The 57,671-nt window shown below is 57.0% G+C and carries 51 protein-coding genes and 1 pseudogene (2 of these 52 only partly in view); 43 read left to right on the top strand and 9 right to left on the bottom strand.

Going from position 1 to position 57,671, the window contains the following annotated elements:
- The 16 genes from ABC336_RS05180 to ABC336_RS05105 form a co-directional block, all read left to right on the top strand.
- Positions 1-401, top strand: partial view of a glycosyltransferase family 4 protein gene (locus ABC336_RS05180; protein ID WP_413237652.1) — the end only. 505 nt of this gene lie to the left of the window's left edge; only the last 401 of its 906 coding nucleotides appear in the window; the start codon falls outside the window, past its left edge; its stop codon occupies positions 399-401.
- 24 nt (positions 402-425) lie between these two features.
- Positions 426-1,355 carry a glycosyltransferase family 4 protein gene (locus tag ABC336_RS05175; protein WP_413237651.1) on the top strand — a complete coding sequence of 310 codons (930 nt, stop codon included), beginning with the start codon at positions 426-428 and terminating at the stop codon, positions 1,353-1,355.
- Positions 1,356-1,416: 61 nt separating this feature from the next.
- The gene (locus ABC336_RS05170) at positions 1,417-2,418 is read left to right on the top strand and encodes a glycosyltransferase family 4 protein (RefSeq protein ID WP_413237650.1); all 1,002 of its coding nucleotides are present in this window, start codon (positions 1,417-1,419) and stop codon (positions 2,416-2,418) included.
- Positions 2,419-2,635: 217 nt separating this feature from the next.
- The gene (locus ABC336_RS05165) at positions 2,636-3,442 is read left to right on the top strand and encodes a glycosyltransferase family 2 protein (RefSeq protein WP_413237649.1); all 807 of its coding nucleotides are present in this window, start codon (positions 2,636-2,638) and stop codon (positions 3,440-3,442) included.
- A gap of 74 nt (positions 3,443-3,516) precedes the next feature.
- Positions 3,517-4,611, top strand: a complete 1,095-nt coding sequence (locus tag ABC336_RS05160) for a glycosyltransferase family 2 protein (RefSeq protein ID WP_413237648.1) — start codon at positions 3,517-3,519, stop codon at positions 4,609-4,611.
- Between the two features lie 11 nt (positions 4,612-4,622).
- Positions 4,623-5,354: a glycosyltransferase family 2 protein gene (locus ABC336_RS05155; RefSeq protein WP_413237647.1), complete on the top strand. Its 732-nt coding sequence runs from the start codon at positions 4,623-4,625 to the stop codon at positions 5,352-5,354.
- A gap of 41 nt (positions 5,355-5,395) precedes the next feature.
- On the top strand, positions 5,396-6,115 hold the full coding sequence (locus ABC336_RS05150) for a sugar phosphate nucleotidyltransferase (RefSeq protein WP_413237646.1): 720 nt from the start codon (positions 5,396-5,398) through the stop codon (positions 6,113-6,115).
- Entirely contained in the window at positions 6,115-7,089 is a 975-nt protein-coding gene (gene rfbB, locus ABC336_RS05145) for a dTDP-glucose 4,6-dehydratase (RefSeq protein WP_413237645.1), read from the top strand. The genes ABC336_RS05150 and rfbB overlap by 1 nt, the downstream gene beginning before the upstream one ends.
- A 71-nt stretch (positions 7,090-7,160) precedes the next feature.
- A complete protein-coding gene (locus tag ABC336_RS05140; RefSeq protein WP_413237644.1) occupies positions 7,161-8,303 on the top strand; it encodes a CgeB family protein in 1,143 nt (380 codons plus the stop codon).
- Positions 8,304-8,376: 73 nt separating this feature from the next.
- Entirely contained in the window at positions 8,377-9,414 is a 1,038-nt protein-coding gene (locus tag ABC336_RS05135) for a GT-D fold domain-containing protein (protein WP_413237643.1), read from the top strand.
- Positions 9,411-10,715, top strand: a complete 1,305-nt coding sequence (locus tag ABC336_RS05130) for a glycosyltransferase family 2 protein (RefSeq protein WP_413237642.1) — start codon at positions 9,411-9,413, stop codon at positions 10,713-10,715. Before ABC336_RS05135 ends, ABC336_RS05130 begins: the two co-directional genes overlap by 4 nt.
- Positions 10,716-10,741: 26 nt before the next feature.
- The gene (locus tag ABC336_RS05125; protein ID WP_413237641.1) at positions 10,742-11,032 is read left to right on the top strand and encodes a hypothetical protein; all 291 of its coding nucleotides are present in this window, start codon (positions 10,742-10,744) and stop codon (positions 11,030-11,032) included.
- Positions 11,033-11,036: 4 nt separating this feature from the next.
- Positions 11,037-12,317: a glycosyltransferase gene (locus tag ABC336_RS05120; protein ID WP_413237640.1), complete on the top strand. Its 1,281-nt coding sequence runs from the start codon at positions 11,037-11,039 to the stop codon at positions 12,315-12,317.
- Positions 12,318-12,338: 21 nt separating this feature from the next.
- Complete coding sequence (locus ABC336_RS05115; RefSeq protein ID WP_413237639.1) at positions 12,339-13,364, top strand: glycosyltransferase family protein; 1,026 nt, start codon at positions 12,339-12,341, stop codon at positions 13,362-13,364.
- Positions 13,365-13,401: 37 nt separating this feature from the next.
- The gene (locus ABC336_RS05110; protein ID WP_413237638.1) at positions 13,402-14,535 is read left to right on the top strand and encodes a DegT/DnrJ/EryC1/StrS family aminotransferase; all 1,134 of its coding nucleotides are present in this window, start codon (positions 13,402-13,404) and stop codon (positions 14,533-14,535) included.
- Positions 14,532-15,713 (top strand): ATP-grasp domain-containing protein, encoded by a 1,182-nt coding sequence (locus ABC336_RS05105; protein ID WP_413237637.1) that lies wholly within the window; start codon positions 14,532-14,534, stop codon positions 15,711-15,713. Before ABC336_RS05110 ends, ABC336_RS05105 begins: the two co-directional genes overlap by 4 nt.
- Positions 15,714-15,771: 58 nt before the next feature.
- Here ABC336_RS05105 and ABC336_RS05100 read toward each other — a convergent pair whose 3' ends face one another.
- Positions 15,772-16,773, bottom strand: coding sequence for a ketoacyl-ACP synthase III (locus ABC336_RS05100; protein WP_413237636.1), 1,002 nt, complete (start codon positions 16,771-16,773; stop codon positions 15,772-15,774).
- Between the two features lie 216 nt (positions 16,774-16,989).
- Between ABC336_RS05100 and ABC336_RS05095 the strand changes: the two genes are divergently transcribed.
- A complete protein-coding gene (locus tag ABC336_RS05095) occupies positions 16,990-17,571 on the top strand; it encodes a YhcN/YlaJ family sporulation lipoprotein (RefSeq protein ID WP_413237635.1) in 582 nt (193 codons plus the stop codon).
- Between the two features lie 182 nt (positions 17,572-17,753).
- Positions 17,754-17,978, top strand: coding sequence for a helix-turn-helix domain-containing protein (locus tag ABC336_RS05090; RefSeq protein ID WP_020617509.1), 225 nt, complete (start codon positions 17,754-17,756; stop codon positions 17,976-17,978).
- Between the two features lie 83 nt (positions 17,979-18,061).
- On the opposite strand, the gene ABC336_RS05085 is transcribed toward ABC336_RS05090, so the two are convergent.
- A complete protein-coding gene (locus ABC336_RS05085; protein ID WP_413237634.1) occupies positions 18,062-18,898 on the bottom strand; it encodes a sugar phosphate isomerase/epimerase family protein in 837 nt (278 codons plus the stop codon).
- Between the two features lie 284 nt (positions 18,899-19,182).
- Between ABC336_RS05085 and ABC336_RS05080 the strand changes: the two genes are divergently transcribed.
- From ABC336_RS05080 to ABC336_RS05065, 4 genes are all read left to right on the top strand, one after another.
- Positions 19,183-19,569 (top strand): LytTR family DNA-binding domain-containing protein, encoded by a 387-nt coding sequence (locus ABC336_RS05080; protein WP_413237633.1) that lies wholly within the window; start codon positions 19,183-19,185, stop codon positions 19,567-19,569.
- A gap of 187 nt (positions 19,570-19,756) precedes the next feature.
- A complete protein-coding gene (locus tag ABC336_RS05075) occupies positions 19,757-20,404 on the top strand; it encodes a fumarylacetoacetate hydrolase family protein (RefSeq protein WP_413237632.1) in 648 nt (215 codons plus the stop codon).
- A 70-nt stretch (positions 20,405-20,474) separates the two neighbouring features.
- Positions 20,475-23,561, top strand: a complete 3,087-nt coding sequence (locus ABC336_RS05070) for a hybrid sensor histidine kinase/response regulator (protein ID WP_413237631.1) — start codon at positions 20,475-20,477, stop codon at positions 23,559-23,561.
- A gap of 5 nt (positions 23,562-23,566) precedes the next feature.
- A complete protein-coding gene (locus ABC336_RS05065) occupies positions 23,567-24,694 on the top strand; it encodes a response regulator (protein WP_413237630.1) in 1,128 nt (375 codons plus the stop codon).
- 7 nt (positions 24,695-24,701) lie between these two features.
- Here ABC336_RS05065 and ABC336_RS05060 read toward each other — a convergent pair whose 3' ends face one another.
- The 4 genes from ABC336_RS05060 to ABC336_RS05045 form a co-directional block, all read right to left on the bottom strand.
- Complete coding sequence (locus ABC336_RS05060; protein WP_413237629.1) at positions 24,702-25,184, bottom strand: hypothetical protein; 483 nt, start codon at positions 25,182-25,184, stop codon at positions 24,702-24,704.
- A gap of 290 nt (positions 25,185-25,474) precedes the next feature.
- A complete protein-coding gene (locus ABC336_RS05055; RefSeq protein ID WP_413237628.1) occupies positions 25,475-25,756 on the bottom strand; it encodes a DUF6171 family protein in 282 nt (93 codons plus the stop codon).
- 1 nt (position 25,757) lies between these two features.
- Positions 25,758-27,236, bottom strand: coding sequence for an alpha-N-arabinofuranosidase (locus ABC336_RS05050; RefSeq protein ID WP_413237627.1), 1,479 nt, complete (start codon positions 27,234-27,236; stop codon positions 25,758-25,760).
- A 23-nt stretch (positions 27,237-27,259) separates the two neighbouring features.
- Positions 27,260-28,294: a substrate-binding domain-containing protein gene (locus ABC336_RS05045; protein WP_413237626.1), complete on the bottom strand. Its 1,035-nt coding sequence runs from the start codon at positions 28,292-28,294 to the stop codon at positions 27,260-27,262.
- 171 nt (positions 28,295-28,465) lie between these two features.
- Between ABC336_RS05045 and ABC336_RS05040 the strand changes: the two genes are divergently transcribed.
- Complete coding sequence (locus ABC336_RS05040) at positions 28,466-28,888, top strand: thiol-disulfide oxidoreductase DCC family protein (protein ID WP_413237625.1); 423 nt, start codon at positions 28,466-28,468, stop codon at positions 28,886-28,888.
- A gap of 113 nt (positions 28,889-29,001) precedes the next feature.
- Here the strand turns inward: ABC336_RS05040 and ABC336_RS05035 are convergent, their stop codons facing one another.
- Positions 29,002-29,868 carry an SDR family oxidoreductase gene (locus ABC336_RS05035; RefSeq protein WP_413237624.1) on the bottom strand — a complete coding sequence of 289 codons (867 nt, stop codon included), beginning with the start codon at positions 29,866-29,868 and terminating at the stop codon, positions 29,002-29,004.
- Positions 29,869-30,095: 227 nt separating this feature from the next.
- Positions 30,096-31,043: a glutaminase A gene (gene glsA, locus ABC336_RS05030; protein ID WP_413237623.1), complete on the bottom strand. Its 948-nt coding sequence runs from the start codon at positions 31,041-31,043 to the stop codon at positions 30,096-30,098.
- 160 nt (positions 31,044-31,203) lie between these two features.
- Between glsA and ABC336_RS05025 the strand changes: the two genes are divergently transcribed.
- The 5 genes from ABC336_RS05025 (at position 31,204) to ABC336_RS05005 (ending at position 38,068) form a co-directional block, all read left to right on the top strand.
- On the top strand, positions 31,204-31,881 hold the full coding sequence (locus ABC336_RS05025) for a tetratricopeptide repeat protein (protein WP_413237622.1): 678 nt from the start codon (positions 31,204-31,206) through the stop codon (positions 31,879-31,881).
- A gap of 29 nt (positions 31,882-31,910) precedes the next feature.
- On the top strand, positions 31,911-33,152 hold the full coding sequence (locus ABC336_RS05020) for a hypothetical protein (RefSeq protein WP_413237621.1): 1,242 nt from the start codon (positions 31,911-31,913) through the stop codon (positions 33,150-33,152).
- Positions 33,153-33,296: 144 nt separating this feature from the next.
- Positions 33,297-34,883 (top strand): hypothetical protein, encoded by a 1,587-nt coding sequence (locus tag ABC336_RS05015; RefSeq protein ID WP_413237620.1) that lies wholly within the window; start codon positions 33,297-33,299, stop codon positions 34,881-34,883.
- Entirely contained in the window at positions 34,880-37,810 is a 2,931-nt protein-coding gene (locus ABC336_RS05010) for a DEAD/DEAH box helicase (protein WP_413237619.1), read from the top strand. The genes ABC336_RS05015 and ABC336_RS05010 overlap by 4 nt, the downstream gene beginning before the upstream one ends.
- Positions 37,811-37,831: 21 nt before the next feature.
- Entirely contained in the window at positions 37,832-38,068 is a 237-nt protein-coding gene (locus ABC336_RS05005) for a hypothetical protein (RefSeq protein WP_413237618.1), read from the top strand.
- A gap of 6 nt (positions 38,069-38,074) precedes the next feature.
- Here ABC336_RS05005 and yfbR read toward each other — a convergent pair whose 3' ends face one another.
- The gene (gene yfbR / locus ABC336_RS05000; RefSeq protein WP_413237617.1) at positions 38,075-38,692 is read right to left on the bottom strand and encodes a 5'-deoxynucleotidase; all 618 of its coding nucleotides are present in this window, start codon (positions 38,690-38,692) and stop codon (positions 38,075-38,077) included.
- A 156-nt stretch (positions 38,693-38,848) separates the two neighbouring features.
- Between yfbR and ABC336_RS04995 the strand changes: the two genes are divergently transcribed.
- From ABC336_RS04995 to ABC336_RS04925, 15 genes and pseudogenes are all read left to right on the top strand, one after another.
- The gene (locus ABC336_RS04995; RefSeq protein WP_413237616.1) at positions 38,849-40,393 is read left to right on the top strand and encodes a fumarate hydratase; all 1,545 of its coding nucleotides are present in this window, start codon (positions 38,849-38,851) and stop codon (positions 40,391-40,393) included.
- Positions 40,394-40,407: 14 nt separating this feature from the next.
- Positions 40,408-41,388, top strand: coding sequence for a bile acid:sodium symporter family protein (locus ABC336_RS04990; protein ID WP_413237615.1), 981 nt, complete (start codon positions 40,408-40,410; stop codon positions 41,386-41,388).
- Positions 41,389-41,427: 39 nt separating this feature from the next.
- Positions 41,428-43,230 carry a two-component system histidine kinase PnpS gene (pnpS, locus tag ABC336_RS04985; RefSeq protein ID WP_413237614.1) on the top strand — a complete coding sequence of 601 codons (1,803 nt, stop codon included), beginning with the start codon at positions 41,428-41,430 and terminating at the stop codon, positions 43,228-43,230.
- Between the two features lie 130 nt (positions 43,231-43,360).
- Entirely contained in the window at positions 43,361-44,080 is a 720-nt protein-coding gene (locus ABC336_RS04980) for a response regulator transcription factor (protein WP_413237613.1), read from the top strand.
- Between the two features lie 118 nt (positions 44,081-44,198).
- Positions 44,199-45,068 carry a MurR/RpiR family transcriptional regulator gene (locus ABC336_RS04975; RefSeq protein WP_413237612.1) on the top strand — a complete coding sequence of 290 codons (870 nt, stop codon included), beginning with the start codon at positions 44,199-44,201 and terminating at the stop codon, positions 45,066-45,068.
- A 115-nt stretch (positions 45,069-45,183) separates the two neighbouring features.
- Positions 45,184-46,728, top strand: a complete 1,545-nt coding sequence (locus tag ABC336_RS04970) for a DUF4127 family protein (protein ID WP_413237611.1) — start codon at positions 45,184-45,186, stop codon at positions 46,726-46,728.
- 221 nt (positions 46,729-46,949) lie between these two features.
- The gene (locus ABC336_RS04965; protein WP_413237610.1) at positions 46,950-48,269 is read left to right on the top strand and encodes an ABC transporter substrate-binding protein; all 1,320 of its coding nucleotides are present in this window, start codon (positions 46,950-46,952) and stop codon (positions 48,267-48,269) included.
- A gap of 78 nt (positions 48,270-48,347) precedes the next feature.
- Positions 48,348-49,244, top strand: a complete 897-nt coding sequence (locus ABC336_RS04960) for a carbohydrate ABC transporter permease (protein ID WP_413237609.1) — start codon at positions 48,348-48,350, stop codon at positions 49,242-49,244.
- The gene (locus tag ABC336_RS04955; protein WP_413237608.1) at positions 49,245-50,075 is read left to right on the top strand and encodes a carbohydrate ABC transporter permease; all 831 of its coding nucleotides are present in this window, start codon (positions 49,245-49,247) and stop codon (positions 50,073-50,075) included. It abuts the gene before it with no gap.
- Positions 50,076-50,103: 28 nt separating this feature from the next.
- Entirely contained in the window at positions 50,104-50,814 is a 711-nt protein-coding gene (locus ABC336_RS04950; protein ID WP_413237607.1) for an N-acetylmannosamine-6-phosphate 2-epimerase, read from the top strand.
- Positions 50,815-50,819: 5 nt separating this feature from the next.
- Positions 50,820-51,755 (top strand): ROK family protein, encoded by a 936-nt coding sequence (locus ABC336_RS04945; protein ID WP_413237606.1) that lies wholly within the window; start codon positions 50,820-50,822, stop codon positions 51,753-51,755.
- Between the two features lie 81 nt (positions 51,756-51,836).
- Positions 51,837-54,074, top strand: a complete 2,238-nt coding sequence (locus tag ABC336_RS04940; protein WP_413237605.1) for a DUF4434 domain-containing protein — start codon at positions 51,837-51,839, stop codon at positions 54,072-54,074.
- A 379-nt stretch (positions 54,075-54,453) separates the two neighbouring features.
- Positions 54,454-55,785: a GGDEF domain-containing protein gene (locus tag ABC336_RS04935; RefSeq protein ID WP_413237604.1), complete on the top strand. Its 1,332-nt coding sequence runs from the start codon at positions 54,454-54,456 to the stop codon at positions 55,783-55,785.
- 163 nt (positions 55,786-55,948) lie between these two features.
- Positions 55,949-56,971 (top strand): NAD-dependent epimerase/dehydratase family protein, encoded by a 1,023-nt coding sequence (locus tag ABC336_RS04930; RefSeq protein ID WP_413237603.1) that lies wholly within the window; start codon positions 55,949-55,951, stop codon positions 56,969-56,971.
- A pseudogene (locus ABC336_RS04925) lies at positions 56,972-57,671 on the top strand (dihydrodipicolinate synthase family protein); it runs 364 nt beyond the window's last position.

Here is a 57,671-nt window from a genome sequence, read left to right as displayed (position 1 = left end):
TGGAGGCTCTGAGAGGTCTGGAAGTGAAGCTTGATATCCGTACATTCAAAGAAAATTATGTACCGCGCTCCCAAATGGTGCATTTCTATCAAAATTTGGATTGCTTTATCTGCTCGAGCCGTTCCGAAGGTTTGCCTAATCCGCTATTGGAAGCAGCCGCTTGCGGAGTTCCTGTCATTGCAACGAAGGTCGGCATCGTGCCGGAACTTATTAGGCAAGGCAAGAACGGTCTTATCGTTTCCAGAAATGCAACGTCTATCCGCAAGCAGGTTCGATACCTGATGAAGCATGCTGAAAGACGGCAGGCGCTTGGTCGAGAGATCCGCAAAACTATTGTCCGCGACTGGACCTGGAATGTATGTAAAGCCGAATGGGAAGCATTTTTCAAATCTTTGCTGTAAGAACCTCAAGAGGGAGGATGTGGAATGGAAATCTTGTTGGCGCCAACAAGGCCAGGCTGGGCTTTCGACCATCGGGCTAAAGATTTATTGGCATTGCAAATGAGACATATTCGTTGTGAAATAAAGTATTTCGATCAAATCACAACCGAGGATCAAGATAAGTATGATCTGATCTATCCCATGACCCTTGGAGGAGCAGAGATCTTACACGAACAAAAGAAAATCCCGCTTGCGAAGATGGCTGCCGGGATTACCTCTTTGCGTTCCCTGGAGCCGCACATGCTGGATGAGAAAAGATTCAAGCCGGATTTTATCCGATTTGTGAAAAGTTTGCGGGGAATCAATACAGCTTCGGACGAAATCGTGGAGCTCTTTGAAGGGCAGTGCAAAATTTATAAAACGAGAGTAGGGATCGATCCCCTGGTTTTCAAACCGAGCGTAAAGCGGAATCCCAAGCAGACTTTCCGGGTGGGCTGGGTCGGACGAATCGACAAGCCGGTTTATCGAGTTCATAAAGGCTACCAAAAGGTATTAAGCGCTTTAAAGAATATGGATGTCACACTTGATATAAGGACGTTAAAGGAGAATTACGTGCCGCGGGAGGAAATGGTCACTTTCTATCAAGGGCTCGATTGCTTCATATGCTCAAGCGTCTCCGAGCATCTTCCGTTGCCCGTACTGGAAGCGGCAGCTTGCGGAGTGCCCATTATTACAACGAAAGTCGGCATCGTGCCTGAACTGATCCGACACAGACGCAACGGTATCATCGTTACAGGCAGTGCTGATTCCATCAGGCAGGCGACTAGCTATTTAATGAGGCACCGGAAATTTAGAGGGCGCCTGAAGCGTCGTATCCGTCGGACAATTGAGGAGAACTGGACGTGGAACCATTGCAAACGGGACTGGGAGAGATTCTTTCGCAAAATGCACAGGAAGGAGATGATCTCCAATTAACATTTTATATATCGTACACAAACCAAACATCGGCGGGCTGCAGACGACACTGCGCACTCGGATGATGGCATTAAGAGAACATGGGATTCAAACAGAAGTTGCCTTTATTGAACCTGGGGCGGGAGAATACATTTTTAAAGATCTTCCTTACGGTTTTATCGGGACGAAGGAAGAATTCCAACAAAAAATCCGAACTGGAGACTATGATTATCTATCGTTTATCTACAGTCTGGACTATCTTCCTTATGTGCCTGGAAGCTACAAGGGCAAGATTGTTTATGAACTGCGCGGCTGGAATAACAAGCTTGCAAAGAATATAAAAAATATAAGCTCATATGGCAGAGTGGATGGCATTGTATGTATAGCTCGCTATCTGAAAAAAAAAGTGAGCGAGCATCTCAAGCAAAGGATCCCCATCTTTGTGGATGGCAACACGGTGCATCCCATGTTCCAGTTCCTTCCCCCCTCGGAAAGAACCTGGCGCGAATGTCCCCGGCCGAGAAAAGGGTATAAGGTTGTAGCCTTTGTCGGCAGAGTGGAGCCAAGCAAAAACTGGAAGCAATTCTTGGAGATTTGCGCCATGCTAAAGAGAACGGAACGAATCGAGCCGTGGGTTATTTGTAATCGAAAAAGTGCAAGCGAACTGCCAAGATTGGTGAAAACATGTGCTCGCGCAGGTTTGAAGGAAGATACCAGGATTATCTCAGAGGTTCCAAATGATCGGATGCCGGAAATCTATTCGGTGATCCGCAGTTCGGGTGGTTGTATCTTGTCCACTTCTATGCGCGAAGGCCTCGGTAATCATATACTAGAGCCGCTGGCTTGCGGACTGCCGGTTGTCAGTTCGGATGTACCAGGCAAAAATGAGATTATCACTCACCGGCATAATGGTATGCTTTATCCCTTGGACGAACCGGGTAAGGCAGTCCGCTATGTTAAAGAGATTCTTAACCACCGGGGTCTTCGCAGAATTGTGCAACGGCAGGGGGTGAAGACGATACGCAGGCAGTATGCAAAGAAAACTTATGTCCAGCGATACTTGAAAATTCTTTCTGCCTTGTGATAACGAGAGCTTTGCCGACGGTGTCGCGCTATGCGCGGCTTTTTTTACTTATTTATATGTTTCTGGACCCTTTGTGGGGTTATTTTATTGAAATTAAGAAGGTCGTATATATCGAGATGATTCTGTCGCTTGCAAGGACGAATGCCGTTGCCTTCTCGCAAGCTGTACATACACTGATGGTAGCATATCTACAAATCTGATGAGGCAGGTGAGGAATATGCCGAAACGAAGCAAAGTGAAGCCTAGCTCACGGACAGGGCTTCGGCGTTCTCTGTTCACCATTCCGCCCACTGATACACCCCGGGTCTCGGTCATCATCCCTGTCGTCAATGAAAGGCGTACGCTGGGAGCCGTGATCAAGCAGGCTGCGATGGTACATCCTGCCACCGAGGTGATCGTCGTCGCGAACGGTTCGACTGACGGCTCCGCTGAGCTGGCAGCGCGCATGGGGGCGCGCGTCCTGCGTTATCCTCACCCGCTGGGGCACGATGTCGGACGCAGTATCGGGGCCCGCGTTGCACGTGGAGAAATCCTGCTGTTCACTGACGGAGATATTGTCATCCCGACTCGTGATCTGGCAGCTTTAACCTCTGCGGTCAGTGCAGGTGCCGACATCGCGCTCAACAAATATCTGGGGCCGACCAGTCTGATGCATGTGCATGGCGTCGTCCTGGCAAAGCACGCGCTTGGCCTGATGACCGGCGACCAGACGAACACCGGGGCGTCGCTGACGACGATCCCGCATGCGATGAGCAGAAAAGCAAGAGATCTGATCGGCTGCGAGCATCTGGCGGTGCCGCCAAAGGCGCAAGCGATCGCGATGCTCCGGGGGTTGGAGGTGCGGGCCGCTCACTATGTAGAGGTAGGCCTGCGCAACCGCCGGCGGTCCAGAGGCAAGGGGGCGGATCCGCTGGAGCGGCTGATCATCGGCGATCACCTTGAGGCGCTGTCCTGGTATACCGAGCAGACGGATGCCCGGGGCCGCTTCACAGATGGCGGCCGCAATCGCGAGAGTGTGTGCTGATGGTCCGGCGCACCGTTAAGAAGAGCCGTGGCAGCGCCAGGAAAACCAACGGAGTCCCCAGAAGACGGCGGCCGTTGAAGCGGCCGCGCAGCCGCGTAAGCCGTGGGGTGCCGAGAAAACGCAAGCTGACCAGACGCAGATTGGGGGCGGCCCGCCGCCCCGGCCCGACAGCTGCTCCGCAACCCGCCTCATACTGGATCAACCGTGCTCATACGGCAGGATGCGCGGCGGCTTCAGCCGCCACTCATCTGCGGTCGGTGGATGAGGCGGTCAGCTCGGAGCATGAACGGGCGAACCGGGCATGGTCGATATGGTGCGATGCAGCAGGGGTAGCCCCGTGGCAGATCTATCACACGGCTGCGGCCGCCTTTCTCGAGGGCTGGCGCACGATCGCTGGCGGCTATGACCGGAGATGGGTATTGTGTCCGACATCCAAGTCGATCGGCGTCGTCGTAACGGTCATGAATGAACAGGAGACGATCCCGGCGATCATCGCCGAGCTGCAGCGGCTGCCGCTGCAGGAGATGATCTTCGTCGTCAACGGCTCGACGGACGAGAGCTTCGAGCGGATCCGCAATCAGTGCTCCGGCGTCATCGTCCATTACGATGCTCCGCTCGGTCATGATGTCGGACGCTCGATCGGCGCCAAGCTCGCGGATACGGATATCCTGCTGTTCCTTGACGGCGATCTGCCGCTCACGGCCGAGCAGCTCGTGCCATTCATCGCCGCCATCGGTCAAGGGGCTGATGTGGCGCTCAACAATATCTCGCCCTTCCTCGGCGTCTTCGGTGCCAGGGATCAGGTGACGATCGTCAAGGAGTTCCTCAACCGGGCGATGGACCGGGCGGATCTGGCTGCGAACTCGCTGACCGCTGTCCCGCACGCGCTGAGCCGGGAAGCAGTGCTCCGGGTCGGCGCAGCCAGCCTGTCGGTACCTCCGAAGGCACAGGTGTTGTCGATCGAATGCGGGCTTAAGATCGTCTGTCCGGCAAGCGTGGATGTCATCAGCGTCAACCGGCGCCGCGCGCATAATACAGGCGGCAACAACACCGTTGCCCAGATGATCGTCGGCGACCATATCGAGGCGCTCAAGACGGCGATGAGCCGCCGCGGTCCAAGACTTACCTTCCCGGATCAGCTGCGGCAACGGCACCATACGACGCCATGAAGGGGGAGCCTATGTCCAAAACAAGCATCATCATTCCCACCTATAACGGCAAGGAGCTGCTCAAGGATTGTTTGTACACCATCTCGCAGCACACCAGAGAGCCTGTGGAAATTATCGTGGTCGACAATGGCTCGACCGACGGTACGGCGGATTTTTGCCGTCAGGAGCGGATTACCTTTATCTCTTTGCCCGCCAACCGCGGCTTCCCTGCCGCCTGCAATGCAGGACTGAAGCTGGCTACCGGAGATGCGCTGCTGTTGCTGAACAACGATGTACTGGTCACGGAAAATTGGCTGGGACATATGTTGGCTTGTCTGAACAGTGCTCCCGAGATTGGGATCGTCGGTCCGATGTCCAACTATGTCAGCGGCCGTCAGCAGATCCGGGAGCCGTTTACGAATCTGGAAGAGATGTCGGCGCGCTACAGCCATCAAGATCCCGGCAAGTGGCAGTCTGTCCAGCGAATTGTAGGACTCTGCTTCCTCTTCAAGCGGGAGCTGCTGGAGCGGGTCGGTCTGCTCGATGAGCGGTACAGTCCGGGGCATTATGAGGATGACGATTATTGTTACCGGGCAAGACTGGCGGGTTACCGCCTCATGATCGCTGGCGACGTCTTTATCTTCCACCATGGCAGCGCCAGCTTCTCACGCGAGAACGAAGCGCGCGTAAGGGAGTTGATCGAGCGCAACCGGGAGCAGTTTGTGGCCAAATGGCAGGTTGATCCGGCTGTATTTCAGATCTAGGAGTAGCCTTGATTAGTTCCATGCAGGAAAGGAAGGATGTTATGAAAGGCATCATACTGGCCGGGGGGACCGGGAGCCGGCTCTACCCGCTGACGAAGATCATCAACAAGCATCTGCTTCCGGTGGGGACTGTACCGATGATCTGCCATAGCGTGGAGAAGCTTCGTGACGCGGGGATCCATGAGATCCTGCTGGTCATCGGGACGCATTCGGCAGGCTTATACACGCAACTGCTCGGCAGCGGCCGCGAATGGGGGGTGCGGTTGAGCTACAGGATCCAGGAGGAAGCTGGAGGAATCGCCGATGCACTCGACGGCGCACAATCCTTTGTCAGTCCAGGTGAGCGATTCGTGGTGCTCCTCGGCGACAATCTGTTCGAAGATGATCTGAGCGATCATCTCCGCGAGTACTCCCTGCAGAAGAGCGGTGCTAGAGTGCTGCTCAAAAAGGTTCCCGATCCCAGGCGCTATGGCGTTCCCGTGCTGGATGGGGACAGGATCGTCTCGATCGTAGAGAAGCCGCAACAGCCGCCGTCTGCCTACTGCGTAACAGGAATCTATATGTATGATTCCACCGTATTTGACATCATCGACGGCATCCAGCCCTCGGGACGCGGCGAGCTGGAGATTACCGATGTCAACAACGTCTACGCCGCTCGCGGCGAGCTTGGTTATGCGATGCTCGGCGGCTGGTGGACGGACGCCGGCACCTTCGAATCGCTGTATGAGGCAAGCAGCCGCTTCATGGGGAGGCGGAGCTGATGGCCAGACTGCTCGTTACCGGCGGACTGGGATTTATCGGCAGCAATTTTATCCTTCACATGCTGCGGCAGGACCCCTCCTGCGAGATCATCAATCTCGACGCCCTCACTTATGCGGGCAACCCGGATAACCTGGCCGCTGTCTCTCACCTGCCCGGCTACCGCCATGAACACGGCAGCATCACCGATCCGGCTCTCGTCGGCCGGCTGATGGCTGAAGGCATCGATGCGGTCATTCACTTTGCCGCCGAATCACATGTCGATCGCAGCATCGCCGATCCCCGGCCATTCCTCGATACCAACATCATCGGCACCCAAGTCCTCCTGGAGGCGGCCAGAGTCCACGATATTCCCCGATTCCTCCATATCTCCACCGATGAAGTATACGGCTCGCTCGGCAAGCGCGGCTACTTCACTGAAGACAGTCCGATCATGCCGAACAGCCCTTACTCAGCCAGCAAGGCAGGCTCGGATCTGATCGCCCGCGCCTACCACGAAACGTATGGCTTGCCTGTCATGATTACTCGATGCTCCAATAATTACGGTCCGCGCCAATACCCCGAGAAGCTGATCCCGATGACGATCATCCGGGCCCTGCGCGGGCAACCCATCCCCATCTACGGGGACGGGTTGAATGTCCGGGACTGGCTGCATGTAGAAGATCATTGCCGGGCGATCGTGGAGGTGCTGCGCGCAGGCAAGCCGGGCGAAGTCTACAATATCGGCGGGCACAATGAGCATACCAATCTCGAGATCGCCCGCTTGATCCTGCAGCTGCTCGGCAAATCGGATGCACTGCTGCATTTCGTAGCCGACCGGGCAGGACATGACCGCAGGTACGCGATCGACGCGGGCAAGATGAGCAGGGAGCTGGGATGGCGGCCCGAGCATACCTTTGCCGCCGGCTTGCGGCAGACGGTGGCGTGGTATGAGCAGCACGAGTCCTGGTGGAGGAGGCTGATCGGCGGGGCGTAAGCTCCGCTTCCACACAGCGGCTGCATGAACGTAATTTCTGAAACGCATTACTAGCAAACGGAGGCACAAGCATGCATATAAACGAAACGGCCGGCCCGGGGTCGCCGAGCATCGCAGAGGCGGCTGCGGCCGGCAAGGATGCCGGTTTCCGCAAAGGGCGGGAGGACGGCTACCGATTCGGTCAGCTCCAGGGCGGACTGGCGGGCATCGTCTCGCCTTCTCTGCCGGTCAGAGATATCCATGTGGTCTATGTCACCGCCGGAATCGGCGTGCCATATCCGGCTTTGGATGCAGCTGTTATCGACGCCCTCCGCGGCCTTGCAAGGAAGGTAACCGTTGCTTCGCCTTCCGATGATGTAGCGGGTCTGGCGGGGAAACAGCGGCCCGATCTGGTCGTCGTGCTCAATGGTGTCGTCTTCCCTGCGGAGCAGGTCGAGAAGCTCCGCAATCATGGGATCCGGACCGCGGTATGGTTCACTGACGATCCTTATTATACGGACTGGACGAGCGCTATCGGGCCGCGGTACGACTATATCTTCACCCTGGAGCACAGCTGCGTGGCCTACTATGAAAGTCTGGGCTGCCGCCAGGTTCACTATCTGCCGTTCGCTGCGGCGCCGTCACTGTTCCATCCCAAGCATGTCCCCCAGTCGTATCAATCCGATATCTGCTTCATCGGCACGGGATTCTGGAACCGCATCGACCTGATTGACCGCCTGACTCCGTATCTGAAGCACCGCAAGGTCGTCATCGCGGGCTGGTGGTGGGACCGGCTCAAACATTACGATCAGCTGTCGGGGAGCATCCGTCTGGGCGACTGGATGACGCCGGAGGATACGGCCAGCTACTACAACGGCGCCAAGATCGTCATCAATCTGCACCGCTCGGTAGACGACGATACGATCAACGCCAACCGGATCAAGCTGCCGGCGTCCTCTCCCAATCCGCGAACGTTCGAGATCGCGGCATGCGGGGCGTTGCAATTGACAGATCTGCGGGCAGATCTGGGCAACTGGTACAAAGTCGATGAAGAGATCGCTCACTTTTCCTCCTTTGAGGAGCTGACCGCCAAGCTGGATTATTACCTGACCCATGACGAGGAACGGCGCCGGCTGGCGCTGCGCGGACTGCTCCGGACCCGCTCGCACCATACGTATGAGCAGCGTCTGCATACCTTGCTGGAGCGCATCTTCCCGGGAGGCGCCCCAATATAGATAGCTGTCCCTGTCCCGGAGGCCGCCACAGGCATATATATACTCACAGGATAGATAAGAGGAGGCGCTGAACATGCAGCATGCCAGGAAGCGGCGACCGACGAGACTGCGCCGCGCCGCCGGCCTCGCTGGCAAACGAAAAACGGCGGTCCGCAAAGCTTCGGCGGCGAGGGAGGAGCAGTGGAATCAGCGTCTGCAGGAGCAAGCAGCCTTATCCTATAACCAGGGTTACGATGCAGGATATGATGCAGCGCTGCTTCAGCGTCCGCACGCACCCGTCGAGGAGCTGGCCAGGCAACGGGAGGAAGCGCACAGACGCGGTCTATACGAGGGCGGAGAAGAGATCGTAGACACGATCCTGCCTGATGAAGAGATGCTGCCGGATATCGGAGTACAGCAGATTATCGAAGCGGGCATCCGGGCGCTGCAGCCGGCGAAGATCCATGTGCTTAATGCGATGGAAGTAACGGGCCGCCTGAGCCATGCTATGGACACCGGACGTCCGCTTTCCGTTATCCGACTCGGCGACGGAGAGCTTCTGACTATGGCTCAAGGGACAGTGCTTAGCGACGAAGAAGTGGTGAAACGGGGCGGTTTTTTGCCGTACGCCGGCGTCCGTCTGCCCGATTATGCCGCCCGCGACCAACTGGTGGATGCGATCGGCAAAGCAGACATCGTCGGGATCCCGAAGCTGCGCCTGCCGAATTTCCAGCCGCTCGCCTTTGCCGTCTTCCGCGCGCATGGCATCGACTACCGGCAGCTGCAGCTCACCTTGTCAACCGTCAACTATGCGATCTACCTTGAGCGATATCTGCCGGTCCTCCTGAGGCACAGAAGGGTGCTCGTGGCAGGCAATGCAGCGGACGGTTTGGCCCAGGCGCTGCGCGGGCAAGGGATCCAGGTGACTGGCACCGTCACGCCTGTAGCAGGGATGCAGGACATTCCGAGAGTGATGCAGGCCATCGCCGCTCATTCCTTCGATATTGCCCTGGTGAGCGCGGGGATCCCGGCGGTCGTCATCGTCCAGCAGATCGCCACGGAGCTCGGCCGGACAGCGATCGATTTCGGCCATCTGGCCGACGCTTTCAGCAAAGGAGAAGCGGTATTATGAACAACGGCTATGCAGATGGTGCCAGGAACGGTTACATCAAAGGCTACGAGGACGGCTACAGCCGCGGTGCAGCGGAGGGCGTTTCCCGTTTCCATCTGCCTTTTCAGGGCACCAGTATCATCATCCCGACCTACAACAAGGTCAATTATCTCCGCGAGTGCGTTGACAGCATCCGGGCGTATACGCCTGAGCCCTACGAGCTGATCATTATCGACAACGCCTCAGACGACGGCACAGATGTCTATCTCCGCTCGCTTCAAGGCGTACGCTGGCGGATCAATCCTGCCAATCTGGGCTTTGCCGGATCGGTCAATCAAGGATTGATGCTGGCCAGGGGTACGACGCTGATGATCCTGAACAACGACTCAGTCGTCACCGAGGGCTGGCTGTCAAACCTGCTGTACTGCTTGCATCACAATCCGCAGCATGGCATCGTTGGCCCGATGACCAACTATATAAGCGGCGATCAGCTGCTGGAGACCGATTATGCTACCATGGCCGAGATGCAGGCGTTTGCCAGAGCCTTTAACCGATCAGATCCTTCTGCGTGGCAAGTTACCGCTCGTTTGACAGGATTTTGCATGCTCATGCGGCGGTCGACGTTTGCACGCCTGGGGTACTTTGACGAAGGCTTTGAGATCGGCAACTGCGAGGATGATGATTACGGCTTGCGGACCCGGCTGCTTGGCGAGCAGCTGATCATTGCCCGCGACACGTTCATCCACCATTACGGGAGTGTGTCGATGAAGTCGCTGGAGGGGCGTTTCGACGAAGTATATGGACGCAATCTGCAATATTATGCGGACAAATGGTCTGACCCCCACGGTCTGCTCGCACTGGACTGGCAGAAGGGAGATGCAATCCGCACGATTGATCTCTACCCGACCAGCATCGTTGTTCGAGGTCCGGGACCTGGTCTGTACTGGGTAGAGCAAGGCAGCCGCTATCAGATCGAAGAAGCTGCAGATGGACTCTGCAGCAAGCATGCTGTCCGCCTTTCGCAGGTCGATCTAAGCTCCTGGCCTCTCGCAGGTACGATGACGTCCGAGGAAGTGGCACAGCGGCTGGCGTCGATCCGCGAAGCGGGTCGTCGCGGTCATCTGTACGACGGCGTTCTGCTGAGCAGGCAGCAGAACATCTATCAATATCGCGCGGGGCGTTATCACCGTTTCTTGAACCGCCGTGCGTTCGATCAGTGGCGATTGACCGAACAGGATATTCATCCCATGACAGGGAATCATGCACTGCCTGAAGGCGAGCCGTTGATCGCTCCGCCCGTCATCAAGTCCGAGCATATCTAGAACCAATACTAGGAGGCTGAAGAAACATGATGAAGCGCAAAAAGAAGCCGGCCAGCGCTGCAGCTGCCAGGAAGAAGCGAGTAAGCAAGCCGGTTCGGAAAGCGTCTCTCAAAAGCAGGGGTAAAGGCAAGGGCAGAGTCGGCCGCCGGAGACCGCTGCGCAGAAGAATCGCATCTCCTGCGGTGCCGGCTCCATCTGCGGCAGCATACAATCAAGCTTATGATGCCGGGTTCGACGAGGCATACAATGAAGGCTTCAACGTCGGGTATGCAGAGGGCATGGAGGCCGGCCACCAAGAAGCTTACAAAGGAGCATGATCGCATGGCACGGAGTAAGCATCGAAAGAAAGGGCGCGCGAAGTCATTCAGGTCCTCGAAGAAGAGCAGGCTGACGCGCAGCCGTCGCCGTGCATCCGGGCGATCGGCCACAACCGTCAGCACGCCGCTGAGCCCGTATCAGCAAGGGCATATCGCCGGCTTCCAGCAGGGACGCCAGGACGGATATGCCCAAGGTCTGGAGAAAGCCCGGTCCGCTGCCGTGGCTGAGCCGCCGCCATTGGCACAGACGCCTGAACTGCCGGCTCCTGTCCAGGGGCAGTTGGATGTCTTAGTCGTTGCAGCCAGCCTCATCCCGTCGCTGGAGATCGGGATCGTCCAGCCGTTCCGCGAGCTTCACAAGCGGGGAGACTTCCACTTTGCCGTGCACACGGAAGAAGAGGTCAATCGCGAGATGGTCGAGGCCGCACACACCATCGTCTTCCTGCGCAACGTCGAGCCATCCTCCTACGCACTGCTGGAGCTGGCGCATGCGCTCGGCAAGACGACGGTGTATGTCATCGACGACAACTTCCTGGAGATCCCGCCGACGACGCCGGTCGGCGAGTATTATCAGCTGGAGGAAAGGAAGCAGACCTGCAGCAGATTTCTGTCCCAGGCCCATATCGTCAAGGTGGATTCGCCTGAGCTCAGAGACTACATTGAAGCGAAATTCCGTCGCAAGGTCGTCTACTTCCCGGCCAGCGTGGACTTTGCTTGGCTGGACCAGTCTGACAAGAAACCGAGGCAAAGCAGTCAGGTGGTGATCGGTTACGAGGGCGGCAGCAAGGATGAAGATTTCGCTGTTGTCGTACCGGCGCTCCGCCGGGTTCTGGACTACTACGGCGGTTTTATCACGATGGAATTCTACGGCTATGTTCCGGCCGAGCTTGCCGATCATCCCAATGTCGCTTACAAGGAGGGAGACCAGGAGTATCGCAGCTTCATCCGTGAGCTGAAGCACCGGTCGTGGGATATCGGAATCGCGCCGCTGGCTCTGCATACGTTTAACAACTGCAAGACCAACAACAAGCTGAGGGAATACAGTGCATGCGGAATCCCCGGACTCTATTCCGACTCTCCGGTGTATCGTCCGTGGGTGAGACAAGGCGAGACGGGAGTACTGGTGCCTCATACGGAAGACGGCTGGTACAAGGGATTGCGTGAGCTGATCGAAGATCCCGCGATGCGGCAGCGCATCCGAGAGCAGGCCGAAGCCCAGGCGAGGGAGCAGTTCTCCCTCGAGAGCTGTGCCGCCGCATGGAACCAGCATGTCTTCCGGCATTAGAGACGAGGGAGGGAGCATAAGATGGGAAGAAGATCGGGCTTGCAGGTGCTCATCATCGGTTCTGAGCGGATCGTCTCCTACAAAATCGGGATCGAACAGCCTTTCCGCCATTTGGAGAGAGCGGGCGTCTGCCATTTTAAAGTGCTTGCAGACGATGATGCAGATAAAGGAGATTTGGCAGCTGCCGATGTGATCCTATTTTTCCGTACGGTCCAGCCGAATGCATACAAGCTGCTGGAGATAGCTAACGGGATGGGCAAGAAGACGGTCTATGTCATTGATGATCACTTTATGGCTATGGCGCCAGGCTCCGATATGGGGCGGTTCTATCATGAGCCTGCCAGACGCGATACGTATGTAAAATTTTTGAAAAATGCAGGAATCGTTAAGGTGGCATCCGATTTTTTTGCCTGGCATCTGCAGACGCATTTCCAGCCGCGCAGTGTGGTGAGTTTCCCCGGCAGTGTCGATTTTGCCTTGCTCGACAGCTTCGATAGGCCGGGGAAGAGTGATGGGCGAGTATATATCGGCTATGAGGGAGGCAGGAAAGAGGCAGCCTTCGCCCCGGTTATCCAGGCGCTGCGCGGCATCGCTCGCAAATACGGAGATCAGGTCAAAATCGAATTTTTCGGCTACATTCCCGAAGGTCTGGAAGGGCTGCACCAAGTGACCTTCGCGCATCATGACGACAATTATCAGAATTTCTTGAAGCGACTGTATCGTTCAAACTGGGATATCGGCCTTGCTCCGCTAGAACATACGTTGCTGCACGACTGTAAGACCAATAACAAGTACCGGGAGTATGGGGCATGCGGCATCGCAGGGATCTACTCGGATGCTCCGCCATACTCGGGCTGGGTGAATCACCGCAGCAACGGCATGCTGGCTGGCCCGGGCAGAGAGGCATGGTATGAGTCGCTCTGCGAGCTGATCGAGCAGCCGCAGCTCCGGGCGCAGATCCAGGAGGCCGCACAGGCCCAGGCACGGGAGAGATTCTCGATCGAAGCCTGTGCCGAGAGCTGGAGAACACAGATCCTGCAAAGCTGATCTGCCCGAATTGTCGAAGAAGAAAGGAGCTAGTATCTTGAATCATAAACATATCCCTGTGCTGCAGCCATCGATCGGTCAAGAGGAAATCGATGCGGTGCAGGAAGTCATGCGCTCAGGCTGGCTGGGACTCGGTCCCAAAACCGAACAGTTCGAGCGCGAGTTTGCCGCGTTTGCCGGCACTCGCTTTGCCAGCGCCCTCAATTCGGGTACGGCAGCCCTGCATCTGGCTCTGGATGTGCTGAAGATCGGGCCGGGAGATGAAGTCATCGTGCCTTCGATGACATTTATCTCGACGGTTCATGCCGTGCGTTATGTCGGAGCGACTCCGGTATTCGCCGATATCGAAGCGGATTCGCTCAATATCTCGGCAGAAGAGATCGAACGCCGGCTTACGCCCCGGACGAAAGCCGTCATCGTTGTCCACATGGGCGGACATCCATGCGATATGGATGCGATCCATCGGGTAGCTGAAGCGGGAGGCATCCACGTGATCGAAGACGCCGCTCATGCTTGCGGCGCAGCATACAAAGGCAGGCGGATCGGCTCCATCAGCGATCTGACCTGCTTCAGCTTCCACGCGGTGAAGAATCTGACGAGCGGTGAAGGCGGAGCCATCACCTGCAAGGCGGAATGGATAGACCGCAAGATCCGAGCCAAGCGTTGGGTCGGCATCTCGCGCGATACATGGATGCGGTCTTCGACTGAGAAGGTGTATGCTTGGCAGTACTACGTCGACGAGGTCGGCTACAAGTATCATATGAACGATCTGCAGGCGGCCATCGGCCTGGTGCAGCTCGCAAAGCTGGATAAGCTCAACGGGCGCCGGAGGCAAGTGGCAGAGCGGTATCAGGCAGAGTTGGCTGATCTGGCGTGGCTTCATTTGCCGCAGGAGAAAGACTATGCCAGCAGCTCATGGCATCTGTACCAGGTCCAACTCCCCGATGAAGCGCACAGAGATCGCATGATCGGTCACTTGCAGGATCATAATATCGCCACCGGCGTCCATTATTATCCCTGCCATCTTCATCCTTGCTACATCGATAGCCAGGCTGTCGTACCGCGCACCTCGGCGATCTGGAAGCAGCTGTTGACGCTGCCGATCCACCCCAATCTGAGCGATGCGGACCTGGACCGCATTATCAGCCGGGTGAGGGAGTATCAGCCATGAGCCGGCTGATGGTGCTGGGAGCAGGGATCTCCCAGCTGCCGCTCATCCGGACAGCCAAGGAGATGGGACTGGAAGTGATCCTCGTCAGCCGTCCCGGCAAGTATCCGGGCTTTCGCTTTGCCGACCGGGTCTACGATATCGATACGACAGATATTGAAGGCGTATTGGCGGCAGCTCGGGCCGAGTCGATCGACGGCATCTGTACGACAGGTACAGATGTGGCGGTCAAGGCGGTGGGGGCGGTATCCGATGCTTTGGGTCTCAAAGGCTTGAGAGAAGAGGCCGCGCGCCTGTCGTCGAACAAGTGGGAGATGAAAAAGGCTTTTACGGCCCATGGCGTCCGCACGGCCCCTTTTGTACAAGTGAGCAGCAGAGCAGAGGCGCGCTCAGCTTTTCTGTCCCTGCCCCAGCCGGTTGTATTCAAGGCTGTAGACAGCGGCGGCAGCAAGGGCATCGTCAGGGTCGATACATTGGAACAGACGGACTATGCGTTCGAACAGGTGATGCAGACGACCAAACAAAGCTTTTTTATCGTGGAGCAATATTTGGAAGGGATCGAATTTGGCGCGCAGGCTTTTGTGTATGATGGTGAAATCAAATTTGTGATGCCTCACGGGGACTTCATGTTCTACGGGGATGCAGGCGTGCCTATCGGGCACTACGTGCCCTATGAGCTGGGAGAGGAGGTTATCGCAGATATCCATATCCAGCTGGAGCGCAGCATTGCAGCACTGGGGCTGGATCATTGCGCGATCAACGCCGATTTCATGCTCGTCGGTCAAGAAGTCTATGTATTGGAGATTGGCGGTCGAGCCGGGGCGACATGCCTGCCTGAGCTGGTCTCCACTTACTATGGAATCAATTATTATGAACAGCTTATCCTGGCAGCGCTGGGACAGCCGCCGCGATTCCCCGACAGTGGCGGTACACCTTGCGCCTGCGAGCTGTTGATCCACGACAGTTGCGGCATCCTTCTCAAGCAGGACGACGCCAACGAGCCGCATCAAAATATTATCCAGATCAGCTTCGATCATGAACCGGGGGACCCGGTCCGCCAGTTCCGTGTCGGTACCGACCGGGTCGGCCAGATTGTCGTCAAAGGCCATTCGTTGGAGGATGCGCTCAAGCTGCTGCAGTCAGTCAAGCGCAATATTACGATTGAGACCCAGTCTTCTTGAAAGGGAATGGATAGCGACCGGGGTGCGCTGGCATGAGGCCTGCGCACCCCGTATCTGTCTACCTTGCCGGGGCGGTCCAGCGGAGCAGCAGACCGGATTGTGTCAGACCGCCTCCGAAACCGTAGAGGAGAATGAGCTGCCCCGGCTGGATGCGGCCGTCGCGAATACCGTTGTCGAGGGCAAGCGGGATGGAGGCTGCGGAGGTGTTGCCGTAATAAACGACACTCTCAAGAATATGATCCATCCCGATGCCGGTCCGCTCGCTTATCGATTCCAGGATGCGCAGATTGGCGCTGTGGGGGATCAGCCAATCCAGCTCCTCTGGCTGGGTTTTACTGGTCTGAAGCAACTCGGTGATACCCTCTGAGACGCGGGTGACCGCCCATTTGTAGACTTCCCTGCCATTTTGTACGATATTGCCGTGCGCAGCGATCGGGAAGCCGGCGATATGATCGGACAAGCTGGAACGGTACAGATGATGGCCGATGGCTCCGTCTGTCGCTGAACGAGCAGCCAGGAATGTGCCCTCGTCGCCAGCTTCGACGAGGACGGCGCCTGCCCCGTCTCCGAACAGGATGCAGGTGGAACGGTCGCTATAATCCGTAATCTTGGACAAGGTCTCTGCGCCGATCACCAGAATCTTGCGGCAGCTGCCGCTGAGCAGCAGCCCGCCCGCCAGCTGAAGTCCGGATACGAAGCCGGCGCAAGCGGCCTGGACATCGACGGCTCCGGCGGAGGCGATGCCAAACTCACCCTGCACCCGGGCTGCCATACTGGGGAAGACGGTGTCGGGTGTGGAGGTGGCGACGATAATATGATCGACATCGGTCAGATCGGCAGAGTAACGCTCCTGCAGATTGCGGATGGCGCCAAAGCAAAGGTCACTCGTATATTCACCTTTTGCGCTGATATGGCGCTCGCGAATGCCGGTTCGCTGGACGATCCACTCGTCGTTCGTATCGACCATGCTCTCCAGCTCGGCATTGTTCAAGATACGCTCCGGTACATACGTGCCGATGGCTGTGATACGGGCATTGGAATGCAAGCGATGGGATGGCATGCTTACTCTCCTCCTTATACAGAAGTTCTAATATCAGATATTAATACCTGGTTCTAATACCTAGTATTATAATGGGGCGAATGACCACTGTCAATTGCCATCGGACAGGCACGGATAGGATATGGCCTATCCCGGCATCCTAAGAACGGCGGTCCATTTTGGCCGCTGGGCACTAGGGCAGTTTATCTATACTATTCGTCCCGGGGAGGTCCGCTTATGCAGCGAGCAGCAAAGCTCGGAGCCGCAGTTTTGATCATTGCCGGTATGCTGGCAGGCTGTATCGACGAGCGTCAGGGAGATATCGGCAACCGCAACATCCGTCAGCAGCAGTACAAAAAGGATGCCAACGGCAATTGGGTTATCGATAAACGGTTTGCCGTGGATCAGATGAACGATATGAATCGGGCAAACGGTGGCCGCTTGAATAACAATAATCTGATCGGAGCCCATAAAAATTATCGCATGGAGATGAACAGCGACGTCTCCCGAGAAGTCGCTTCAATCCAGGGACTCCGCATGGCTTATGTATTGTTGGCCGATGAAAACGTATATGTCGCGGTCGCCACGAACGAGCCGGGAGCGGAACCCGACCAGTCCGCCAAGCAGGAAGTGGCGCGAAAAGTAAAAGAGCTGCACCCGAGCCGGGATCTGGTCTACGTCTCCGCAGATCCGGTTTTCGTCGACCGGATGGCCATGTATATGCACGAGGCCCAGTTGGGTCGTTCGGTACAGCCCTACATCGCCGAGTTCAATGCAATGGTGGATCGGATCTTCCCGATTGAGGCCGGCATCCGTTAGGCTGGCAAGCACACCAAAAACCTCCTCGTCTTTTTAAAAGGCAAGGAGGTTTTTTGGTGCTGCATCCAGCCCAAATTTGATAGGGAGCGCACCATCAACAGGGCGGATTCATACTATAATTTGACTGTATCCCTTAACCTTGTTATACCATAAAAACCCGGGCAAGGAGGGGTGACAAAAACGTGAAGGGTAGCGACCATAAGAGCAAGTTTTTATTGACCCATCGGGAGCGCGAAGTGTTCGAACTGTTGGTGCAGGACAAAACAACGAGAGATATAGCCCAGCAATTGTTCATCAGCGAGAAAACCGTCCGGAACCATATCTCCAATGTTATGCAAAAGTTAAATGTCAAAGGTCGTTCGCAAGCTGTGGTCGAACTGATTAAGCTTGGGGAATTAAAAATTTGATCCATACTCGCAGCCCTTGGTGAACCTCCTCGTCTTCCTTGAGTTAAAGGAAGGCGAGGAGGTTTTTTGATATTTTCGAAATACTACAATCCAGCAGCCACGAAAACACGGTCAAAGCCTTGGCGCGAACGCTCAGCGAGGGCCTCTGCAGATTCGGTTGGCGGAGCCGGCGTAAGGATCTCCTGCGCGACAGGACCATTATATCCAATGGCATGTAGCGCCTTCAGGAAGCCGGCCAGATCGATAACGCCTTCTCCCGGGTAAATCCGGTCATTGTCGAGCGCTTCCTCCACCGGCACATCCTTTGCATCGTTGATATGGACGTGTACGATCTGGTCGGCGCGCAGCGACCCGATCTCCTCCACGGTCATGCCGGTCGTGTACCAGTGGTAAGCGTCGAAGAGCAGACCGACATTGGGCTCGCCGATCGCATCGATCCACTCCAGGGTGTCCCGAGCCGTCCATAGAAAAGGATGGGCCCAACGCGTCCGCAGATGATGCGGACCGACGAACTCAAGTCCCAGCCGGATGCCATAGCCGCCCAGGATCTGGGCACACAAGCGGAGCCGCTTCGTAGCTTGCACGGTGAACTGAGCCGCGGGCTCGTCCACCGAAGGCAGTACATAGGTGCAGCAGCGGGTAACGCCAAGTAGCGCAGCGGCAGCTGCTTGAGAAGGGAGCTGGATCAAAGTGGAGCGGAAATTCTCCTCCGTCGTCCGCCAATCGACAGACAAGCCGATTGCTCCGATCACGAGTCCAAGCTCATTGAGTCTGGCCTTGGTTCCGTCTACACCAAGCTCTGCGATCAAACCGGTCGGATCAATGTCGATGCTCTGGAAACCGTAACGTGAGGCGATCTCCAAAAATTGCTGGTCATTTTCCACAGGTCCGAGCCCTGCACGTGTGAGTCCTCTTAACATAGGGATTATTCCTCCTTGTGAAGGGTATAAATTTGGCAAGCCTTTGTTCATTCTATCAGATCAGACGCTGCCGTACACTGCATGATCTGACAGATTGGGATTATAAGTTGACAGGGGGATTGATTTTTGTCAATATATTCTTATACAAGGGACACTTATCGCTAGGTTAGTAACTGTCGCTCCAGTAGAGTACTCTGTACTCGCAGCAGCTTCCCCGTCCATGTTTTTTTGGAACAGGGAACATCTATATAGCTGCTCAAATAATCCAACAAGGGATGGTCATTATGCATGATTGCAAGCATTTGTCCGTCGCGCTCGATGTTGATGGAGGATTGGGCCTTAAGCTGATTCAAATCGAAGACATTATTTATTTCGAGTGTGATGGCATCATCAATCGGATTGTCGTGCATACGCGCGACTCCAGCTACTACACGATGGGGACGTTGCGGTTCTATGTAGAACTGTTGAACAATAGTGGATTTAACTTCAAGCTCGTAGACAGGAATAATGCCGTGAATATTCACAATATTGCTTATCTGGACAAAACTACGAAAAAAGCATATTTTGAATGGCCGCTTCAACCCGGCTCCAAATGCTGCACATTTTCTGCCAAGCATTTTGATTCGGTTGTGCGCGGCATGCCTGCCGGAAGGGCCATATTGGGGCATTGAATCCGAAGAACCGCACAATCGTGCGGTTTTTTCGTGCAAATATAAGAAAGTATATGTTAACACATCTACTTGGCTTCTATTTCTCGGAATGAAACTTGCGACGCCGCCAGAGGACGGCGATAGCCGTTTCACCTTGATGTATAAACATTTGTATGCTTTAGAACAATCTTGCTAGGAGTGAACAGAGATGGATAAGACGATCAACAATATATATTGTGTGGGACGCAATTATGGACGGCATGCGGCGGAGCTGGGGAACCATGTACCGGACAGTCCGATGATCTTCATGAAGCCGACTCATGCCATCACGAGCCTGCAGGATACCCTCCTCAGGCTGCCGTCTGCGTTAGGGGACGTTCATTATGAGACCGAACTGGTTGTACGGGTCGGCAAGCCGTATACCAGAGGAGCGCTTGCGGAGCATCTGATCAGCGATTTTGCGCTCGGGCTTGATCTGACTCTGCGGGACGTGCAGAGCGAGCTCAAGGAGAAGCAGCATCCGTGGCTCAAGGCCAAGGGCTTCCTGCATTCAGCACCGATCACCGGGCTGCGTCCGGCAGATCGGATGGAAGTGCTTGTAGAAACCCCGTTCTCCCTGCTCATCAATGGAGAGGAACGCCAGCGCGGCTCCTTGAGCGAGGCCATCTTCGGATTGCAGATATTGGTCGATCATATCGGCGGTCATTACGGATTGGGAGAAGGCGATCTGATCTTCACCGGCACCCCTGAGGGTGTGGGCAAGCTACGGGATGGTGATATCCTGGAGCTCTTGTGGGACGGACAACAGGAGGGGAAATGCCGGGTCAGCATGCATGAGGGGGAAGTCGAATCCTGACGAAACAGCGCGTGAAATAAAAGGAGGAAGATGGTAAACTGAAGAGGTGGAAAAGTATACTGGAGGACAAATGGGAAAGAGATATGCGCTGATTATATTGGCCAGCATTGCTGTTGTGATCTCGCTGCCCCTTGTCACGCTGGTGCAGATGCTGGTAGGCACGCAAGAGCCGCCGCATGCACGAGAAGGCGTGCTTGACCTGCGGGATTGGGATTTCGGGGCAGGAGGCGTAGTCCCGCTTGTGGGGGAATGGGAGTTCTACCGGAGCGAGCTGCTGCTCCCTGGAGACGGGGGCGGTGAGCCATTGACGGCTGAGCTTGTACAGGTGCCTGGCAAATGGAATGGTTACATACGAGACGACGGTCAGACGGCTGCCGAGGGATTCGCCACGTTTCGGTTGCGTATCCTCCTTCCAGAGGACGAAGAGGGCATCTACGGCCTGCACATGAAAAATATCCGGTCTGCCAGCCGGATTTTCCTGGACAACACCGAAATCGGAGCCAGCGGCATGCCCGGGCAAGATTCTCAAAGCGGCAAGCAGCGCAACGTCCCCTTTGTGGGATACGCGGCTGTCTCTGAGGATTCGCTCGACGTTATGGTACAGGTTGCTAATTACAGTTACTCGTCGGGAGGCATGATCTCACCGATTCTTTTCGGCGACCAGCGGTCCATCATCCAGAATCGGGAGTTTGCGGCAGGAGTAGACTGGATGTCGATCGTCGGTTTGTTCATCCCCGCCTGTCTGTTTATCCTGGTCTCGCGTCTGCGCAAGAGCGAATCGGCGATGCTGTATCTCGGTTTGTTCTGCCTCGGCGCGATGATCTACGTGATGACCCACGGGGAGAAGCTGCTCGGCATTATGCTGCCTGGCATGGATTATTACATCTTTATGAAAATCCAGTTCTCTTGCTCGGTGCTTGTTTATTATTTTTTGCTGCGTTATGTAGCCATCTCCTTGCCCGGGACGGTTATCCCTGCTGTATCCAGGGCCGCATTTTGGGTCACGATCGTAATGGGCTCTGCTTCGCTGCTGCTTCCGCCGCTTGTCTTTAGCCAAGTCGAAGACCTCATGCTGGCCATCTCGTTCATGAGTGTGGGATATGTGCTCTATGCGATGCTCAAAGGGCTAAGGCAGCAATCGGAAAATTTGTTTTTCATGATGATCAGCATTTACAGCATTTTGGCTATTATCTTGATTAATATTTTGGCACTTCTCGGGGTGAGATTCCCATACTATCTGACACTGTACGGAATTCTGCTCTTCGTTTTTGCTCAGGGCGTACTGATGGCGCTGAGATATGCTGCCTCCTTCCGGGAGGTGGAGCAGCTATCGGAGCGGCTGCTGACGCTGGACGGACTGAAGGATGAGTTTATGGCCAATACTTCGCATGAGCTCCGGACGCCGCTGCACGGAATCGTCAATATGGCACAGACGATGCTTGAGGGATCAGCGGGTCCGCTCAGCCGCAAGCAAGCGGAACATCTGTCGATGGTTGTGTCTACGGGCAAGCGTCTGTCGGCTCTGATCGACGACATCTTGGATTTCGCCAAGCTGAGGAACGGGGATATCGAGATCCACCGCAAGCCGGTTGACCTTAAGATGGTCGCAAGCTCAGTCGTTGAGGTGATCAGGCATGTCGATACAAAGGCGGGAGTAGAGCTGCAGGTGCAGTGGCCTGATAACCTGCCGATGCTGGATACGGATGAGGACCGTCTGCACCAGGTCCTGTTCAATCTATTGGGCAATGCGCTCAAATTCACGGATCAGGGCAGCGTCACGCTCTCTGCACGGGCTCAAGGCGACCAGGTCATTGTCTCTATTGCGGATACCGGGATCGGTATCAAGCCGGAGCGGCTGCTCACGATCTTTGACGCCTATGACCAAGGTGGGTCCGCAGTACACCGTTCCTACAAAGGAACAGGCCTCGGTCTCAGCATCACTCGCAAGCTGATCGAGCTGAACGGCGGCCGGATCTGGGTCGAATCAGTCCCTGGCGAAGGCTCGGTATTCCGATTCAGCCTGCCGGTATCCCAAGACCAATCCCAGTCACGATCTCCATCTGTCCCCGTGCAAGCACTGACTGCAGCCGCGTTGGCCGAGCATCAGGAAGAGCCTGTCACTGCTTCAGATCAAGTCCGTTCTCAGATCCTCGTCGTCGATGACGATCCGATCAACCTGCAGGTGCTGATCAATGCGCTTTCGCTTGAGAAGCATGATGTTATCCCGGTACGGAGCGGAGGGGAAGCACTGCAGGAGATTACCCGCAACCCCGCGATCGACCTGGTGATTACCGACTGGATGATGCCGGAGATGTCCGGGCTGGAGCTCTGCCGGCATATCCGCGAGGACTACCTGCTGTCCGATCTGCCGGTTCTGATGCTTACGGCCCGCAGCCGCGCAGAGGACAGCCAGACGGCATTTGCATCGGGAGCCAATGATTATCTGAGCAAACCGGTCGATCTGGGCGAGCTGAGAGCCCGCGTGCGTACGCTGCTCAAGCTCAGGCAGTCGGTTAAGCTGTCGATTCAGACCGAGGTTGCTTATCTGCAAGCCCAGATCAAGCCTCATTTTCTATATAATGCGATGAATACGATCATATCGATCTGTTACGATGACCCGGCCAAAGCCATACAACTGTTGTTTGAATTAAGCCAGTATCTGCGCAGCAGCTTCGACTTCCAGAACCGTGATCAGACCAAGCCGCTCGCCAAGGAGCTGGAGCTGGTCAAATCTTATCTGGCGCTGGAGCAGGCGCGATTCGATGACCTGTTAAACATCGTCTACGATATCGATGAGTCGGTCCGGGTATTGATCCCGCCGCTCAGCATTCAACCGATCGTGGAAAACGCCGTCCGTCACGGCGTCATGCAAAAGGAGTCCGGGGGCACAGTCAAGCTCTCGATCCGGCAGCAGGGTACAGAAGTGGAGATTGAGGTGCAGGACGACGGGGTCGGGATGCCGCCGGATCGGGCACAGATGGTCCTCTCCGGCGGCAAGGGGACGGGTGGCGTAGGTTTGCGCAATATCCACAAGCGTCTCCAATCCATCTACGGCACAGGACTTGCGATCAACACGATAGAGCAGCAAGGCACGACGATCCGGTTCCGGATTCCGGCGGGCCAGTGGAGTACATCATCCGAGGAGAGGGGTGACTGAAGGCGATGAACGCGATTCTGATCGATGACGAGAAGCCGGCGCTGCAGCAGCTCGAACGGCTGCTGAAGAAGGACGGTCGCATCCATATCGCGGGGAAGTATACATCTGCGCGCAAGGGGCTGGAGCATCTGAAGCAGCAGAAGACCGACCTGGTCTTCCTCGATATCGGGATGCCGGAGATGAACGGCTTGGAAGCCGCCGAGCATATCCAGGCCATTCATCCGGGCATCCGCATCGTCTATATTACAGCTTATGCCAATTATGCCGTCGAGGCATTCGAGCTGCATGCGCTTGATTATCTGCTCAAGCCGATCAACCCCGAGCGATTCCAAAAAACGCTGGAACGCATCTCGCAAGCGATGCATCCGGAGAAACCCGATCAGCCGCTTGCGCCGCTGGCGGCAGCGTGGATCAGCTGCTTCAAGCGCCTGGAGCTGTATCATGCGGAAGGTGAGAAAAGAAGGTTGAAATGGCGGACCTACAAGGCGCAAGAGATGTTCGCCTATCTGCTCCACCACAATGAGCGATGGGTGCTCAAGGATCAGATCGTCGATGCGGTCTGGCAGGAATATGAGCAGGACAAAGCCGTGACTTACTTGCACACAACGGTTTATCATATCCGCAAGCTGCTTAAGGATTGGGGCGTGCAGGCGAAAGTAGAATTTTCGCAGGAGCGCTATCGTCTGCTCAAGACCAATCTGGAGACTGATGTTGAGAAGTTTGAGCGTCTTGTCGAAGCCGGGGAGATAAGGGATGATGATCAGGCCAGGCGCAGCGAGCAGGCAATCTCGCTCTACCGGGGTGAATATTTGGAAGAGCATGATTATGCCTGGGCATCGCCCAAGCGCAAGCAACTGCATCAGCAGTTCATCGCCATCAATCTGCGCCTGGCGGAGTATGACTTGCGCAGGGGAGAGGACAGGCTGGCGCTTGAGCGGCTCCTGCAGCTGCAGGAGAAGGAGCCTTACTCGGAGGAGATCTGCAGGCGGGTGATGGAGGCCTTCATCAAGGCCCGCAGTCACGGGCAGGCGCGTGCGCATTACCATCATTTTGCCCAGCTGCTGCAGGATGAACTGGGTATCGAGCCGGAGCGCGAATTCAAACAGTGGGCGCAGACGCTGCTGTCGGGATAGCAGGCTGTCAATCCATAGGGGTGAATCCCTCTTCCTGCAGATATTCCCTCGCTTCCCCGGCAGTCTCGAAAGCCATCTCCAGGTTAGGGCCGTCAAATAAGTACCATAGATCGTCCTGAAAGGCAAGGACGAGCCGATGACCTTCACCGTTGGTCCATTGGCCCGGCAGCTCTGAGGAAGGGACAGAGGACTCTTGCTCAGGCTGGTCTTCTCGCTGGGCCAGAGAATCGATGGCGCTCCGCAGCAGCGTGCGGAGCGCCGCTTCGCTGTGGTCGCGAATGTTGATCAACCCTTTGTCGTCGGTCGGTTGTCCGGACAAGCGGCCGGCATAGACGAAGCCGTTGCCGTTCGGGTGCAGATGATAGACGACCGTTTTTTTATCGTACAGGCTGCCCTCGAAATGAAAATTAACACGGCCAAGCGACACATCTTTGCGAGTGAGCTCGGGGAATTGTGAGATAATCGCCAGTTTTTGATCAAAAGTCAGCATAAAGCCCTCCATGGCAAAGTGAAATGGGTGTAGTTATCATAGCACATTCGCGATAGCTTGAGCCACCTATGAGGTCATAGCGCCACAAATAAACCAAGGTCTTCGTCACTGATGACGAAGACCTTCGGCGTGGAATTAGTTCTCTCGGGGGTACCCCCAAAAGTAATCGGAATGAACTGCGAAGGCTTGCTTCACTTTTGGGGGATCATTATGTCGGGGGCACCCCCAAAAGTAATCGGAATGAGCTGCGAAGGCTTGCTTCACTTTTGGGGGAAAGTTTGGGCGATCTATTACCAGCGGGCCGCTGCCGGCTGCGGGCAACGGGACCGACGAAGACGGGCTTTCCATGCCACCAGGCAGCCGCAGTGCCGGCAGGTCGTGCCGTATTGCAGGGAGGGACATGCGCTGCACTTGGCCATTCGTTCCTCGTAAAGCGCCTCGGAAGCGAGATCTTCCGGAGGAAGCTTCCCGAGCCGATCCCACAGCCGGGCCATCTGCTCATCCGTCACCTTGACGTCGGCCGTGCAGCCCTTGCAAGGCTCCCGGCCGACAGTGATCTGCGGGTCGTTCATCCTACTGCAGCTTCACTACCAGCACGGAGGCGGCAGGTACGGTAAGCGACAGCTTGCCGCTGTCCAGCGCGGCGCCGGCAAATGGCTGCGGTAAGACGGCATCCGGCTGCTCGAAGCTGTTATGCCCCTGCAGCGAGTCATGGGCCAGTATCGTGCCGGATACGGTGCTGCGGCTGTCGTCCGCCAGATCGATCACTACAGGTGCATCCGACTCATGATGCAGGTTGCAGATCGAGATATGGAGCGCTCCGGTGCCGTCCGTGGAAGCTGAAAGGCTGAGCTGCGGGATTTTCTCCGCCCCGTAGGTGTAGTCCGGGCTGGTGAAGTCCAGTGCGACATGCTGCGCATCCTGGTGAACCTTGAACATCTCGAAGACATGGTAGGTCGGCGTAAGCACGATCTGATCTCCCTCGGTCAGGATCATCGCCTGCAGCACATTGACGAGCTGGGCGATATTCGCCATGGTGACGCGATCGCAATGGTTGTTGAACAGATTAAGGTTGATACCGGCTACGAGCGCGTCGCGGATCGTATTTTGCTGGTATAGGAAGCCGGGATTTGTGCCGGGCTCGACGTCGTACCATGTTCCCCATTCATCGACATACAGACCTACACGCTTCTCAGGGTCGTACTTGTCCATAATCGCCGAATGCTTGACGATGAGCTCTTCCATCTCGAGCGTGCGCCGCAAGGTGGTGAACCATTCCGTAACACCAAAGTCGAGCGCCGATCCTTTGCTCTTCCAGTCGCCGGTTGGCAGTGTATAGTAATGCAAGGTCAGCGCATCCATGTAACGGCCGGCATTGCGCATCAGCACTTCGGTCCACTCATAGTCGTGGGAGTTAGGTCCGCAGGCAATCTTCGTAATTTTGTTGTCGCCATAGTTGCGGACATAGGTTGCGTAACGGCGGTACTCGTCGGCATAATATTCCGGCCGCATATTGCCGCCGCAGCCCCAGTTCTCGTTGCCCACGCCAAAGTAGCTCAGCTTCCAAGGCTCTTCTTTGCCATTGGCCCGGCGCAGATTGGCCATCGGCGATTCGCCGTCGAAGGTCATGTATTCGACCCACTGCTGCATCTCGTGGACAGTGCCGCTGCCGAGGTTGCCGTTGACGTAAGGCTCTGCGCCGATCAGCTCGCACAAGCGGAAAAACTCATGTGTACCAAAATGATTGTTTTCTACGACGCCGCCCCAATGGGTATTAATCATACGTGGCCGCTGTTCAGCCGGGCCGATCCCGTCCTGCCAATGGTATTCATCGGCAAAGCAGCCGCCAGGCCAGCGAAGGACAGGAACCTTCAGCTCCCGGAGCGCTTCCAGCACGTCGTTCCTCATACCTTCGGTATTGGGGATAGGGGAGTCGTGGCCGACCCAGATGCCTTCATAGATGCATCGGCCCAGATGCTCGGAGAAATGGCCGTAGATGTTTTTGTTGATCGTGCCTTTGCCTGCTTGCGGACGAACAGTTACTTGTACCATAATAAGTCAGAGCTCCTCTCATATTAAGGGGTTGCAACGGGAATGAAGGTCTCCCGGATGATCAAGGTTGCCGGCAGCATGCGCTGTTCACCGGCAGTGGGGATATCGCCGCGGCCGTTGCGCAGAATCCGCATCAGCTCTGCGGAGAGCAGCTTCATGTCCAGATCGAAGGTGGACAAACCAGGGGCGAATTGGGAAGCCAGCTGGATATTATCGCAGCCGATCACGGCGAGTGCATCAGGCACGACTACCGTTTTCTCCTTCAATCGCTGGATCAGACCGACGGCCATCCAGTCATTGGCGGCGAATACAGCCTTGGGGCCGTCGCCGGCTGCCAGCCATTCCGCCAGTTGGGGGGCGGCATCGTAGCCGCCGGACCAATTCATTTTGCTAGTGATCGTAAACGCTTGCAATCCGTGTTCGTCCAGTGTGTCCAAAAAGCCTTGCTTGCGATGCAGCGCCGAAGGAAACCGTTCGGGACCCCCCAGCAGCGCGATCTGCCGGTACCCGGCTTCATGGAGCAGGATCGCAGCTCTCTCGCCGATCGCATAATCATCAAATCTAAGGTGGATTGCCCCCGGCAGCATCCCGTCTCCCTGCACGACAATAATCGTGCTGTAAGCTTGCGCAAGTGCGGCCTGAAGCTCTGGCGAGACGACACCGATTATGACGAGAGGCACCAGCGGATCTTGCGGGCCAATCTGTGTTTCATGGACCATGACGAGCGCGATGGCATGCAGGGCAGCCATTGTCGTCACCTCGACAAGAAATTCATTGTAAAACGGGTCGGTGCCTTTAATATCAGGCGAGCGAAACAAATGCAGTGTCTGAATCCGGGTTCTCGGCGTAGTATAAGTGCCTCTGCCCTGGGTCTGCGATAGCAGGCCTTCATCGACCAGTTGCTTGACGGCCGCACGGATACTGATTCTGCTTACGCCGAACTGCACCGCCAGCTCGCGTTCGGGAGCAATCCGCACCGGTGAAGACGACTGGAGCGCCAGGATCTGTTCCCTAAGCCGGGAAGCCAGCTGCTCGCGCAGCAGCGGTTTTTTGTTCATTCCATTCCTCCAATGCAATATTCCATACCAATGTAGTACCTTTGATGCCAATAGAGTACCAATTAACATCTGACTTGTAAAGCACTTTCTCCCGCATCTTTCATGATGAGTTGAAAAGGGGTACACTAAGTACCATATGCGATGCGCGATGCTGCTGGAGGAGGTTGGGGGATGAATCAGGATGGAGGGGAAGAGCCAGGAACGATCATGTTGTTTGACGGGTATTGCGGCATGTGCTGTCGGAGTGTGCAGTTTGTGCTGAAGCGCGACCGGAACGCCCGGTTCCGCTTCGCGTCCCTGCAGAGCCGCATCGGGCGCCGCCTGGTCAAGCGACATGGCGCTGAGGAGATTGATAGCATCATGCTCCTGCAGGATGGACAGCTATACGTGAAGTCGGATGCCGCGCTGCGTGTCGGCAGTCAGCTCGGCGGGCTCTGGCGGCTGTGCCAATGGTTGCTCCGCGTGCCGCGTCCATGGCGGGATGCGGTATATGACGGGGTCGCCCGCAACCGGTACCGCTGGTTCGGCAAGCGAGAGACGTGCATGCTGCCCGCCGCGCATGAAAGGGAGAGATTCCTGGAAGACGGATCGTGAGACAGTCGGCCGAGTGCCTGTAATCCGACGCAGCCGCGGCTTCGCTTCATACCTAAGAGGGCTGTCTCCTGGCGCACGCGGCCAGGAGACAGCCCTATCCTGCTGATCGCGGGTTAGCCGTTGATGACTTCGCCGCCGTTGATATGAAGCATCTGCCCGGTCATATAAGATGAATCGTCGCAGGCCAGATATACATACGCTGCGGCAAGCTCGCGAGGCTGTCCGGGACGCTGCATCGGCGTATCCGCACCGAATGTCGCGACTTGCGACTCCTCGAAGGTCGAAGGGATCAGCGGTGTCCAGATCGGTCCCGGAGCGACGCCGTTCACCCGGATGCCCCGGCCGGCGATGTTGGTCGAGAGCGAGCGCGTGAATGAGACGATAGCGCCTTTCGTTGCCGAGTAATCGAGCAGGTTGGCGCTGCCCCGGTATGCGGTGACGGAAGCGGTGTTGATAATGGCAGCGCCTTGCTTCAGATGCGGCAGGGCGGCCTTGGTCAGATAGAACATCGAGAAGATATTGGTCCGGAACGTTTTCTCAAGCTGCTCGTCGGAGATATCCTCCAACTGCTGTTGCGGATGCTGCTCGGCAGCATTGTTCACCAGCACGTCCAGCTTGCCGAACGTATCCATCGTCTGATTGATCACATCGGCACAAAAGCTGGCATCGCCAACATCGCCAGCCAGCAGGAGGCAGCGGCGCCCGGCTTGCTCGATGTGGCGCTGGGTCAGCTTGGCATCCTCATGCTCGTCAAGATAGACGACGACGACATCTGCGCCTTCTTTGGCGTAGGCGATGGCCGCGGCACGGCCGATCCCGCTGTCGCCGCCGGTGATGATGGCCACTTTGTCAGCGAGTTTGCCGGCAGCCTTGTAGCTGGCGGAGTCAAATTCCGGCAGCGGCGTCATCTCGGATTCGAGACCGGGCCGGCGATCCTGGTGCTGGGGCGGGTTGATCTGCTTTCCACTGCTTGAAGGCATGATATCCATCCTTTCCTGCGGGGACAAGCCCGAGTTGTAATTGCTGAATACTGCATGTACAAAAAAGGGTTGTTCTCGTTTCAATTATAAGTCTGACCCTTATTCCATGCATGCATTCAACGGAATGGCTGCACCGACAGAATCGGTGTCAACCGGTTCACCTTGAATTACCCCTCACCAGGAAAATGGAAACGCAGTAATCTCGTTGTCCCCGGCGTTCAACAGCATTAAAATATGCTCCATTGATAGTGGGAGGACATCTTCTGCAGCAGATGCAGGCCGGCGGTGCTGTTGCCTTTGCGGTTAAGCGCCGGGCCGATCACACCGATGCCGTAACGGCCGGGGACGAGCGCAAGGATACCGCCGGAGACACCGCTTTTGGCGGGGATCCCGGCCTGGATGGCAAATTCGCCGGAAGCGTTGTACATCCCGCAGGTAACCATAAACGTTTTGGCGATCTGAACATAACGGTAGGGGATGATCTCCTGACCGGTGACGAGGTCGAAGCCGCCGTTGGCGAGGACCATCCCCATGCGGGCCAACTGCTCGCAATTGACCTCAAGGGAGCATTGCCGGAAATAGACGTCCAGCACGTCTTCGACTTCGGTCTCATCGGAGAGAACATCGTTATCTTTGAGGAAATAAGCGAGCGAACGGTTGCGATGGGCAGTCTGCTTCTCCGACGTATATACTTCGTGGCTGTAATCAATTGTCGGGTCGCCGGCGATCAGGCGGAAAAAATCACGGATCCGGCTAAACTGCTCATCGATGGAATCGCCTTTGATTAGCGCTGTAACTGCGATGGCGCCGGCGTTAATCAAGGGATTGAACGGCTTGCCCGGCTCCACAAGCTCAAGCTTCAGCATCGAATTGTAATCGTCGCCCGAGGGCTCCATCCCGACATGGCGGAATACGTGCTCTTCGCCACGATCCATCAGGGCAAGCAGTAAAGTGAATACTTTGGAAATACTCTGCATCGTAAATGACAGACTGCAGTCGCCTGCGGTCACGAAGTCACCGTTAGTATCGATCAGCATGCAGCCAAGGGCATCGGCCGGCGCATGAGCGAGCTCGGGGATATAATCGGCGACTTTGCCATCGGAGGCAGCCTGTCGGCTCTGGTTGAGCCATAACGGAAGATGCTTCGTGATATGTTCCATTTCGGCTGTAGGCATAGCGGCGCTCCTCTCCACGTTTTATTTCTCTTGCTCACTACTTCGACACAGGTCCAGGCACTCCCTGCGATCACCGGACACTTTGCCAGGATGCCGACTGAATCGAGGAAAAATATGCTATGATATATGATAATGGAATGAATGCTGGTGGAGGGGAAATATGGGCAAATTTCTAATATTCTCGCTGCTGTGGTGGATCGTCGGCAATCCGTTCATCGCCATCCTCATCCTGCTGGTCGTCCTGTATTTGCTGGACCGGCGTTTTCTGGGACTCTCGCCAAGTCTTGCGAAGCCGCTGCGGCGCCGCAGCCGGATCGCCAAGCTGCGTCAGCAGCTGATGCTCAATCCCAATGATATCGCGGCCAAGCATGAGCTGGCGCGGGCACTGATCGAGCGCAAGAGTTACCGGGATGCCCGGAAGACGCTTGAATCCATGGGAGACGCGCTGGAGGATTCGGCCGAGTACTGGGACGATCTCGGGACGGCCTATCTGCAGACCGGCGAGCCGGAGAAGGGTGAAGAGGCGATCGGACGCGCCTTGTCTATCAATCCGCGGGTGAAATACGGCGAGCCGTATCTCCGGCTGGCCGGTCTATACAGCCAGCGGGGGCAGTCAGAGACGGCGATTCGCTATCTGGAGGCTTTTGGCGTCATTCATTCATCCTCCAGCGAAGCGTATTACAAGCTAGGTCTTCTGTACACACAGCTCGGACGCAGCCAGGAGGCGCGTCAGGCATTCGACGAGGCGGGGCTGATCTATCAGTCGCTGCCGCGCTACAAGAAACGCCAGGAGCGGAGATGGGCGCTGCTCAGCAAGCTGCGCAAGATGCGGGCCTGAAGCTTGATCATTAGACCAGGGGATGTTGCATGACGATGAAACGAATGCCGTGGTGGAAAACCTTACTACTTGTCGTTGTTATTGTTGGCAGCACGCACGCCATTTATTATCAGCTGACCAGGCAATCGCTCGAGGACAGCCTTAACCACGAGCTTGACGCGGTTGCCGGGCAGGTGGAGATCTCGATCGAGCAGTCCAGGCTTGGCGCGGAGAAGTATCAGGAGCAGATCGGACGACAGCTGCGCAGCGTCTCGATTGCGGCGCAGTATGCGCTTGATGCGGATATCGAAAATGTGCGTAACGAGCAATTGGTTGAACTCAGCGAGCGGCTCGGCGTGCTGCACATTACGCTGCTCAAGCGGACCGAGGACAATATCGTACTCTATAAATCATCCGATCCCCAGCAGCTGGGCCTGAAGACAGGGACATGGAAGCCTTGGTACGAGGCGTTCAACCAGTTGTTCGACGACCATCAAGTAACGATTGACTGGGGGCAGTCGCTGGACAATTTCTGGACGGGACCATTTGAAGTCGCCACTTCGGATACGAGCAAAGTGCGTAAATGGGGATATTATTATGACGGTACGACCAATTACATCATCGATCCGTACGTCAGTTACGAGCTCCAGGAGGCATATGAAGCCGTGACGGGCGCCAACCGGCTAATCGAGCAATCGCTGCGCAAAAACGCCTCTATTCTTGAGATCGGCGCCGTCAATCCGAGCACCTATCCACTTGGCGAACAACTGACCGAAACCGAGCTCGGAGAAGAGCTGCGCCATATTACACAGCTGCCGGTATTTTATGGTTCCAATAACTACACCGACAGCAGGGAGCTCGAGCATATCGCTGCCGCTTACGCGACCAATCAGCCAGTAACGGTCAAGGCTGTGATGGGCGGCAAGACGGTGATGAAAAAATATGTCCCGGTCACGATCGACCGAGTGGCGAGCATCCTCGATGCCGATGGTCTGCCGCTGGAACGCTATGTCTTGACCGTGGTCTCCGACTACCGGCACGTCCAGTCGACGCTGACCCGCCAACATCTCATGCTGGCGGCGCTCGCTGCTGTCATGATCATCTGCACGCTGGTGTTGATCCGGAATGTGAGGCGTACCGAGAGGGCTGCGGCCAATCATGAGGCCGCGGGGACTTATGAGATTCGCCAACATGCAGCAATGTTGCACGCGCTTGCCAGAGAGGGCAAGGTAGAAGAACTGCAAGCCTATACACAGCGCTGGCTGGACGATACCGAACGGGATCCGCAGTAGCCGCACAGATCTGACGAACCTAACAAGCCTTCATGCGGGATTTACCGACGTGAGGGCTTTTTTGCTTCGTAATAGAATTTATTTCCGGGCTCTTATGTGTGGTATAATTGAAAGATGCCTTTATGAACGGAGGAGTCTGAGGATATGACCGCAAGCCTAGCCGATGGACAGTGGAATGCTATAAACAAGCAACTGATCGCACATGCCACCGAGTCGGTGCTGGAGCAAGGGATGACTTGCTTCCGGGGCGGCATGGTCCGGTCCGTGGAACCGACAGCCGAAGATAGAGTTTACGGGTTTGTGGCAGATGAGCGGATACTTGCCGTCATCCTGGATCTGGATCATCTCGGCTACAGCAAATGCACCTGTGAGGCAGACATGTGCTGCAAGCATCTGATAGCGGTATGGTATGCCTTTTGTGCGCGGCTCGGGATCGATCCCCAGTCCGTACACGAGCATCTGAAGCGCGGCGAGATTGCCGGCTACGGAACGCCGCAGAGAGAGCGCGACGGACGGGAGCGGCCCTCGAGCCCCGGCGAGGAGGGCGGCGTCGCTGCATGGCGAGCGTGGTTCCAGGAGGTGTACGGCGAGGTGTGGCAGCAGTGCCGGCAGTCGCTACACCCGATGCAGTCGGTGCTGTCGGAGATGAAGGGCTCGGCCAAATACTGGGATAAAGCCAGGCAGCGGTATCATTGGCTTCACACGATCGAATTTGTGCTGGAACAGGTGGAGCTGGCCTATGCGGCCACTGATTCATACAGCCGTTACTATTACGAGATGTCCTTCACCCGCTCCGTCGACCCGTGGATCGCTCATTTTCATGAGCTTACGGAGTCGCTAAGCTTTGTGAAACTGACTCCTTGGGAGGAGAGCTGGCTGGAAGCGCTGATCGAAGCGCTGCGGACCATGGCGTTAGCTCCTGAGCCGAGTCTGCTGCGATGGGACCGGTTGTATCATCTCATCTGGGAGCGGCTGGCTGCGGAGCAGACATGGCGGCAGACCGAACAGCAGAAGCTGGAGGCGCTGCTCGGCCACAACGCCGGGCTAGAGAAGCGGCAGCTTACTTTTATTCAAGCCGCTATGGCCCACTTTGATGTCGTAGCCTATCAGGATGAGGAGGCTGTGGACCGGCTGCGGGACGTTGATTTCGACCGGATCGCGGATCTGGTCTACAGCTTTGCGGATCAACGGCTCGAAGAGCGGGCGTGGGGGGCCTTCCGGCGGTGGATGGATTATCTCCACGAGCAGTTGGCTGACTGCCGCAATGCGGCGATCCTGCGCCCCTATCTTGCCCTGTGCCGTCAGGCCGATGTTCGTCAGCCTGAAGCGGGCCGCCTGTGGTCCGAGCGGATGATAGCGCTGCTCCCGCATGCGTATGCCGAGCTCTCGGAGCATTGGCTGGAGCGCGCCGATTACGAAGCGTGGGCCGATCTGCAGCTCTTCATCGGCGCCCGGCCGCAGGAGCTGGATGTTCAGGATCTGCGAGCTGTCGCCAGGCATGCGCCTTCCGTGCTGATCCCGCTCTACCATCAGGCTGTGGACGAAGCGATCCTCTCGCGCAATCGTCAAGGTTACCGCAACGCCGTCAAGCTCATGAAGAAGCTGGAGAAGCTCTATCAAGCCGACGGCCGCCACGGCCAATGGGAGAGCTTCGTGGATCACCTCTCCCACAAGTACCAGCGCCTCCGGGCGCTTCAGGAAGAACTGTGGAAAGGAAAGGTTGTGACATGAGCAAGCCGATGGAAACGAAAAGCTGGATCGTCGATGGCCGCTGGCTGCCAGGGGAAGGTCTCTGGCTATCGGGCGCAGGGTGGCAGGGCTCGGTGCAGCGGCTCAAGTATCTGCTATTCGCCTGGCATGCAGGGTCATGGTATGGCGCGGAGGCCGAGGAGCGCCGGGTTGATGGATATGACGGACTGCTGCTGCCGCCTCTCATGGCAATGGATTATGCGTCTTCTCCGCAGCCGGTGCGTCTCCTGGCTGTGCAGTGGTCCGCCCAGGCCTCCCTGCTGCTGACGAGCGCCCGGCTGATCCGCCGTTGTCTGCTGCACGGCTGGTATGCCCCCCAGCCGGCGGGCTGGCAGGCGGGCGGTCAAAGGTGGCAGCTTTGGCTGCCTGCGTCTGACCGCCGTGAAGAGGCTGACACGGCGGCGCTGGAAGCAGCCGATCCTGTTGTACTTCACGACTGGCTCAGTCTGGCCGTCGATGAGGCGATTGCCAGAGATCCGGGGGCTGCCGCGGCAGCACAGGAGCTGAGCGGCCGCCTCAGAGGCGGCGAAGGCGGGGAGGATGAAGAGGAGTGGTGGGTAGCGGCGGGCTGGAAGAGGGATGACACCCCCTTCCGGATCCTCCTGCAGCTGCTGGAGCCGGGAGAGCATGCAGGCTGGCGGCTGGCGATCGTCCTGCAGGACAAGGACCGTACTGCCCGCAGATTTGTCGTGCAGCGGGGCCAGGGCTCCTTGGGCTGGACCGCTTACCCCGAAGATGAAGAGGCGGCACTGGAGTTCCCAGGCAGCTGGAAGACCGAGCTGGCGGCTGTGATGGAGAAGGAGGAACGCCGCTGGCAGCGGGTCTTTCCTGAGTGGGAAGACCCGCTGCACCCGGGACGGATCCGGCTGGCGCTGGAAGAGCAGGAGGCATGGATGTTCCTCGAGGAAGGCAGCCTGCGGCTGCTTCAGGCGGGCGGCTCGGTCCTGCTCCCGGGATGGTGGGAAGCGGCGCGCAGACGCAAGCCGCGGCTCAAAGCCAAGGTCAAGTCTTCGGTGGGGTCTGCCGAGCAGTCGATGTTCGGACTGGATCAGATCGTTCAGTTCGATTGGAAGCTGGCCGTAGGCGATCTCGACCTTAGCGAGGAAGACTTCATGCAGATGGTCCGCGAGAATCGCAGGCTCCTGCAGATGGGCAATGAATGGGTACATCTGGATGCCGGGGATCTGCGGCGATTGCAGCAGTGGATGAAGCGCTCTGGCAAGAAGCGGGGCCTCACCTTCCGGGAAGTGCTGGAGCTGCATCTGCGCGGCGAGTCGGTAGATATGGAGTCGCAAGAGGAACAGGAGGAGGGCCTTCGCACCGAGATCGAGCTGAACCAGCATCTCGAACGATGGCTGGAGCAGCTGCAGTCAGTCTCTGAACTGCCGCTGATCGACAAGCCGGCGGGGTTTGCCGGCGAGCTGCGGCCCTATCAGCTTCAAGGCGTATCGTGGCTTGCTTTTTTGCGCAGCTTCGGCCTGGGTGCCTGTCTTGCGGATGATATGGGACTGGGCAAGACGATTCAGTTTACCGCCTATCTGCTGCACATTAAGGAGATCGAACGTCAGCTGGCCTCAGCGACTGCGGGACATGAAGAGGCCGGCCCCGGCAGCTCGCCGTCTCTGCTTATCTGTCCGACATCGGTTATCGGCAACTGGGAGAAAGAGCTGGAGCGATTTGCGCCATCCCTGCAGACGCGGATTCATTATGGTCCGCGGCGCGCCAAGGGAGAAGAATTCGCCGCAGCCGTAAAAGGCGCTGATCTGGTCATCACCTCCTATGCGCTGGCTCCGCTGGATGAGGAGGAGCTCAGCAGTATCGAATGGAATGCCCTGTGCCTTGACGAGGCCCAGAATATCAAGAATATCTATACGAAGCAATCAGCTGCCATCCGCCGGCTCCCGGCCTATCATCGCATTGCGATGACCGGCACGCCGATGGAGAACCGGTTGACCGAGCTGTGGTCGATCCATGATTTCATGAATCCGGGCTATCTGGGCCAGCTCGCCAAGTTCCGGAGGGAGGTCGTGCAGCCGATCGAGCGAACGCGGGACAGCGAACAGATCCGGCGATTGCGGCAATGGGTCAATCCATTCATGCTTCGGCGGCTCAAGAAGGATCCGGCGATCCAGCTGGAGCTGCCTGAGAAGAATGAAGCGCGGACCTATATCTCGCTTACGGTGGAGCAGGGTACGCTCTATGAGAATACGGTAAGCGAGCTGCTGGAGAAACTGGATACCCTCACGCCGATGCAGCGGCGGGGGCTGATTCTGGCTACGCTGACCAAGCTCAAGCAGCTATGCAACCACCCCGCACTCCTCCTCAAAGACAGTCGGATCGCGTTGGAACAGTGGGACCCGATGCGCTCCAACAAAATGACGCGGCTGCTGGAGATGATCGAGGAGATCGCTGCCGAGGGAGAGCGTTGCCTTATTTTCACACAATTTGTGGGTATGGGCCGGATGATTCAGCAGCAGCTGCAAAAGCAATTTGGGTGGCAGGTGCCTTATCTTCACGGTGCGGTTCCGAAGGAAGAGCGCGATGCGATGATCGATGATTTTCAGAACGGCAGGACGCCGGGCTGCGCTTTCGTCCTGTCTCTCAAAGCCGGCGGCACCGGGCTCAACCTGACCGCTGCCAATCATGTGTTCCACTTTGACCGCTGGTGGAACCCTGCAGTGGAGAACCAGGCGACGGACCGGGCGTTCCGGATCGGCCAGTCGCGAACAGTACAGGTACACAAGTTTGTGACGCTCGGGACGCTGGAGGAGAGGATCGACGAGATGATCGCCAGGAAGCAGATGCTCAACGATCAGGTCGTCAGCGCATCGGAGAACTGGATCACGGAGCTCTCCAATGAGGAGCTGGCATCCTTGTTCACCTTGCGCAAAACTTTGGTTGATGGATAGGTTCAGACGGGAGGGAGTCAGATGGGTATGAGCGGCGATCCGAGACAGCGGATAAAGCAGTTGAAAGCCAGACTGAAGGGGGAAGTGCCGCCAGTGGCGCCGGACGGCGGGGGGCAGCGCACTGCGGAAGAGGAGCTCCCGGAATTGCCGGCGCAAGCCAGGCTGCTCGCCCAGGCTTCGCCGGAATGGCAGACCGTGTATGAGGGCGTCCGCAAGTCGGTGCTCGGTCTGCGGGGAGGGACTGGAGAACAGGAGTAGCGAGGCTTACGTCTCGGAGAGCTCGTCGAGCGTCCTGCCCAGGCTCGGTGCCATATGGGTGAGGAACCATTCCACCTCGGGCATCTCCAGCTTGGCCAGCGATTGCTCGGTCTGGCCTTTGGCGACCATGAATTCGCGGTTGCCGGAGGACAGCTCGGAGACGCATTTAAGATAGGCATCCAGCAGATCGGCGGCTTTGAGATAGCGCAGCAGTTCCCGGTCAGGGTTCGCACCCGCTTCCCCATCGGAGAGACCGTCATCCGGCAGCAGCAGGGCTGTATATGTCTCATGCAGCGGCGCGGGGACCATGCCCAGCAGCCGTTCGGCGGCCATGCTTTCGATCTCGCGGAAGCTGGCCAGCATCTTGGGATTATGATGCTTGACCGGAGTCGGGATGTCGCCGGTGAACACTTCCGTCGCGTCATGGAACAGTGCCATCGCGGCTGCGCGGTCGCTGTTCAGCCGGCGTCCGTAGACGCGGTTGCCGATCTCGCACAGCATATGAACCAGCAGTGCCACATGGTACGAGTGCTCAGCGACAGTCTCGCGCGTCGTGTTGCGCATCAGACTCCAGCGCTCGATATACTTCAAACGGTACAGGTAGGCAAAAAAATGGGATTCCATCGGCAGATGCTCCTTCTACGGAATTCCATTTGATCATATCAGGCACGGCCCCCCTTTGTACAGCGAGGACGAGGGGCTGGTTAGATGCCGAATAGCATTTTCTATGATATAGTGTCTTCATAAGGTTGCTATTTTGAGAGGGGAGAGCGGTACGTAATGCAGCACTTCGAACAAAGCGTATATGATCTGATCGTGGAGACGTCCACCAATCTGCCCGGAGATGTACGACGGGCGATTCGTGCGGCGCGGGAGGCAGAGGACCGGGCGACGCGCGCGGGACTGTCGCTCTTGACAATCGCCAACAATATCGAGATGGCTGAGACCAAGGTTTCGCCCATCTGCCAGGATACGGGAATGCCTACATTTGTCGTGCATACGCCGGTAGGCGCCAACCAGCTGCTCATGAAGGAGCAGATCCGCTCGGCAATCGCCAGAGCGACGAAGGACGGCAAGCTGCGGACCAACTCTGTCGACTCGCTCACCGGCGCCAACACGGGGGACAATCTCGGCCCCGGCACGCCGGTCATCCACTTCGAGCAGTGGGAGAAAGACGATATCGATATCCGCCTGATCCTCAAAGGAGGCGGCTGCGAGAACAAAAATATCCAGTACAGCCTGCCTGCCGAGCTGGACGGGCTGGGCAAAGCGGGACGGGATCTCGACGGCATCCGCAAATGCATCATGCACGCCATCTATCAGGCCCAGGGCCAAGGCTGCAGCGCCGGCTTCATCGGCGTGGGGATCGGCGGCGACCGCACGACCGGCTACGAGCTGGCCAAGCAGCAGCTGTTCCGTCGTGTCGATGATACGAATGACCATCCCGATCTCGCGGCCCTGGAGGAGTATGTCATGCTCCATGCCAATAAGCTTGGCATCGGTACGATGGGCTTCGGCGGCGAGGTTACGCTGCTCGGCTGCAAGGTAGGAGTCATGAACCGTCTGCCAGCGAGCTTCTTTGTCTCCGTGGCCTACAATTGCTGGGCTTACCGCAGACAAGGCGTGCTCCTGAATGCGGAGAGCGGCGAGATCAAGTCATGGATCTACCCGCAGGGGCAGGAAGTCGATATGGCCGAGCCGACCCCCGAGCCGCAGCCCGCGGCAGAGGCTGCCGGAGCCGAGCGCCGCGAGGTTGTCCTGCAGACGCCGATCTCCGAAGAGCAGATCCGCAGTCTGCGGGTAGGCGATATCGTCGTCATCAACGGCGAGATGCACACCGGCCGGGACGCGCTGCACAAGCATCTGATGGATCATGATGCGCCGATCGATCTGGAAGGCTCGGTCATTTATCATTGCGGACCGGTCATGCTCAAGGACGATGCCGGCTGGCATGTCAAGGCCGCCGGACCGACGACCAGTATCCGCGAGGAGCCTTACCAGGGCGATATCATCAAGAAATTCGGCATCCGCGCGGTCATCGGCAAAGGCGGCATGGGCGCCAAGACGCTTGCTGCCCTGCAGGAGCATGGCGCTGTCTATCTCAATGCCATCGGCGGCGCAGCCCAATATTATGCCGAGTGCTTCAAGCAGGTGAACGGCGTCGATTTCCTCGAATTCGGCATTCCGGAAGCGATGTGGCATCTGAAGACCGAAGGCTTTGCCGCGATCGTGACGATGGACGCCCACGGCAACAGTCTTCATGCAGATGTCGAAAAGGATTCCTTCGTCAAGCTCACCGAGCTGAGGGAACCGGTATTCAAATAATAAGCGGGGGATGAGTGACGCGATTATTCGGATTAGCCTTCAACCAATGGTTTGAGAAATGGATGTTCTTCATTGTCCCCGGATCTCTTGTCCTGGGGTTTCTTTTTTCGGAGCCCTTGCTGCCTTTTGTAGATTGGGTTCCCTACCTGTTTGCTTTTGTCACGCTGACGATGGCGATCGGCTGCAGTCTTGAGGCGCTGCGGGTCGTACTGATGAGGCCGCTGCCAATCCTGTGGTCGCTGTCCACAGCTCACCTGCTGCTGCCTCTGATTGCATTTGGGATGGGAGTGCTGCTGTTCGGTGCGGCTTCCCCTTACACTGTAGGATTCGTCCTGTTTGCGCTGATCCCGCTGGGTGTCTCGTCGGTGATCTGGGTCAGCCTCTCCGGTGGCAGCATCGCTCTGATGCTGGCGCTGGTCGTCGTCGATTCGGCGATCAGTCCGCTTGTCGTGCCATTTGGCATCCAGCTGTTCTTCGGTACAGGCGTAGAGGTGGACACCGGCAAGATGATCACGGATCTGCTCGTTATCGTCGTGCTCCCTACCGTGGCAGGCGTGCTCCTGCATCAGCTGACGAGGGGCCGTATCAACGATACTGTCCGGCCTGTGGCGGCGCCATTGTCCAAGCTGTGCTTTGTTGCGGTAGTCGCGCTCAACGCTTCGGCGATCGAGCCGTACGTGATGGAACTCAAGGGAGATCTGCTGATGCTGGCGCCGGCAGTCATTGCGCTGGTCGGCATCAGCTACGCTGCGGGCTTCTTCAGTGCCTTGCCGTTCCGCGACCGTGAGCTGCTCGTTACCCTTTCCTATGCTTCGGGGATGCGCAATATTTCGCTGGGGATCGTCCTGGCACTGGGGTATTTCAGTCCGGCGGCAGCGGTACCCGTAGTGCTCGGGATCATGATCCAACAGCCGGTGGCGACGCTTCATTTTTACGTTTTACAAAAGTTTAACAAAAGGAAGTCTGGCATTCCCCGGCAGGGACAGGTACGATAGTCACGGGTAAGCATGCGAGCAAAAGGACGGGATTGGCGAATGAACCGTTTTCGTGTAAGACTCACTTTGATAATCATCGGCATGATCGGCCTGTCCGTGCTCACGGCAGGCCTCTTCATGGCGCACACCTTCCGCAACAATCATCTCGACGCCTTGCAGGACAATATGCTGCGGGAGATGAAGATCATTATCTCGACCATGGAATGGAGGAGCGGCGCGCCCGAGGAAGTGTATGACTACTTCACGGACACGGCGCAGGAGCTTCACCGGATCTCCGGGGTCCGCGTTACATTCCTCCGGGGGGACGGCACTGTGCTGGGCGATTCCAGCCATGATCCGCGCTTGATGGAAAATCACTATGACCGGCTCGAAATTCAGGAAGCCCGCGAGCATGGCGTCGGCCGCCAGATCCGGCGCAGCGATACGACCGAGGTCAACTACATGTACGTGGCAGTGCCCGTCACCCCGGGGTCCGAGGCGAGCGATATGGTGCGGCTGGCTATGAGTCTGGAAGATGTCGATCAGAGTGTAGGGGAGCTGTGGAGTGTCGTTCTGTTCGGCTTGCTGGGGCTGTTCGTGCTGGCTGCACTCGTCAGCTACCGGATCGCCAGAGGCTTGACGCGGCCGCTCGAATCCATCACCCGGGTGGCGCAGCGCATCAAAAATATGGATTATCAGGCGCGGGTCCCGCTCCAGAAGTCCGATGAGATCGGGGAGCTGGCGCATGCCATCAATGCCATGGCTGACAGCCTGCAGGGACAGATGCGACAGCTCAAGCAGAACGAGACCCGTCTGGAGAGCGTCCTGGACAATATGATCAATGGCATCGTGATGATTGACCGGGAGGGAAAGATCGTGCTCCTCAACCGGATGGCGGAAGAGGTGCTTGGCTTCTCGGCCAAAGAGCTGGTCGGCAGGCATTTCGCCGAAGCCAAGCAGCAGTATGAGCTCGCTCAGATCATCCAGGAGGGGCTGGAGGAACGCGAGCATATCCGAGAAGAGATCCCGTTCTACTATCCGGACGAACGGCTGCTTGAGATTCATCTTGTCCCCGTGTTCCACACGAGGGAAGAGTTCGGCGGCGTACTGCTGGTGCTGCGGGATGTGACCGAGATCCGCCGGCTCGAGCGGATGCGCAGTGAGTTTGTGGCCAATGTCTCGCATGAGCTGAAGACGCCGATCGCGGCGGTCAAGGGCTTTGCCGAGACGCTGCTGGGCGGGGCGGTCAATGATCCAAACACGGCCAATTCATTCCTTCAGATCATCTTCGACGAAAGCGAACGACTGAACCGTTTGATCGGTGATATTCTCGAGCTGTCCAAAGTCGAATCGCGGCGCGTGCCGCTGCAGCTGTCGCCGGTTGAGATGTCTTCGGTCGTATCGCGGACCATGGAGTTTATCGCGACGGAGGCAACCCGTAAAAATATCGCGCTGGAAATGTCGGTCGCTGAAGGGATCTACGTGGAAGCGGACGAGGACCGGCTGCATCAGATCCTGATCAATCTGCTGTCCAATGGGGTTAATTATACCCCCGAGGGCGGCAAGGTATCTGTCAAGGTGGAGCCGCTTCGGCAGCCAGGTGCGCAGGAATCCCAGGATTATGATATGATCAGGATCACCATCGCCGATACTGGCATCGGTATTCCCAAAAAAGATCTGCCGCGCATTTTTGAGCGTTTCTACCGGGTGGACAAGGCGCGTTCACGGAGCTCCGGCGGCACCGGGCTGGGGCTGTCGATTGTGAAGCACCTTGTCGAGCTGCACAAGGGGACGATCGTTGTAGACAGCTCGCCGGGCGTCGGCTCAACGTTTACGATCGAGCTTCCGGTGCTCCAATCGTAGTAATGCATCGGCAGGTGTGGTATGCTAGAGTATATTCGTGCCGCGTCCAGAAGGGCGCACAAGAGAGCGGTAGAGTAGCTACGCAACAGTACATTACGCGGTAGACGAACACGCGAAGCTGGAGGTTTACATGTCGCAGAGGGTGCTGGTCATCGAGGATGAGCCGACGCTGGCTCGTCTCTTGTCTTATAATTTGTCGCAAGAAGGCTATGAGATTACAGTTGCCGATCATGGCGGAGAAGGATTGCAGACCGCGCTGCAGCGGAGCTTTGATTTGATCATCCTGGATATTATGCTGCCGGGGATGAACGGCTTCGAGATTCTGGGCAAGCTCAGACAGAACGGAGTATCGACTCCAGTGATCATCCTGACGGCCCGCAATGCGGAGGAAGAGGTCGTCCAGGGGTTGAAGCACGGCGCGGACGATTATATTACCAAGCCGTTCGGCGTAGCGGAGCTGCTCGCACGGGTATCGGCGGTGCTGCGGCGCACACGCAACGAGGATGTCCGGCAGACGGACACCTCGGAGAAAGTGATCGTCGCAGGCGAGTTGGCTATCTATCCTGACAAGTATGAGGTGCTCTTGCAGGAGGAGATCATCCCGCTGCGGCCCAAGGAGTTTGAAGTACTGCTGTATCTGGTCCAGCGGCCGGGCATGGTCATCACCCGCGACGACCTGATGAACGTCGTCTGGGGGTTCGATTATATCGGCGGACAGCGTACGGTGGATGTCCATGTCAGCTCGCTCCGCAAGAAGCTGGAGCTGGGACAGGAGTCTGTCCGGATCGAATCGATCCGCGGCGTCGGATACAAGCTGGTTATGCCGAAGAGGCTCACTTCACCGAAGTAGACGGTGAGTGAGTCTTTTTTCGATCCACAGCCAGCCGGTTGCACTTGAATGTTATGGAGTGAAAGTCTATTATTATTTTGTGAAGTGGAATACTTCTTCAATTTGAGGAGTGTATGCAATGTCCAAACCTAAAGGGTTTTCCGAAGGCGCCAATACCTTGCTTGTAATATCCAGCATCTACGAAGCGCTGACCAAGACCGAGAAGAAAATCGCGGACGTCATTCGGAAAGATCCAGAGGCGGTCGTATACGTAACATTGACAGACTTGGCCGAGATGGCGGGAGTGGGGGAAACCTCGGTGTTGCGCTTATGCCGCAAGATCGGTTTTAAAGGCTACCAGGAGTTCAAGCTGGCGTTGGCTCAGGATCTGGTCGTACCGATCAAAAATGTGCATAGTCAAATTGAGGAAACCGATGATCTGCATGACATCGCAGCCAAAATCACGGTGGAAAATACGAAGTCCATCGAAAATACGCTTAATCTTCTCGATATGGCACAGATGGAGAAGGCGATCGATGCGATCGGCAAGTCGAAGAAGCTGTACTTCTTCGGAGTCGGATCGTCGGCCAATACCGCGTTGGACGGCAAGTACCGTTTTATGAGGTTGGGCTATAATACCGAGGTTGTCACGGACCCGCATATCATGGCGATGAATGCGATTCTGATGGAAGAGGGCGATGTATTGTTTGCCGTATCAACGTCCGGCAGTACGAAGGATATCGTGGACGCCGTCAAGATTGCAAAGCAAAAGTCGGTCTTCTTTATTTGTCTGACCAGCCATCTGCGCTCACCACTGACGCAATATGCCGACGTGGTGCTGCTCTCCAAGTCCCGGGAGACGCCGCTGCAGGGCGGCGCCTTCTCGTCCAAGCTATCGCAGATTCATGTGCTGGATATTTTGACTACAGCCACCGCGATCCGGTATCGGACGAAGACGTATGATGCGCTGGAGCAAACCTCCAAAGCGGTGGTCCACAAAATTTATTGAAAACGATTGAAATGGAGTAATGGTCCGTAATATAATTTGAATATGAAGAAATTATCCATACGTACCTTGGGGCGTATGGATTTTTTTATTAACCACACAGGAGTGAACGCCACGTATGAACAAGATTGTATATGTTCCTTTGGACGAAAGACCTTGCAATTATGACTATCCGCTTTATCTGGCGGGAATGACGGATCTTCATCTGGCGGTGCCCAGCCGCTCCGTGCTTGGCGACAAGAAACGGCCTGCGGATACGGAAGCGGTGACTCAGTGGCTGCTGAAGGAAGCCGCCGACGCCGACTATGCGTTGATCAGTATCGATATGCTTCTCTACGGAGGCATTGTGCCGTCACGGCTTCATCAACTGGACCTCTCAGAGCTGGAGCGGCGAATGACCAGGCTGCGCGAGCTCAAGACAGCCAATCCAGCCTTGAAGCTGTATGCCTTTCATCTCATTACAAGAGCGCCTGCGTATTCGAGCAGCGAGGAAGAGCCGGACTACTATGCCGATTATGGCCGGGAGCTGTACGATTATGGATGGCTGATAGACAAGCGCAAGCGAGACGGACTGGACCCGGCGGAAGAAGAACGGTTAACGCATATTGAACAAAAGGTGCCGAGCGCCGTTTTTGATGATTTTCTGGGCAGACGGGAGGTGAACAAGCAGATGAACCATCGCTCTGTCTCGCTGACAGACGGAGGCGTCATCGATTATCTGGTCGTGCCGCTGGATGACAACTCCGTATACGGCTATACCTCTTCGGAGCAGCGGAGCCTCGTGCGGCTCGTGGAGGATGGCAATCTGCTTGACCGCATCGCGGTATACCCCGGCGCGGACGAGATCGGATGTACGATGTTCAGCCGCATTTTTTGCGAGCTTCATCAGTATGAGCCGCTGGTTCATGTCAGATACTCCTCGACCCTTGGTCCTTCCATTGTGCCCAAATACGAGGACCGCACCTTGAACGAGAGCATCAAGCATCATGTCATGGCATCGGGCGGTTGCGTGGCGGACGGATTTGAAGCTCCCGATCTCTACTTGATGGTTCATTCGCCGGCTATAAGCGGAGTCGCGGTCGCAGAGACAACGGATCGCTACGACTCGCGTCATCAGTCGTACGTCTCCGAGATCAACAGGCGTGAATTCGCAAGCACCATCGAAAGATACGCCCGTCATGGCAAAGTGATGGCGCTGGCGGATGTAGCCTTGTGCAACGGCGGGGATGACATCTTGATGAAGCTGCTCGCCAAAAAATGCTTGCTGGACAAACTGGACGGGTATGCAGCATGGAATACGTCGGGCAATGCGCTCGGTACGGTAATCTCCCACGCGATCATTACAGCCTTCAACCGAGCGCAGCCTCAGCAGTGCCCGCAGAAGGAAGCGGCAAGCCGCATGTATTATTGCTACCGGCTCCTCGAAGACTGGGGGTATCAGTCTGTCGTGCGACAGGCCATTACCGAGGAGCTGCTGCCGAAGCTGGACGCTTCCTACTTCCGCATTGAACATGTACAACAAGAAGTGGAGCGGCAGATTGAACAGCAGTTGCAGCAGTTTGCCGAACAATACCTCGCTTGGGGAGAGCCGCTGAACATATCGGACGTATCCATGCCCTGGAAGCGAATGTTTGAAATCGGCTTCCGGCTGGAGAGTGAGTAATAATTATTCAGGCTGTCCTCAAAAGACCGAAGAGGGATGGAATCGATGGAAAGAACGATCCGTGACCGGAGGTCTTATGGTGAGGACAGTCTGATCGATTTTGGAGTATTCCTCCTGAATTTTAATTTAAAAAGGAAAAGTCCTTTACAACCAATCTTACACGGAGGTATAATGGCTTCAAGAACTTCATCATTAGTAGCATATTTAGGGGGACTGAGTGAATGATGTGGAACAGAAAAGGGATCAAGACGACGCTTGCTTTGATGTTGACGGCTGCCCTCGTTGCTTGCGGGAACGGCAACCACAGCGAAAGCCCTGCCGGAGCGGACCAAGGCAGCAGCAGCCCGCCGGTCCAAAAGACCGAAGTCAGCTTCTGGTATTTGTGGGGCGGTGTTGAAGGGGAGTATGTAGAGGAACTGATCTCGGAGTTCAATGCGAGCCAGGAGCACTATGAAGTGAAAGGCTTGTCCGTGCCGGATATGCAAAAAATTATCGTGGCGATCTCCAGCGGAGAAGGTCCGGACGTCACGGACAACTTCAGCAACAATACGGCATCTTACGTAGAGAAGGGCATGCTTCAATCGCTTGACGAGTATATCGAACGAGACAACTACGATCTATCGGACTTTGTGCCGGCGGCGCTGGAGTCCGGCCGCTACGAAGGCAAGCTGTATGCGTTGCCGATTAACGTCAACTTCAACATGATGTTCTATAACAAAGCGCTGCTGGCGGCAGCTGGATATGACGGACCGCCTCAGAGCGAAGAAGAGCTGCTGGAGTATGCCATCAAGCTGACGGAGACCAATGCCGACGGCACCATCAAGGTGATGGGCTTCCCCGACTTTCCGAACGTGTATTATACCAATAGCATGGCGTTTGCCATGGGCGGCGACTTCATCTCCGAAGACGGCAAGACGTTGACGCCGGACAATGAAGGCATGAAGAAGGGCATCGAGCTGATGCAGGCGTACCGCCAGGAGTTCGGCGCGGACAACGTCCTGAAGTTCAACTCCTCCGCCAAGTATCTGGATGCGACCGATCCATTTATCCAAGGCAATCAGGCGATCCGCTTTGACGGTCCGTGGTTCGGCCATACGGTAAAAAATGTGCTGCAGAAGGACATCGATTACGGCGTAGCTCCGTATCCCGCGCCGGCCGGCCAGCCGGAGCTGGCAGGGGGCGGAGAAGTGAGCGCATCGACCTTCTTTATCCCGAGCAACGCCAAGAACAAGGACGGCGCATGGGCGTTCATGAGCTGGCTCATGGCCAAGGAAAACATGATCAAATTCAATGACAAATTCGCCAACCTGCCTGCCAGAACCTCGGCGTATGACGATCCGGCGCTGCAAGACATTCCGGACTTCCGGGCTTTCGCCGAGGCCGCCCAAAATCCGAACTTGAAGCCCTTCCCGACGTTCGGCGAGCAAGGCGCTTACGGCAAAGTAATCACCGACGAGTTCGAGCTGGCCGTCAATTTCAAGAAGTCTGCGGATGAAGCCATGAAGGCGATGAAAGACAAATCCGCCAGCCTGCTGAAGTAGGAGTTCGTTTAATCCAACTGCGCGTACCGCTTTGCCAGCTTCTTATAATGGGGAAAGTAGACTTCTGGGGGAGCGACGATGAAGAAAAACACTTGGATCGGGTTAGCATTCGCGAGTCCCTGGCTACTAGGCTTTCTCGCTTTTACGCTGTATCCGTTATTGGCATCATTCTATTACAGCTTTACGAGCTTCAATATTTTTCAGTCCCCCGAAATTGTAGCATTCGATAACTACAAGGAGCTGATGGGAGACGATCTGTTCTGGAAAAGCGTGCAGAACACATTGTACCTGACCGTGGTGAGCACGCCGATCAACTTATTCTTTTCCTTGCTGCTCGCCCTGCTGCTAAATACAAAAATTAGAGGCCTGTCGATATACCGCACGGTGTACTATATCCCGACGATCGTGCCGCTCGCGGCCACATCGCTGCTGTGGATGTGGATTCTCAATCCGCAGTACGGCCTGCTCAACGGCTTGCTCGGCATGGTCGGACTGCCTGGGCCGAACTGGCTTGCCGATCCGAGCTTAAGCAAATTTTCGCTGGTGATGATGGGACTGTGGGCTTCGGGCAATGTGATGATCATCTTCCTGGCTTCCTTGCAGGAGGTCCCGCAATCGCTGTACGAATCCTCCCAGATTGACGGAGCGAACAAGTGGCGCCAATTCTGGAGCATCACGATCCCGACGATATCGCCGATCATTTTGTTCCAGCTCATTATGCAGGTCATCAATAATTTGCAATATTTCACACAGGCTTACTTTGTTGTATCCAGCAGTGCGCTTAATATGCCCGGCAGCGGCGGACCCGAGAACTCGCTTTTGATGTATGCGATGTATTTGTATCACAATGCCTTCATTTACTTCAAAATGGGCAAAGCTTCCGCTATGGCATGGATCTTGTTCATCATAGCCGGCATCATTACGTGGCTCATCTTCCGCTCTTCGAAAAAATGGGTCACTTACGGAGGCGATTAAATGCAGTCGAACAAACTTAGAAAAAGCCTCCCCGTCCATAGCATTTTGATCGTCATCGGGATTGCCTTTCTGGCGCCGTTCATGTGGATGCTGCTGACCTCAGTTAAGTCGCTGGGCGAAATATCGACCTTCCCGGTAACGATCTGGCCGGAGACGTTCCTATGGAGCAATTACCAGGAAGTATTCGAGATCATCCCGTTTGCAAGATACTTCTTGAACACGCTGTTCGTCACGCTCGCGAGTGTTGTCGGGCAGCTGTTCGCGGCGCCGCTGGTCGCCTATTCGATCACGAAGATCGAGTGGAGCGGGCGCAGATGGATCTTTCCGATCGTTATTGCAACGATGCTGCTGCCGTTCCAGGTCACGATGATTCCCATCTATATGATTTTCAAGGATCTGGGCTTGACCGGCAGCTACTGGCCGCTCATCATTCCCACGTTTACGGGAGCGCCGCTTTATATTTTCCTGCTGCGACAGTTTTTTATGTCCATCCCGGACACGATCATCCAAGCCGCCCGCATCGACGGCGCGTCCGAGTCGAGGATCTATATCACGATCATTCTTCCGTTGTGCCGGCCGGCGCTTGCGGCCGTTGCGATCTTTACGTTCCTCTACACCTGGTCTGACTTTATGGGGCCCTTGCTGTATTTGAACAACGCCGATATGTACACGCTGACGCTTGGCTTGCAGGCTTTTTTGGCTGAGCATTACACCGAGTGGGGACTGCTGATGGCGGCCTCGCTGCTGTTCACTTTGCCTCTGGTCATTATGTTCTTTTTTGCACAGAAGCAATTTATCGAAGGGATTACTTTGACAGGAATTAAAGGTTAATGTTTCCGTACCTAAGGAGTGTACTACTATGACAAAGGACCTCATCCAAGCTCTCAGCGGCGGGCTAATCGTCTCCTGTCAGGCGTATGAAGGCGAGCCGTTATTCGGCTCCGATACGATGACCAAGCTGGCCATCGCAGCCCGGGAGGGCGGAGCCGTCGGCATCCGCGCCAACTCTCCGGCGGATATTGCTGCGATTAAGAAAGCGCTCGGCCTTCCTGTCATCGGGATATGGAAGGCACGTTATGACCATTCGCCGGTCTACATTACACCAACCCGCAAAGAAGCGATTGCCGTTGCTGAGGCGGGGGCCGATGTGATCGCGATTGACGCCACGCCGCGCCGCCGGCCCGGAGGAGAACAGCTCGCGGATCTCATTGGATGGCTTCGGTCCGCGTACCCGCACTGTCTGCTCATGGCAGATGTCTCGACCGTAGAGGAAGGGGTGCAGGCGGAAGCCATGGGCTTCGATATCATTTCTACGACGCTGTCCGGGTACACGGACTATTCGCCGCAGCAGTCAGGACCGGATTTTCAGCTGGTTGAGGAGCTGGCGCGCCGCGTTGCGATCCCGGTATTCGCCGAAGGCAGAATCCAGTCGCCGGAGCAAGCGTACCGTTGTCTGCTGCTTGGCGCCCGCGCCGTCGTGATCGGCAGCGCCATCACGCGCCCGGAGGCGATTACGAAGAGATTCGTGGACGGGCTCATCCCCAGACCCGAGCTCGTGGGAAAGGAGTGAAGCCGATGCGCTCCGCACTGGGCATCGATCTCGGAGGCACGAATATCAAATGGGGCATCGTCACCGAAGCAGGCGAAGTGCTGCTGGAGGGACTCGTGCCTACCGAATCGGATCGCGGGCCGGAGGAACTGCTGAACAAGCTGTCCGCGATTGCAGAGCATGCCAGGCAAGCTGCGTCGGACGCGAGTCTCGCGCTGGATGGCGTCGGCATTGGCACCGCTGGTCAGGTCCAGCGGTCCAGCGGCATCGTGAGGGGCGCTACGGCCACCTTGCCCGGGTGGGCGGGCATGCCGCTGGGAGTGCGTATCGGCTCCGAGACAGGACTTCCCGTCGTCGTCGACAATGATGTGAATATGATCGCGATGGGGGAAGCCTGGCTGGGCGCAGGGCGGGAGTGGACGAATTTCTTGTGCGTCGCTCTCGGGACCGGCGTAGGGGGCTGTTGGATGACCGACCGGCGCGCCTATGGAGGAAGAGAAGGCTATGCCGGCGAGTTCGGACATATGGTCATCGCGATGGGCGGCCGCGCCTGCAGCTGCGGCAACCGGGGCTGCTGGGAGGCGTATGCATCCGTGACGGGACTGAAGAAGCTGGCATTTGAGCAATGGGAAGACGGTCCGTGGGACGAGCCGGAGACGCTGTTTCGCTATGCAAGAGAAGGCGATCGGCGGGCGCTGCCCATCGTCGATCAGTATTGCGAGTATGCAGCGGCCGGTCTGACTGGTCTCATCCATATCTACAACCCGCCTGCCATCGTGCTGGGGGGAGCCATGGTGGCCGGGCAGGGCGCATTTTTGCTTGAGCGGATCCAGGCCCTGTTGAACCGTCAGGTGATGCCGGTGTACCAGCAGCCCGAGCCAGTCAATGTCGTTGCTGCACAGCTGGGAAAACAAGCAGGAGTAATCGGGGCTGCCCTAGCTTCGCTTTTGATCACGAAGTGATTCAGAAGACGGATACGATCATCGAATGTGAGTGTTTTGATCACGTATTGACCCATCCTATTCATAAGGGGAGAGCGATCCATGAAGAAGGAACTATGGTTGCGAAGTGCAAGGGTGCAGATGATCAAGGCAGTATGCTGCACGCTGATTGTCGCAGGGGTCAGCCCGTTCGGGCTGGAGAAGGCCAGCGCAGCGGGCGTCAATCTGCTTGCGGGCAAAAGCTACACCTCCAGTGTGGCAGCCGATGCGTCCTACCCTGACAGCGGAGGGGCGGAGCTTACGGATGGCATCACCGCAGCGCCACTGCTAGCCGATGCCGCTTGGCAAGGGAGGCTGACGCCGGGCAGCTACTCGTTCACGGTTGATTTGGGAAGCGCGCAGACGTTTCAGCGTTTCGAGGCCGGGTTTTTCAAATATGCCGGAGGCGGCATCCCGTCCCCAACCAGCGTGGAGTACAGTTATTCGAGCGATGGTGCAGCCTATCAATCGGCCTGTATCGTAGGCCAACAGGGAGCGGGGAGCGATATCGTGCGTCTGACATACGCCTGCGATGCCCCAGCGCCCGCTACGGCGCGTTATGTGAAGATGACCGTCAATGGTGCGCCGGGCAGTTGGTCCTTCGTAGATGAATGGAGCGTGCTGGAGGCTGAGCCGGCCCCTACAGACGTATTGAAATTAAACGGCTCGTTTCTGCAGCCGGAGCTTGGCGACCAGTGGGGCCACGGGCAGTGGGCAGACGAATTTCAGTATATGAAGGATGTCGGCATGGATCATCTGATCCTGCAATGGTCGGCAAATACGGAGTTCGGTACAGCTGTCTATCCAACGACCGTCCCGGGTCTGACGCAGGAGACGTCGCAAGACGTGGTCGCCAAGGTGCTGCAGATGGGGGACGCGTACGGCCTCGATATCTATATCGGGCTGCAGCTCAATCACGAATGGTTCGTCCATTATACGAATGATGTAGCTTGGCTGAATGATGAAGCGGGTATCGCGGGCGAGTTAATCGAGGATCTGTGGGATCAATACGGCAGCTATGACTCCTTCAAGGGCTGGTACTTAAGCTTCGAGGTCGACAACTGGAACCTGCCTGACACCACGTCATGGCAGCGTATGGCAGACTTCTATAATGAGGTGACGACGGCAGCCCGTACGGTGTCGCCCGGACTGCCGATCATGATCTCGCCGTTCTACAACGTATCCGGCGGGCTGAATCCGGCGGGCTGGGAGACGATGTGGAACTACATTCTGAGCCGCACGGATATCGACATCTTTGCCTTACAGGATGGGATCGGCGCCGGCCACGCGGCAACGTCCGATCTGGCGAGTTGGTTTGCCGCGACCCAAAACGCTATCACCGCGTCGAGTCCAGGCACAGCGCTCTGGGCGGATACGGAGACGTTCAACATGGACTTCAAGCCGATGGATCTGAGGCATATGCTGGACAACATGCTGGCCGTAGAGCCGTATGTCAGCCGTTATACGAGCTTCAGCTTCAACCATTATATGAGTCCTCAGACTGTTAATCCGTTGTATTATGAGACCTATGCCAACTACGTAGCTGCCGGTACGCTGGACTCATCGGCGCCCACGACGCCAACCGCTCTGACGGCGGCAGCCGCAGACCCGATGACCGTCACGCTGAGCTGGAGCGGCTCGACGGACGATACCGGAGTAGTAGGCTACCAAATCTATCGCAACAGCGAGCTTGTCCATGCCAGCTACACCGCTGCTGCGAGCTTCATCGACAAGCAGCTCACGCCGGGCACGACGTATACGTATGCCGTTCGCGCTTTCGACGCGGCAGGCAATCTGTCGGCCTTGACCACGGCGGTATCCGCAGCCACTCCGGCTGGAACCACCTATCCGAATATTTGGTCGGCAGCCAGGCCCTATACTTCATCCATGCCGGCGGATGCCGCATATCCGGATGTGGGAGGCGCTGAGCTTACGAACGGCGTCCACGGCTCGGCGTCGTATGTGGATGGAGCATGGCAAGGACGTAATACCGCCAGTCCTTACAGCTTTGTGATTGATTTGGGACAAGCGCGTCCGATCAGTGAAGTGAACGCGAACTTCCTGCAAGTGAAATCCGTCTATGTGCTGCTGCCGCAGGAAGTAAGGTTCTCCGTGTCCAGCGACAATATCAACTTCGCGGATGTCGGGACGGTCGAGAAGCCTGCGGTGAGCAGCTCCGATCAGACCAAGACCTATCGCGTGACCGGACTATCCGGCGTGTCCGGCCGCTATGTCAAAGTAGAGGTCATCCCGGCGAGCAGCGCGTGGACGTTCATCGATGAAATGCAGGTCCGCAGCTGAAGGGACGGAAGCATTCACTCCAGATAGACGCACGGCGATGATTGAAGTCTGATCTGAGGACGGCTATAATAATTTTTAGAATGCTAGTACCCATGTAAATCAAGAAGCTGCCGATGAGTTCCGGGGACTCGTTGAGCAGCTTCTTCCATCTGGAAGTGTGGTGAAAATTAGGCCTACGTTGTGCGGATCGTCCTTCCGATCGCTGTGGTTCCCAGAATTCTTGAATCATAACCTCTGGTTGAGGTTGAATTCCGGGAACAGTGTATGCTTCCGAAGCTAGCTTTTCTGCGAAAAGCTTTCAGGCGAGCGCTCCGCTTCTCCAGGACAATTCCGCCCCACTTCCGGCACTTTTTCACCAATCTTCTAGGGAGTGATGTTGATGGATATGCGCGATACCCTGCGTGTGCCGCAGATCGCGATCGGTCTGATCGGCCCGCCGCCGGCGATTGCCGCCATGCAGGAGGTGGCGCGCCGGTTTCCGACCTTCGCGCCGTTGCCCCGTGCGGCCAGGGACGAACGGGAGGCCGTGCAGGCGGCGGATGAGCTGGCAGGTCAGGCGGAAGTGCTCCTGATCGCCGGGGCGCGGCTGCATCTCGCGGTCAAACGGGAGGTGGACGCGAGGATTCCCATCCTGCACGTTCCCTTGACGGACGTAGCCTTATATCGCTCGCTGATGATGGCGTGGCAGGCGGACAAGCTCGCGGGAGGGTTGTCTATCGACTCCCTCACGTCGGCCATGGTCTATCGGGCGCTTGCCGAGCTGGGCCTGGCGGAGGTGCGCGTCGTGCTCTACGACGGGCCTCCGCACGCTTCGGAAGCCGAGTTGCTCCGGTTCCATACGGCGCAGGCCGGCGTCTGCAGCGCAGCCTTGACCGGAGAGGAGACCGTCGCCGAGGCGCTGGCAGAGGCCGGCATTGCCAGCTGGCATCTGGCGCCTTCGCCTCAGGACATCTCCGTCGCGCTGGAGCGAGCGCTCCTCTCCACCGAATCGAGGCGCAGCAAGGAATCGCAGATGGTGATCGGGATGATCAACATCGACGATTTTCACGGCTTGGTCATGCGCAGCGTCAATGAACACGAGGTGCAGCGGCTGAAGCTGGATATCCACCGGCTGCTGCTGGGCTACGTGGCGACGCTGGACGGATATCTGACCGCACTGGGCGGCGACGAATATCTGTTCATCACCACCCGGGGCATCTTCGAGCGGGAGACCGGCGGCTACAAGATGATCCCGCTGGCGAGAGAGGCGTCCAAGTCTTATGGACTGTCGCTCAGCATCGGTGTAGGATTCGGGGCGTCAGCCAACGAAGCGGGCACGCACGCCAGGGCGGCGCTTCGCAAGGCCAAGGAGGCGGGCGGCAACGCCTGCTTCATCGTCAGGGAAGACCGTACCCTGATCGGGCCGCTGGAGATGAGCGATCCGGTTCAGACTGTGCTCGCCCCAACCGATGCGGGGCTGATCAAGCAGGCCGAGGACGCCGGTATGACAAGCGCTTATCTGAGCAAGCTGCTCAGCAGCAAAGCCAAGCTCGACAAGGTGGATTATACGGTCCACGAGCTTGCTTCCCTGCTGGAGATCACGGTTCGAAGCGCGCACCGGCTGCTGTTGCTGTGGATGGACCATGAGCTGGTGACGGTAGCGGGCATGGAGAAGGTACCCAAAGGCAGACCGCGCCAGATCTACCGGATGTCTTTTATGCAGGACCTGTAGAGGCAGCGGGGAATAGAACGCACGCAAGCCAAGAAACGGACCACCCCGGTCCTGTTCCTTGGCTCTTTTATTCTTATTTAAAGACTATTAAAAGATTTGTCTTTATATAGAGTTTTCCATTAAGATGAAAATATCATCACGCACGCAAGAAGGGGGAACATGCATGATTACATCGGTACATCAATTGGAGGAACTCCTCAGTACGCCAAGCGAGGCCCTTATCCGGGATCTCTCGACGATCGACGGGGACATTATGGTGCTCGGCGCAGGCGGCAAGATGGGGCCCAGCTTGTCGCGGCTGGCGGCTCGCACGGTCCGGGAAGGGGGGTTGGGCGATCGACGCATCATTGCCGTCTCCCGCTTCTCCAGTACGGAGGCCCGCCAGGAGCTGGAGGCGGCCGGCGTGGAGACGATTGCCTGCGATCTGCTCGATGACAGCGAGCTGACCCAACTGCCGCAAGCCGCCAATATCCTCTATATGGCCGGCAACAAATTCGGCACGACAGGCAATGAGCATTTCACCTGGGCGATGAATACTTATCTGCCGGGCCGGGTGGCGACGCACTTCCAGGACTCGCGGATCGTCGTCTTCTCCTCCGGCAACATCTATCCCTTCATGCCGGTCGGCAGTGGCGGCGCCGATGAATCGGTGGCGCCCGAGCCGCTCGGCGAGTACGCCCAGTCTTGCCTTGGCCGGGAGCGCATCTTCGAATACCACGGCCGCAAGAACGGAACGCTGATGGCGATGTATCGTCTGAACTATGCCGTAGACCTGCGTTACGGGGTGCTGCTGGAGATAGCCCGGGCGGTTCATGAAGGGCGGCCTGTCGATGTGACGATGGGGCATGCCAATGTAATCTGGCAGGGCGATGCCAATGCGATGGCGCTCCGTTGCCTTACGCTGTGCAGCGCCCCGCCGGCGATCGTCAATATCACGGGACCCGAGACGGTTTCCATCCGCTGGGCGGCTCACGCTTTTGGCCAGCGGATGGGCAAGGAGCCTCAGATCGTCGGCAGCGAGTCCGACACGGCGCTGCTGAACAATGCCTCCCGATCGCATCAGCTGCTCGGGTATCCCGAGGTATCGCTGCTGCAGATGATCGATTGGCTGAGCGAGTGGGTCCAGGCGGGAGGCATGACCTGGAACAAACCGACGCATTTTCAGCAACGAAAGGGGAAATTCTAGATGACAGCAAGAGCCTTGACGCAAGAGCAACTCGCCGCGCTGCATGAGGGACTGGTCATACCGGCTCATCCGCTGGCATTGACTGCGGACCGCAAGCTCGATGAGCGCCGGCAGCGCGCGCTGACGCGATATTATCTCGCCTCCGGCGCCGGGGGCATCGCGGTCGGCGTGCATTCCACCCAGTCGAGATTCGCGATCCCGAACACCGTCTCTTCGAGCCGGTACTGCGGCTGGCCGCCGAAGAGGTGCGTCGAGCGGCTCCGTCACGGCCGTTCCTGCTGGTGGCCGGCATCTGCGGTCCGACGGAGCAGGCGCTGCGGGAAGCGGAGACGGCAGTGGCGCTGGGTTACGATGCGGGTCTGCTCAGTATGGGCGGCCTGCAGAGCTGGACGGAGGCGCAGATCCTGGAGCGGGCGCGCGCGGTAGCCGCATGCCTGCCGATCATCGGCTTTTATCTGCAGCCTTCCGTAGGCGGTCGCAGCTTCAGCTACCCTTTCTGGCAAGCCTTTGCGGAGATTCCCGGCATCGTAGCGATCAAGCTGGCGCCGTTCAACCGGTATCAGACTATCGATGTCGTGCGCGCGGTGATGCACTCCAGCCGGCGCGACGACATCGCTCTATACACGGGGAACGACGACAATATCGTCAATGATCTGCTGACCGTGTACCGCTTCCGGGTGAACGGCCGTACCGTGGAGAA

The organism is Paenibacillus jepli, from assembly GCF_047238105.1.
Classification (GTDB): domain Bacteria; phylum Bacillota; class Bacilli; order Paenibacillales; family Paenibacillaceae; genus Paenibacillus_D.
The sequence above is the reverse complement of the archived record's forward strand: the minus strand, read 5'-3'. Positions and strand labels throughout refer to the sequence as shown.

Bases quoted from the DNA above. Each gene is read 5' to 3' on its own strand.
- ABC336_RS04980 (WP_413237613.1), top strand. From the start codon at position 43,361: ATGTCGCAGAGGGTGCTGGTCATCGAGGATGAGCCGACGCTGGCTCGT.
- ABC336_RS05150 (WP_413237646.1), top strand. From the start codon at position 5,396: ATGAAAGGCATCATACTGGCCGGGGGGACCGGGAGCCGGCTCTACCCG.
- ABC336_RS05080 (WP_413237633.1), top strand. From the start codon at position 19,183: ATGCATGATTGCAAGCATTTGTCCGTCGCGCTCGATGTTGATGGAGGA.
- pnpS (WP_413237614.1), top strand. From the start codon at position 41,428: ATGAACCGTTTTCGTGTAAGACTCACTTTGATAATCATCGGCATGATC.
- ABC336_RS05010 (WP_413237619.1), top strand. From the start codon at position 34,880: ATGAGCAAGCCGATGGAAACGAAAAGCTGGATCGTCGATGGCCGCTGG.
- ABC336_RS05095 (WP_413237635.1), top strand. From the start codon at position 16,990: ATGCAGCGAGCAGCAAAGCTCGGAGCCGCAGTTTTGATCATTGCCGGT.
- ABC336_RS05115 (WP_413237639.1), top strand. From the start codon at position 12,339: ATGGGAAGAAGATCGGGCTTGCAGGTGCTCATCATCGGTTCTGAGCGG.
- ABC336_RS05060 (WP_413237629.1), bottom strand. From the start codon at position 25,184: ATGCTGACTTTTGATCAAAAACTGGCGATTATCTCACAATTCCCCGAG.
- ABC336_RS04995 (WP_413237616.1), top strand. From the start codon at position 38,849: ATGCAGCACTTCGAACAAAGCGTATATGATCTGATCGTGGAGACGTCC.
- ABC336_RS05100 (WP_413237636.1), bottom strand. From the start codon at position 16,773: ATGCCATCCCATCGCTTGCATTCCAATGCCCGTATCACAGCCATCGGC.
- ABC336_RS05075 (WP_413237632.1), top strand. From the start codon at position 19,757: ATGGATAAGACGATCAACAATATATATTGTGTGGGACGCAATTATGGA.
- glsA (WP_413237623.1), bottom strand. From the start codon at position 31,043: ATGCCTACAGCCGAAATGGAACATATCACGAAGCATCTTCCGTTATGG.
- ABC336_RS04950 (WP_413237607.1), top strand. From the start codon at position 50,104: ATGACAAAGGACCTCATCCAAGCTCTCAGCGGCGGGCTAATCGTCTCC.
- ABC336_RS04955 (WP_413237608.1), top strand. From the start codon at position 49,245: ATGCAGTCGAACAAACTTAGAAAAAGCCTCCCCGTCCATAGCATTTTG.
- ABC336_RS05040 (WP_413237625.1), top strand. From the start codon at position 28,466: ATGAATCAGGATGGAGGGGAAGAGCCAGGAACGATCATGTTGTTTGAC.
- ABC336_RS05050 (WP_413237627.1), bottom strand. From the start codon at position 27,236: ATGGTACAAGTAACTGTTCGTCCGCAAGCAGGCAAAGGCACGATCAAC.
- ABC336_RS05105 (WP_413237637.1), top strand. From the start codon at position 14,532: ATGAGCCGGCTGATGGTGCTGGGAGCAGGGATCTCCCAGCTGCCGCTC.
- yfbR (WP_413237617.1), bottom strand. From the start codon at position 38,692: ATGGAATCCCATTTTTTTGCCTACCTGTACCGTTTGAAGTATATCGAG.
- ABC336_RS04970 (WP_413237611.1), top strand. From the start codon at position 45,184: ATGAACAAGATTGTATATGTTCCTTTGGACGAAAGACCTTGCAATTAT.
- ABC336_RS05140 (WP_413237644.1), top strand. From the start codon at position 7,161: ATGCATATAAACGAAACGGCCGGCCCGGGGTCGCCGAGCATCGCAGAG.
- ABC336_RS05015 (WP_413237620.1), top strand. From the start codon at position 33,297: ATGACCGCAAGCCTAGCCGATGGACAGTGGAATGCTATAAACAAGCAA.
- ABC336_RS04940 (WP_413237605.1), top strand. From the start codon at position 51,837: ATGAAGAAGGAACTATGGTTGCGAAGTGCAAGGGTGCAGATGATCAAG.
- ABC336_RS05175 (WP_413237651.1), top strand. From the start codon at position 426: ATGGAAATCTTGTTGGCGCCAACAAGGCCAGGCTGGGCTTTCGACCAT.
- ABC336_RS04975 (WP_413237612.1), top strand. From the start codon at position 44,199: ATGTCCAAACCTAAAGGGTTTTCCGAAGGCGCCAATACCTTGCTTGTA.
- ABC336_RS05035 (WP_413237624.1), bottom strand. From the start codon at position 29,868: ATGCCTTCAAGCAGTGGAAAGCAGATCAACCCGCCCCAGCACCAGGAT.
- ABC336_RS05125 (WP_413237641.1), top strand. From the start codon at position 10,742: ATGATGAAGCGCAAAAAGAAGCCGGCCAGCGCTGCAGCTGCCAGGAAG.
- ABC336_RS05045 (WP_413237626.1), bottom strand. From the start codon at position 28,294: ATGAACAAAAAACCGCTGCTGCGCGAGCAGCTGGCTTCCCGGCTTAGG.
- ABC336_RS04930 (WP_413237603.1), top strand. From the start codon at position 55,949: ATGATTACATCGGTACATCAATTGGAGGAACTCCTCAGTACGCCAAGC.
- ABC336_RS05070 (WP_413237631.1), top strand. From the start codon at position 20,475: ATGGGAAAGAGATATGCGCTGATTATATTGGCCAGCATTGCTGTTGTG.
- ABC336_RS05170 (WP_413237650.1), top strand. From the start codon at position 1,417: ATGATGGCATTAAGAGAACATGGGATTCAAACAGAAGTTGCCTTTATT.
- ABC336_RS04965 (WP_413237610.1), top strand. From the start codon at position 46,950: ATGATGTGGAACAGAAAAGGGATCAAGACGACGCTTGCTTTGATGTTG.
- ABC336_RS04960 (WP_413237609.1), top strand. From the start codon at position 48,348: ATGAAGAAAAACACTTGGATCGGGTTAGCATTCGCGAGTCCCTGGCTA.
- rfbB (WP_413237645.1), top strand. From the start codon at position 6,115: ATGGCCAGACTGCTCGTTACCGGCGGACTGGGATTTATCGGCAGCAAT.
- ABC336_RS05130 (WP_413237642.1), top strand. From the start codon at position 9,411: ATGAACAACGGCTATGCAGATGGTGCCAGGAACGGTTACATCAAAGGC.
- ABC336_RS05085 (WP_413237634.1), bottom strand. From the start codon at position 18,898: ATGTTAAGAGGACTCACACGTGCAGGGCTCGGACCTGTGGAAAATGAC.
- ABC336_RS05005 (WP_413237618.1), top strand. From the start codon at position 37,832: ATGGGTATGAGCGGCGATCCGAGACAGCGGATAAAGCAGTTGAAAGCC.
- ABC336_RS05120 (WP_413237640.1), top strand. From the start codon at position 11,037: ATGGCACGGAGTAAGCATCGAAAGAAAGGGCGCGCGAAGTCATTCAGG.
- ABC336_RS05065 (WP_413237630.1), top strand. From the start codon at position 23,567: ATGAACGCGATTCTGATCGATGACGAGAAGCCGGCGCTGCAGCAGCTC.
- ABC336_RS05020 (WP_413237621.1), top strand. From the start codon at position 31,911: ATGACGATGAAACGAATGCCGTGGTGGAAAACCTTACTACTTGTCGTT.
- ABC336_RS05055 (WP_413237628.1), bottom strand. From the start codon at position 25,756: ATGAACGACCCGCAGATCACTGTCGGCCGGGAGCCTTGCAAGGGCTGC.
- ABC336_RS04935 (WP_413237604.1), top strand. From the start codon at position 54,454: ATGGATATGCGCGATACCCTGCGTGTGCCGCAGATCGCGATCGGTCTG.
- ABC336_RS04945 (WP_413237606.1), top strand. From the start codon at position 50,820: ATGCGCTCCGCACTGGGCATCGATCTCGGAGGCACGAATATCAAATGG.
- ABC336_RS05135 (WP_413237643.1), top strand. From the start codon at position 8,377: ATGCAGCATGCCAGGAAGCGGCGACCGACGAGACTGCGCCGCGCCGCC.
- ABC336_RS05155 (WP_413237647.1), top strand. From the start codon at position 4,623: ATGTCCAAAACAAGCATCATCATTCCCACCTATAACGGCAAGGAGCTG.
- ABC336_RS05025 (WP_413237622.1), top strand. From the start codon at position 31,204: ATGGGCAAATTTCTAATATTCTCGCTGCTGTGGTGGATCGTCGGCAAT.
- ABC336_RS05165 (WP_413237649.1), top strand. From the start codon at position 2,636: ATGCCGAAACGAAGCAAAGTGAAGCCTAGCTCACGGACAGGGCTTCGG.